Genomic DNA, 54,634 nt, shown 5'->3' on the forward strand with positions numbered 1-54,634 from the left:
AGATGGGGACTAATACACAACATGGGCCTCCTGCCCAGTCACTCACTTAGTTCACCCCATCTCTTTCCTTCAATTTAATCCATTATTTTATCCATACAAATCTAAAGGTCACTCACTTGTACGGTTTATTCTCTAATGAGCGATTTTTTTTAATAAGAATACAATAAAAAACCCCCAGCCAAAAAAAAGGGCACCCTCTCAGGCACCCTCTTCTAAATAATTAAAAAAGCAATTAAAACTTAAACGCCGCACTCGCAGCCAAACGCCTTGGCATTTGCTTCTCAACAGTTGTCCATCCACCAAAATATTCCTTGTTAGCAATATTATCCAGCTTCACCGCCAGGCGGAACGCTTTCACATTATAGAATACCGTAGCATTGAAGATAGTATAAGAAGGTAAAGTGAAAGTTCCCGTTCTCTTATCATTGGTGATAATATTCTCACTCGCATAATTTCCACCAACACCAGCACCTAATCCCTGCGCTTTACCACCAGTGATCGTATAACTGATCCAAAGATTAGCCAGTTGCTCAGGCCCTGCACTCACCGGCCTTCTACCCAGCACATTCACATCCGACTTTACCATCTTGCTATCGTTGAAGGAATAACCCGCAACAATGTTCAGCCCGTTAACAGGACTGGCAGTAAGGTCGAATTCAACACCTTTACTACGCTGTGTTCCATCCTGAACACTATAGTTATAGGTAACCCCTTCTTTTATAATAGAAGCAGGCATGGACATGTTGGACACTTCCAGATCATAATAACTCGCAGTGAAGTTCAATTTATGATTTAATGCATCCATTTTAATACCACCTTCAAACTGGTTAGCCTGCTGCGGTTTAAATGTAGTGACCAGTTCAGGCAATGGGAAAGCAGGAGCGACAGCATTTTTGAACCCATTCATGTAGTTCGCAAAGATCCCGATCTTGTCCTTCACCACCTGGTATACCAATCCAAACTTGGGAGATACCGCCGTTTGGCTATAGTTACCGGTTTTTACACCTGTAAGGTTATTAACAGATCCTTTATTGTCGAAATGATCTACCCGCACACTCAGCATTGCTATGAACTGAGGAGTGATGTTCAGCACATCGGAAACATAAGCACTGTAAGTAGCGTTGTTGGAAGTGTTTTTTTGACCACCAGCTACAAGTTGTGCAAGCTTTGCATCCACCGCCTGCCTGTTTACTTTGCCATAATTTACATCCTTGGCGTTAGTCACATCTACAGAATCATACAATGCACTGGCTGAGTTGTTATTGGTCTGTTGCTGGCTAAGATAATCCAATCCAAACACCACCCTGTTCCTCATATTGCCGATCTTAAAGTCGCCAATAAAATTCTGTTGGATACCCGTAGTGGTAGAAATAGAGTTCTGGGTATAGATGTAGCGGCTGATGAGTGTATCATTCTGTCTGCCACCCTGGTCTGTGAACATCACATAAGAATAATACCCATCACTTTTACGCACACTTCTGGAAAGATTAGTTTGAGATGTCCATTTATCAGATAACTTATAGTTGACCTGCCCGTATAAATTCACCGTAGGTGTTTTATTCGTGAGGTCGTTAGCAGTATAGGAACGATTGAAGTCCATGTGCAGTTCGGCTGGCGTAGTAGCTTTCAGAGGACGTGTACGATGCAGGAATACCATCAGCGGGTTGGTATTTTCTCCATTGTAGAACTCTGCATTTACAAGGAAAGAGACTTTCTCATTTACCTTATAAGATAAGCTGGGCGCCAGGAAGAAAGATTTTTTGAAACCGGCATCCTGGAAACTGCCTTCATAATGGTAGGCGCCATTCACACGCAGTAAAGCAGATTTATCTGCATTCAGGGGAGTATTTACATCAGCAGTGATCCTGCTAAGGCCATAACCACCACCGGTATAACTGATCTCTCCGCCAAAATTTTCATAAGGGCGTTTAGTGACAATGTTCATTAATCCCCCAAAAGAAATGAGGCTGCTGCCAAACAAAGTACTGGAAGGGCCTTTGATCGTTTCAATCCTTTCAATATTGGCAGGGTCAATGGAACCATTGGTTAATCCCGCAATACCATTGATCATGGTAGGCTGCACTGCAAAACCACGAATGGAAAAATATCCTGCGCCATCACCCGGCCTGCCGGTAGAAGACCATAAACGACTCACACCCGGCGCATTTTTGATGGCATCATCAAAGGTAGTGATCACCTGTTCTTTCATCAGCTCTTTCCCGATCACGTTATACACCTGTGGGTTCTCAATATTTTTGATCGGTAAGCGGGCAATGTAATCACTTTCCTTTTTCGCGAATTTCAGCTGGCGGTCTTTGATGATCACCTCCTGCAATTGCGTATTGGATACCTTTACTTCAAATGCAACGGAAGTTGTTTCATTAGCGGTTACCGTTACAGTTTGCTCTGTTGTTTCGTAACCCAGGAGGGATACCAGCAAAGTATATTGGCCCGGAGCGATCTTACGGAAGTTGAATACGCCCTTCTCGTCTGTTACTACACCTCTGTTCTTGTTTTTGATCTGCACCGTTACAAAAGGAGCAAATTGACCGTCGTTGGTTTTGATCGTCCCTTTAATATGCCCGGTTGGATTTTGTGCCTGCGCGCCTATCGCAGTGAAAAACAGCGCCAGGACAAATAATGTAAATTTCTTCATCATGATATATTTATTGGCTGATGGCAGTAAAGAACTGCCGTTGGTTTATCCGCCGCAAAATTGAGGTATGATGAGTCAGGAGGATGATCGGATGCGGAAATAAATTTACGCGATAGGGAAAAATTCTGCAAAGCGGGCCACAGGCCTATAGGGATAAATTTATCCTGTAGGGAATCTTTTTTCCCTGATTGTTTGGCCCCCGGATTCTGAGCAGTTTTACATTATGCTCAGAAAAATAATCAACCGGCCCGTGCTGGCCTCCGTAGTATCTGTCATCCTTGTTATTCTCGGTCTACTGTCCTTGAAAAGCTTACCCATGGAGATCTTCCCTGATATTGCACCACCCTCCGTGGCAGTATCTGCCAGATACCCCGGCGCCAATGCAGAAACCGTAGCCCGCGCAGTAGCCACCCCTTTGGAACAAGTGATCAATGGGGTAGATAACATGACGTACATGTCCTCCTCTTCCTCCAATGATGGCACATTGGTGATCTCCGTCTTTTTCAAACCCGGTACCGATCCGGACCAGGCTTCTGTAAATGTACAGAACCGTATTGCACAGGCCACCAATCAATTACCGAAAGAAGTGGTGGAAGCCGGTGTGATCACTTCGAAACAACAGAACAGTATGATCATGTTCATCGACCTGCTGTCAACAGACGGCCGTTACGATGGAGAGTTCGTCAACAATTATATGCTCATCAACCTGATTCCTCAAATTCAAAGGGTGCAGGGGGTGGGTAAAGTAGCCATGTACGGAAGTAAAGATTACGCCATGCGCATCTGGCTGAACCCCGCACAGCTGGCCGCTTACAACATGAGCCCCCAGGAAGTGATCACAGCTATCAACAATCAGAACCTGGAAGCAGCGCCCGGCCGTTTGGGAGAAGGCAGTGAAGTGGCTTTTGAATATGCCATCCGGTACAAAGGAAAAATGAATAAAGAACCGGATTATGAGAACATCGTGATCCGCGCAGAGCCGGGCGGAAAAGTGATGCGCCTGAAAGATGTAGCCCGCGTGGAACTGGGATCTCTGGATCATGCTTATGCATCAGCCGTTACCTCCAACGGCAGGCCGGACGCCGGCATGTTCATCTACCAGACCCCTGGTTCCAACGCCAATGATATCCAAACGGAGATCCTGAAAGTGATGGAGAAAGCAAAGAAGTCATTCCCAACCGGATTAGATTATCTCGTTAGTTTCAGCACGAAAGGTTTCCTGGACGAAGCCATCGCACAGGTAAAGGGCACTTTGATAGAAGCCTTTATCCTCGTATTCATCGTTGTGTTCATCTTCCTCCAGGATTTCCGTTCCACCCTTATTCCTGCAATAGCAGTGCCGGTTTCTATCATCGGTACCTTTTTCTTCATGCAGGTATTTGGCCTCACCATCAATTTTCTTACCCTCTTTGCATTGGTACTGGCCATTGGTATTGTAGTAGATGATGCAGTAGTGGTAGTGGAAGCAGTGCATAGTAAACTGAGCCAGGGAGCTGATCCGAAAACTGCCACCGTTACCGCCATGAGCGAGATCACCGGTGCTATCTTTTCCATCACACTGGTCATGGCTGCCGTGTTCTTACCAATTGGTCTCACAGAAGGACCGGTAGGTGTTTTCTACCGGCAGTTTGCTTTCACGCTGGCCATAGCCATTGTACTTTCTGCCGTGAACGCATTAACGCTGAGTCCTGCATTATGTGCCCTGCTGCTAAAAAGTGATCATAAAAAGAAACATCGTTTCTTCCAGTATTTCAATACCGCATTTGAAGTTACATCAGCAAAATACATAAATGCCGCGCATTTCCTGATCCGCCGTAAATGGCTGGCACTGGGAGGTTTAGTGATTGTAGGCATCGCCACTTTTGCCTTAGCCAGCACCACACCCAAAGCCTTCATCCCCACAGAAGATCAGAGCATTGTTATTTCCACCTTAAACATGCAACCCGGCGCAGGGTATTCCCGCACAAAAAAAGTGCTGGACAGTGTACACAAAAAGATCAGCCAGATGGAAGCCGTAGAATTCAGTTCTATGGTAGTAGGAGAGAACCTCATGGCAGCAAGTGTCTCCCCTTCTTACGGTTCTATATATGCCACACTAAGACCCAAAAAAGAACGCGGCGAATTTTCAGACATCAACAGCATCGTCGATTCCATCAATACCCTTTTCTACAGTTTCCCGGAAGGTAATTCCTTCACCTTCATCATGCCCACCGTACAGGGATTTGGTTCTATAGATGGTGTAGATGTAGTACTGAAAGATAACACCGGCGGCCCTATCAGCAAACTGGCAGGAGAAGCGGACCGCTTCATCGCAGATCTGCAGAACCGTCCGGAAATAGGAACCGCCTATACTTCCTTCAACGCCAACTTCCCGCAATTCCAACTGGAAGTAGATGATGTGAAAGCAAAACAATTAGGCGTAGAAGTTAGTGATGTGTTGAATACCATGCAGGCCTATTATGGCAGTGTATATGCTTCTGATTTCAACCGCTTCGGAAAATATTACCGTGTAGTGGTACAGGCAGATGTACCTTATCGTGCAGATGAAAGCAGCCTGGACTATATCCATGTGAAAAATGTATATGGAGAAATGGTGCCCGTTAGATCAATAGCCCAACTGAAACGTGTATTCGGTCCCGAAGTGATCAATCACCTGAACCAGGCAAATGCCATCACCGTAAGCGTACAGGCCAAACAAGGCTTCTCTTCCGGCGATGCCATGAAAGCCGTGAACGAAGTAGCCGCAGCATTGCCTCTTGGTTTCTCCCATGAATATATAGGCATGGCAAGAGAAGAACAATCCTCCGGTTCACAGACAATATTCATATTCGGACTGTGCGTAGTATTTGTGTATTTCCTGCTGGCCGCACAATACGAGAGTTACATTTTGCCGATGGCCGTGATGTTATCATTGCCAACAGGGATCTTAGGTGTATTTGCTTTCATCCGTATGATGGATGTAACCAATAATATTTATGTGCAGATCACTTTGATCATGCTGATAGGTTTGTTAGCAAAGAATGCTATCCTCATCGTGGAGTTTGCGATACAAAGAAGGAGAGCAGGCAAAGCATTGCTGGATGCTGCTTTGGAAGCTGCGAAATTAAGGCTTCGGCCTATTCTCATGACTTCCTTTGCCTTCATTGCCGGCCTGTTACCTTTATTGTTTGCAAAAGGCGCAACAGAACAGGGCAATCGCGCTATTGGGTCTGGCGCTATTGGAGGGATGCTGTTTGGAGTTGTGCTGGGCTTGTTTATTATTCCTGTTTTGTTTGTAGTGTTCCAGGCTTTGCAGGAGAGGTTATTCGGGGTGAAAGTGAACGACTGACACACCTTCCTGTAATGCCTGGATGTCCTGATCAGGAATATAGATGGTAAACACAGCGCCCACATTTAAAGTGCCGGAAGCCGTAATTATACCATTATGATTTTCCACGATCTTTTTTACGATGGCAAGGCCGATGCCGGTACCGGGATAATCCCCTTTACCATGCAGGCGTTGGAAAAGTTCAAAGATCTTGGTGCTGTACGTGGGATCAAAGCCAATGCCATTGTCTGTAATGGTGATACAACAATATTTTTTCTTAGGTAGTAATGTTTCGTGTTGAAATTTGCTGCCATGGCCAATTTCACTGGTGATCGTTATACGGGGTGGAATATCAGGTTGGGCGAATTTGAGGGCATTGCCAATGAGGTTGTGCAGGAGTTGCTGGAACTGGTAAGGAATGATATCGGCCTCGCATAGTTCATCTGCGATGATAATGGCATTCTTTTCCAGTATAACATCTTTCAGCTGTTCCAATACAATTTTGAGAACAATATTAAGGTCTGCTCTTTCAAATTTTTGCTCCGTGACATTTGTGCGCGAATAAGCCAGCAAGTCCTGGATCAGCGTTTGCATCCTGTTGGCGGCATTCCTGATCCGCTGGAAATAGTCCTTCCCGTTTTCGGATAAATTAGCATCCTCCTTTTCCATCAGGCGGGTGGTGAAGGTCTGTATCTTACGAAGCGGCTCTTGCAGATCATGGCTGGAAACATAGGTGAAGGATTCCAGTTCCTTGTTCATATTCTGCAGCTCCTCATTCTTTTTGAGAAGTATGGTGTTGTGTTGTGCCAGCCTGTTTTCATTCTTTATGCGTTCCAGTTCTATTTCTGCACGCCTCGCCACCACTTTCAGGATAGAAGATACCGTTTCCGTATCTTCTATCTTCTTTCCATGCATCACAGCAATCACCCCGTGTTCATTCCCTTGCGTATCAAATAAAGGGTATCCGATATAACCTTCTATAGCAAATTTGAGCGGAAATGCGTGGCTGCCGCGTATTTCCTGTTCAAAAGAACCACTGGGCAAAGGATAATGAATATTTCCCGCTAATTTCCCAAAAGAAGCCAGCGCAATAGTATGCATGTATAACTCTTCCTGATCATTTTGCTCATATTTACCCACAAAAACATAGTCCAGGTGGGTGAGGTCCGCAATATATAATGCTACAGAATTGAAGAACTCAAGATGGATCTTATAGGGGGAGAACTTCTCGGAAAAGGCCGTGAGGAAAAGTTTGTTGTATTTACTCAGAATACTTTCCTGGTTCTTTTGCTGGAGTTCTTCATTCGCATGCCGTAATTCTTTTGTACTGTTGGCGATGGCTGCTTCCAGGTCATCCTCCGTTTTTTTCCGCTCAGTAATATCCTCAATGGCCAGCAGTATTAATTTCTCTGTTCCGTTTTCTTTTAAAATTTCATGTGCATTTAATAACAGCGTTCGCTGCTCCGTGGATGAAAAATCATAGGCCACTTCAAAATCAAAGAAGCTTTCTTTCTCCGGAAGAATGGCTTCCAGCAAGGTCCTCAGTGCCGGAATATCCCATTGCCCGTTACCCAGTTCATAAATGGAAACACCTTTTGTGTTCAGGTCATTTAACAGGAATTTTTTATAAAAACTCCTGTTGGCGGTACTTACCCGCAGGTTTTGGTCTAATACTACCAGTGGTTCCCTGATAGTGGCTACAATAGCTTCCGCATAATTTTTCTCTATGGTAAGCATATCGTTCAGGCCCACCATGGCCTGATTCACCACCGTTAATTCTTCAATGGTACTTTGCAGTTCCTCTTTGCTGGTTTCCAGTTCTTCATTCAGGCTCTGTAATTCTTCACTGCTGCTCAATAACTCTTCATTAGCGCTTTGCAGTGCTTCATTTACTGCTTCCTGGTCTTCAGAAATGGTGCGCATATCATCCCGGGTTTGCCCCAGTTCTTTTTCTAATTGTTGTATCAGCAGGTCTTTATCTTCTTTCTTTATTTTTGAATTGAAGGGCGAGTTTGCCTTTAAAGAATTTTCATGAAAGAGGATGAGGTAATGTGGCTCTACTAAATTAGGTAAAAGAATAGCTTCAATATTGATGATGCGAAGGCCGTCCACTCCCTGTACCGGGATATTTTCCTTGATAACAGCGGCTTTTTCCTTTTTAACTTTATGCAGGATATTACGCAGTTCAAATCCCAACCCGCTTTTCGCCATTTTAAGCAGGTTATGGCTGGGTTTCCCTGGTGATTGCTCCAGGTAATTACTGGTACTGCCCCGGAAATGGAGAATGTCCATCGCTTCATTGATCACCACACTGGCAGGTGTGTATTTGCTGAGCAAAATATCATCCGCGGTTTTTTGAAAGTCCGTCCTCGTATTCACGATCATGGGTGTATTTCCTGTATGGCCGGCAGCTGGTTCACGTGGCTGGGTGGCCACTTGCACAAACTGCCCTGTTACACCCTTCCGGATGAATAATTTATCGTTCTTGCCCACAAATGTAAAAAGATCAGGTACACTACTGCTGGTTTCTGATTTGCCCAGCAACATATATCCTTTGGCATTTAAAGCATAGTGAAAAGTGGTGAGTGCCTTCTTTTGCAGGTAAGGCTCCATATAGATAAGCACATTGCGGCAACTGATAAGATCTATTTTGCCAAAAGGAGGATCTTTCAGGAAATTATGTACCGCAAATACGCACATATCCCGTTCTTCTTTATTGATCAGGTAGCCCCCCAGGGTTTTAGTAAAGTAGCGCTCTAAATGATGTGGCGTTAATCCCTCTACTTCGTTTTTTGTATAGATACCTGCCCTGGCTTTGGTAATGGCCCGTTCACTCAGGTCTGTAGCAAATATTTGCACTTTTTCCAGGTTGTCTCCCAAAAACTCTTTGATGCAGATAGCAAAGGAATAAGCCTCTTCACCGGTACTGCAGCCTGCTACCCATATGCGTATGGGTTCTCCTGATATTTTGTTCTTTAGAATAACGGGGAACACCGAATCATATAAATTATCAAAGGTTTTAGGATCGCGGAAAAAACTGGTAACAGGAATTAACAGGTCCTGGAATAAAACATCCAGTTCATTGGCATGTTCCCGTATATGTTTAAGATAAGCAGACGGTACTTCGTTTTTATTAAGCACCATTCTGCGAAGTATCCTTCTTCGTATCGTGGTTTGTTTGTAGTAAGTAAAATCAGTTCCCTTACGGATGCGTAGCAGTAAAAGGATCTGTTTGAACACTTCTTCGTCTGACTGTTCCTCCGTTCCACTCTTATTAATATGCTGTGTGATCTCCAGTAATTTTTGCGGGATGTTTTCAGGGGTAAGGATAAAGTCAACTGCCCCTGCCTGTATGGCACTGGAAGGCATGCCGTCATACGCTGCGGAAGTTTCGTCCTGCGCAAAGGTAATGCCCCCATGATCTTTAATGGCTTTTAGTCCCAGCGTGCCATCTGAAGCAGTACCGGATAATACCACACCAATAGCATGGGATTGATGCACTTCCGCCAGTGAAGCAAAGAAAATATCTATAGGCAGGTATCGCTCATTGTTGGATTTTGGTGGGCGGGGACTGAGTTCAAGGACGCCATCATTAGCCAGCAACATTTTATTGCTGGGAATAATGTAAATATGATCTGGTTCCACGATCACATCATCCTTAATTTCTAATACAGGAATATTGGTCACTTTTTGCAGGAGGGCAGAGAGCATACTTTCATGGCTGGGATCCAGGTGTTGTACTAACACGTAGGCTATGCCTGACTTTTCAGGAATAGCTTTTAACAACCGTTTAAATGCATCCAGCCCGCCGGCAGAAGCGCCAATACCTACTACGGGAAATAGGTTGGATGACTTAATCAGTGTTTTGTTTGTAGTCATTGTTGTAAGAGTCAGTAAGTAACACAAATCCTTCAATGGAAGGCTGTGTTGAATTTCTCTGTGCTGCAACGTTTATTGCATCATAGATCACATTTTTGAGTTTGGTAAACTCATTGGGCTTTTGAATATAGTGCATAGCCCCGTTCTGGTAAAGCTGGCTGGCAATGTCTGGTTCGTAAGAAGTAGAGAATATAATGATGGGAAGCTTGTTTAGTTTCGCATCGTTTTTTATTTCTACTAAACATTGGAACCCATTTTTACGGGGCATATTAAGGTCGAGGAAAAGAACATCGGGAAGCTGGGCGTCTTCTTTTGTCAGCAATTGCATGAGCTGGTCACCATCAAATACGGTAGTAAGGGCGGCGGATAGGGGCAATTCTTCCAGAGCGTCTTTAAAAAGAAGGCAGTCATCATTATCATCGTCCGCAAGGAGGATGCTTTGGATGTTTAATTGAGAGAAAAGCATAAATGTAAAGATTAAGCCATAGGAGCGGGTATATACTCATCCAATTTGTGCTTATTAAAAGTCATATGCGAAAGATATGGCCTGTATTGCTTTCCAATACGATGTAATGTATGCTATTTCGGTCATATAGCCGTTTATAATAGGAAAGGGCAACCATTCACTGGTTGCCCTCCTTTCTCTCTGGTACTAGCGATGATCAGATGATCATTTTGACAGGGTTCCGTAGTAATAAGATGCAGGATTAGCTTTGTTGTACAAACCGCCGAGCAGTAGATCACTGGAAGGGTTGGAAACCCAGTCCATTTTAAAGGTATTGTTAGTGAAATAATCCGTTATGGATACAAACCCAGCCCCTACAACATTCGCGTTGTTATCCCTGGAAACAAACGTAAACGTAATGTCTCCATTCGCTGCCTTTGCCATCGTATACAGGAAGTTAGCCTGGAAAGCAGTGCCCGCTGTATTTCTGTAGTAGAAACGGATCACCGTTTCATTAGCAGGGTTGAACATCACCTGCACATAATCCAGCACACGGCCGGCATTACCCACTGCCGCCAATCCTGTTTTAGCAGCATTGTACCTGGTGTTGAAATCTGCATTCAGGTTCACCGGTACTGTTAAAGGATTGTAGATGAGGATGGTATTGGCTTTCCCACTACCCAATGTAAGTTCCAGCGGAATAATAGGAGTGGTGGACGCCTGGAATTCATAACGTTTGGTGCCCACCATTACATAGTAGATGCCTTTCACATCATCCCATAATAATTCAGAGAAACTTTCTGTGGCATTGCCGTAGGGCTGAGCCAACTGGATGCCTTTCAAAGTAAAACTGAAGCCCACCGATTGTGTAACCACTATCTGCTGATCATCCACATAACTGAAGGTCAAACGTTTAGTTTTTGAATCAACGCCGATGGTGATCTTACGGTTATCCGCCAGTTGCACGAACAGGAATTTACTGTCCGTTGCATATTTCGAAGTCAGCTTCATGATCGTTTTGATCCTGCCGGCAGCATACAATTGCTGCTCTGCCGCTGTTGCTTTTACGAATGTAACCGGCATGTCATAGAAAGTGCCTTTCACCTTCATAGAATCTCCCTTGGTTTCCACCCAGGCAAATTCATATTCACTGATCAGTCCAATACCTACAGTACCGCCCAGCTTACTGGGATCAGGATCAGCCAGCAGGTGGAGGTAATTATAAGTATCAAAGATCAGGGTAGGGCGTTGTAATGCCTTCAGACGATAACTGCTTTCTTTGGGAGTGATAGCACTCACCGTATCAATATCACTGGTCATCGTTACCCGGCCTTTATCTGTAAACTGCATGTAGAAGGAATAGCCATTGTTAGCACCGGTGAAAACATTTGCTTTCCATCCACCGGGTGAACTCAGCAGATCTTTTTGAATATTACCCAGTACTTCAGCGAGCCTTTTATCCGGATCACCTAATATCGGATCATCTTCTTTTTTACAACCGGAGATCAGGCCGGCTAATATTATCAGGTATGTGAGTGTTTTTTTCATGTTGCTTTTTTAAAGGGTTATTTACCTAACAAGCCTATCATGTAAGCTGCGGGCGTGGTTTGGTTTAATAAACCTGCGTATTGCTCCGGCGTACCCGTTTTAGGATATCCCGTATAATAATCCAGTTTGAAAGGGAAAGCAGCCAGGTAATTGGTAGTGATAGATACCAGGCCGGGCTCTACCACGCTTGCATTACCATCCTTGGTAGTGAGTGTTAGCATAGTCACTCCATTGGCATCCGGGTTCATGGTATAAGTAAAAGATGCCGTAAAGTTGACGCCCGCCTGATTCCTGTACATGAAAGTTGCCACAATGGTTTGCTCTCCCGTTACCACCAGTTTCATGGAATCCAATACCCTGTTGGCAGCACCTACCGCAGCCAGCCCGGTTTTAGCGGCTGCCCAGCGGGTGTTGAAATCTGCGGACAGGCCAGTAAGCCTGGCAGGGTTGATATTGATGGAACTGTAGATCTTACCGGGGCCTATGATGTGCCGGAATTTGAAAGGTGCAAAACTATTCAAAGCCACCTGTGTTGAATTCTGCAAACTGTCGAAATTAATATTGTACACCTGTTTGAAATAGGTCACCACAATATTTTCTTTCGCGCGGATAGATGCAATAGCAGCAGGATTAGGAATCGTGTTCACGATCGCTTCATAATTCGCTTTGCCTTCTGTGAGCATGACCGCTACCATTTCCACAAAATCCTCATCCACAGCAGAAGAAGCATAAGGTGTGATGCAACCCAGCAAACGTGCCGCGTCGTCACTCAACTGGTTCCAGGAAGAAGTATACACAGATGGCGTGATCAGTTTGAACTCCGGAGGATACATGATATTCTGATGCAGGATATGCGCAAATTCATGGTGGATCGTTTTTAATACCCGCTTGGTAATGTCCCTGTCTGTATTAGAAAACTCATTCACCCGGAAGAGCGTCACCTTAATACCACCTTCAGCCTGGCCGAGTGTAATGGTACCATTCGTGTTGTATTCCGGACTGCCCACCAGTACATATTGTTTAGGGCAGAATTTCCGGATGAAAGGTTCTCCCGCTTCTTTGGAATAAACATCTATCCAGGCTTTGCGCACTACTTCCATCAGCGGCTGGATCTTGTCTTCATAAGGAGGAACCAGTCTTTTATCCAGTGCCAGCTCAGAAGCATCCCAACGATATTTTACCTGGATGTTGTAAGGTTTGGTGAAGGTATTGTACAGCCACTCATCAATAGGACCCTTTGGCCAGGTATCACCTTCCAGGCCAAGTATCGGTTTGCTGACGTCCTCTTTCTTTTTGCATGCAGCAAATAAGAAAGAGCAGAGCAGGAGATATATAATATGTTTTTTCATGTTGCCTTGTTTTACCGGTTAACGGGGATTTAATTCAATGCCTGCCAGGTTCGCCTGCTCTGGTAATTGCAATACTCTGTTCAGGTCACCAGGTTTGGATGTAATGGTGTCGCCATCCCAGAGTGTATGCACTACCGTCATTTTGTGACGGAGAATATCAAACCAGCGTAAACCTTCATGAATAGTTTCCATACGTTTCAGATCAAGAACAGCATTGGTCAATGCTACCTGTACATCCGTTGTTTTATAAAAAGTAAGCGCTTTAGCTTCAGTGAGGTTATGGGTAGCCGCCACGTAACTCACTACACGCTGACTGATGAAGAGGTTAATATCCTTGAGGGCATTTTCATAATCTTTCTTCTGAACGTAAGCCTCTGCGCGGTTCATCAACACTTCTTCCGTGGTGAACAAAGGCACCATATTATAACCAACACCTGTGCTGGCATTGATGCTGGTGCGTACAAAATGCTCCTGGAATTTCCGTACATAGTAGTTCAGGGAATTCTGGGTGAATAACCTGTATACCATCGTTCCGCCTGTAAGATTCGCTTTACCACCACCGCCAAAGATGGCGTCTGTTGCTTTTACACCGGAAGAGAAACGGTAAGACCTGAACCGGCGGCCATACCAGGAACTAGTTTCACCGATCAGGAGGTTGGCTGGTTCAGTTGCTTTAGTATAAGCAAGCGCCACAGCGTCCGAACTCATTTGATAGTAACCGTTGATCCAGTTACGCATGTTCTGTAAAATGCTGTTGCCCGGAAAGGCCAGTCCCGCATGCTCAATTACTTTATCCGGGGCCTGTTTGTAGAGATAGAAACGGGTAGCAAAAGCATGCGCTGCTTTTTTCGTAAAGTGATAAGCCGGTATTTTATAAGCATTGTTATTGATCAAAGGAATACCTTCTGTAAGGTCTTTCTCAATCATCTCATATACGTATGCTACCGTTTTACGCTCATATTTCTTTGAAACCACTGTTTCCGGCTCCAGCACATAAGGAATGCCCGGATCAGTTGCAGCAGTAGCAGGATCATAGAATTTAGAGAAGAGGGAAACCAGCATGAAATGGGCATAAGCACGTGCTACCAATGCTTCTCCTTTTTGTGCCGTGTACTTCTCAGGATCGGCTGCTTTTTTGATAGCATCCAATGCCTGGTTAGCAGATGCGATGGCATCATAACAATTGTTCCAGTAAAAGATGGGAGAATCCTGGTTGGTTTCTATCACATCATCATATATATATGGAAGGGAATTGATCGGATACTGATTGGCAGCACCAAAGTTGTCCGTAACATTATCAGACATGGCCTCGCAAAATGTAAAGTAATTAGCACGAGGGTAAGCGGATACCAGCAACTCAGATACCTTTTCCGGGGTATTGAGATCAGCCCTTTGATCAGGGGCCTGCTCCAGGTATTTTTTGCAGCTGCTTACAGTCAGGCTACTGAGCAGTATAGTATATAAAGCAATTTTCTTCATGATTCAAGTTTTAAGCGTTAAAGACCCACTTTAAGTGAAAAAGTGAATTGACGCGGTACCGGTAAAGCCACACCACCAGATGTAAAGAATTCCGGATCCTGCCCCTTCAGCTTTTTATCCGCATATACCAACCAGAGGTTAGTGCCTACCAGGTTCACAGAAGCAGTACCAATACCGATCCTGCTCAGCATGTTATGTGGCAGGTTGTATTGCAGGGAAACGGTCTTCAATCTCACAAAAGAACCATCAGCCACCCTTACACTGGAATAGTTGTAAGTATTATAAGGATACACCCCATTCGTTAACTGATAACGGAGGGGATCCATGATAGAAGGCACATTGGTGATCTTTTCATCTCCCGGTAATGTCCAGCGGTCCAGGAATTCCTTTGGCATGGCATCCAGGTCGTTATAGGTATTCTTGTAAGCAGGATTCAGCCTTATTTTATTACCCGCCTGGTACGTGAAGAAAATATTCAGCGTAAGATCTTTATAACGGATCACGTTAGACAGACCACCTGTATAGAGCGGGTCTACAGAACCTTCATAATGGAGGTAAGAAGTATTGGTGCTTTGCAGGTATACATTATTGGTTTCCTTACCACCTTCGTCGATAAAGAGGGGAGTGCCTGTTTCAGGATCAAGACCTTTAAAGTCAATCGAGTAAAGGCCGCGTACGGCATTTCCTTCTTTCGGCCCACCTTCCGGAATCACGAGATCATAAATGCGGGGAAGACTTTTCAAATTGGTGATCTTGCCGGTATTATAACCAAATGTGAGGTTGGTACGCCAGCTGAATGACCTGCTGTCCAGTATCTTCGCACCAATGGTAAATTCAATACCCTTGGATTTCATATCCGCATAGTTCGCAGATTTCGTTTCCTGCCCACCAATGCCGGAAGTGCGGAAGTTATCTATCAGATCAAAACCATTACGTTGATAAACATCCGCCGTAAGGGTCAGTTTGTTTTTCAGCAATCCAAGGTCAACACCAATATTGGCCACATAGTTTTTCTCCCAGGTCAGCTCTGAATTTTCCAGGCTCCTGATATCTATGCGGGATTCTGTTTCTGATAAATAAGGACGAAGGGATGACCCGTTGTTGAACACCACAGAGGAATTCGTAGCAGGTCCAAAACTGGCGTTCAATCCATAAGATGCACGTACTTTCAGGAAGTCCAGCATATGCTGTTGCTGGAAGAAGGGCTCCATATCAACGTTCCAGGCACCGGAGAATGTCCAGGTAGGTAACCAGCGCGCAGTGCGGGAAGCACCCATCTGATTGGAACCATCATACCGCAAACTGGCTTCCGCCACATATTTGTCCTTCCATGCGTAACGGGCAGTGGTGAAGTATTCCAGGTGACGGTCATAGTATTGCTCCATGCCGTAATAGTTGTAGTTACCTTCCAGCATTTGTTTGATGATGCGGTAATCCGTAAAAGGCGTACCACCTTTATCATACTGGTATCCGTAACCATTGTTCCAGGCATTCTGGCGGTTGGCATATTTAATCCCCTGGCCACCCATCCAGCTGATGTTATGGTTGCCGATGAGTGTTTTATAGTTCAATACGTGGCGCGCATAATAACTCACCAGGTAATCTTCGTTCCTGTTGTAGAAACCACCCTGTGGCAATACCACTTGTGGGTCTGCTTCCGGATGGTCCGGATCACTGTAGAGGAAACGGTTCCGCTCACGGATAGTGGAAGAAGCCGCTGCCTTGAATGCGCCAGCCATGTTGGAATATTCTGTGATGCGGTGTTCACGGGAAGTTTTTACATACCGTACAGAACCCAGTACCGTGTAGTCCCAGTTCTTATTGATCTTATAGTTCAGATCACCCTGTAACTTCAGGTCCAGCATGTTCAGCTTGATCGTGTTCTGCTTTAATTCATTCAGGATGTTAAAAGGAGCATAATTACGGGTGAAGTATTCTTGGTCCCCGTCCTCATCATAAGCAGTGAGCACGCGGCTGGTATTAAGAGAATAGCTGAAAGGATTAATATCGAAATCACGGGTGTATTGTCCTTCCACCACATTACTTCCTCTGGTGAGAGAGCCAGGTGCTGTTTGTTCCCGCACAGATCCTGTAGCAATCACCCTCGCAGTGAGCTTATTGGATAACTGGTAGTTATTATTCAGGTTCATCGTATAACGCTTCACGTTATCGCCCACTGTCCATCCGTTATCATTATACATGCTTGCAGAGAAGTAATGCTGGGATTTGTCCGTACCGGAAGAAATACTAATGGCATGTTCCTGTACAAATGAATTCTTGAAGAGGATATCAAACCAGTCTGTATTGGTACGTGCATATCTTTCCAGGAATGCAGCCTGTGCTTCCGGTGTATTTTCTAATGCAAAATCGCCCGTAACAGGATCATCCGTATTAATGAGCTGGTACATTTTAGTGAAAACACCACCATTAGGAGCTGTAAGCGTAGGACCCAGGTTCAGCCAGCCTTTGCGGTTCATCTCTGCGTATACAGACATCTGGTCTGCAGAGTTCATCAGGTTAAAAGTGCTGTAGGTAGGCTTCAGGAAAGTAGAGAAGTTCCCCGTATAAGAAACCAGCGGTTTACCAATACGTCCTTTCTTTGTAGTGATCACGATCACCCCGTTCATCGCTCTTGCACCATACATCGCAGTAGCAGCAGCATCTTTCAGGATCTCAAATGTAGAAATATCATCCGCATTGATCCCTGCAACAGAAGAACCGATGAGTGTCAGCGGGTCTCCACTGGAAAGCTGATCGTTAGATACATTCACCACATCTTCCAGGATCACACCATCTATTACCCACAACGGTTTGTTTTCGCCCCTGATGGAAGTAGCGCCACGCACCCTTACTTTGGGAGCAGCTCCGAAAGTACCCGATACATTCTGTACAGAAACCCCTGCAGCACGGCCTTCCAGCATCCTGCTGATATCAATGGTACCTTCCATTTTCACATCTTCCGCTTTCAGTTTAGTAGCAGAACCCGTAAAGAGTTTTTTATCAATATTCTGGTAACCGGTAACCACCACTTCCCCCAAACTGCTGATGCTTTCTTCCATCAGCACTTTCATATCCAGGTGGCCCTGTGTGATCTTTATCTCTTTAGGTTTATACCCGATCATCGTGAATAAAAGCGTAGCACCATCATTTACTTTAATGGAGAAATTACCTGCTCCGTCTGATTGTGTACCATTATTTGTACCTTTTTCCACGATAGTGATTCCGGGCAGCGGTTCTTCAGCTCCCTCACGGTTCTTTTGCACAACAGTGCCTTTCACCACCATTTCCCGCTGCACATGCGTAACGGGAACAGCTGCCTTTTGAAGGATCACTTTATCACCGATCTTTTTGTAACTGATCCCTATCTGCTTTAAAGAATTCATCACTTCATCCAGCGAAGGATTATCTGAATGCAGGGGAACACTCGTTTCCTTGCTGATCACATCTGCATCGTACACAAAAGTGATCTTGTAGAGCAACTCTAATTTTTTCAGCAATGCCGGTAGTTTCATATCCGCATTACCATTTGCAACGAGCTGGGAAACTACTTCCGGGGGGAGGGCCGCCAGGCTCACACTGCCTGTTAGCGGCCATAAAAGAAGGAATAGCAAGGTCCTTCCTTTTCGCTTTGTTATGCAAGTACTCATAAGCTGAGAGATTTTTGGTTGAAAAATGTGTAGGTTACTTACTTCCTGGTAATAAGGATCTGCTGGTTGGCTTGCTTACTGATCTTTATGGGATAAGTAGCCTCCAGTACATCCAGCACTTCTTGCAGTGAACTGTTAGAGAATTTCACATTGAGTTTGCCAGAAGTGGATATATTATTGCTGATAACTATTTTCACTTCATAGGTTTTTTCCAGTTGCTGGCAAACTGCGGCCAGCGAAGCATCTTCAAAGATCAACTCACCCGTGGCCCATGCATTTTCATTCGGGTTGGCTTTTTCTACTTCCAGTACTTTTTGCAGCTGGGGATCATATACCAGTGCTTTACCCGCTTCCAGTATAGTATGCGAGTTGTCACCGGCTCCTTCAAAACGGATCTTGCCACTGCTTACATTCACGGCAATCTTTTCTTTGCCCGCTTCAATATTAAAGGAGGTGCCTAATACAGTAATGCTGGAAGAAGGCATGTTCACCATGAACTTATGTTCCGGATCAGGTGCAATGTCAAAAAAGGCCTTTCCATTTTCCAGCGTAACATGATGACTGAAAGTAGCGGGATAACGCAGTGTGGTATTCTCTGCCAGGATCACGCGGGAACCATCTGCCAGCCGGATAGAATCCGTTTGGCCGGCTTTGGTGGCCAATGTGATCATTTCCACCGGTTGCTGGCGGAAGAAGGCAAACCAGGCTGCAATGCCCAATACAACGGCAGCTGCGGCGTAACGTATCCATCGGAACCGGACTTTGGGTGCCTGTGCTATAAATGGCTGTAAAGGATCCTGTCGCAACGCTGCCAATGGTTGCAGGGTTGCAGAAGTATCCCATAATCGCATATACTCACGATAGGTTACTTCATTTTCCGGCGCTGCGGCGCGCCAAACGTCTATTTCCTGGCGTAACGTTTCATCCTCGGGATGCTCCATTAACCGGACAATCTTATCGATTAGATCTTGGTTGATGCTCATGGGTACGTGGGTTTAATACCCATAGAACAATTAAGGGTGGGATACCCCACTAGTGGAAGAGAAAAAAAAATCTCAAAAAAATAAAAACCACCCTCGCTGCCCAGGCAAATTTGGGCAGGCATACAGCCTTAATTCTTCTGAAACATCCGCTCCCGCAAGAGCCGCAGGGCATTAACAATATGATTTTCCACCGTTTTCTCCGCAATATTGAGGGCGGCGGCAATTTCCCGGTACTTCATACCTTCAAAACGACTCATGCGAAAAACCTTCCGGCACTGATCCGGTAAACGTTCTATCGCATTATACAAATGGATCTTGAAATCCTGCTCCTCATGGAGGGCATTCACATCTTCCTCCGTTTGCATGGCAGCAATCTGCTGATGGTGGCGCTGAATGTTCTTTTCCCGGGAAAGGTGGTTGAGAGAAAGGTTGATCACGGAACGGTAAAGGTATCCCCTGATAGCGCCGGGGTCAGTATGAGGAATGGGGTTTTCCCAGATCTTCATGAAGAGTTCCTGCACTATCTCCCGCGCAATATGAAGGTCTTTCACATACTTTAATGATACGAGGCACAAACTCTCATAATATTGCCTGTACATCACATTAAAAGCATCTGCGTCCCTGTTGCGGTTGTTAATTATCTCCGTATTGAACTCTTCTTTGCTCATCAAATTGCACTGCAAAAGGCAGTCTCGTTTCTGGAAGTGTTTGGTTGTGCTTGCGATTCAGTGTACGACAGCCACAAACAATATCTGAAACTTTTCCCGATTTACCAAAGCGGGGCAACATGATAAGAAATAACCTATTTTACATAGGTTATTTCAATAATACGGATAGTGCTATTGCTCAATCCCCGCTGCCTGCGGTTTTATTGTCAATATCATAAGGAGGTTTATTCCTGTTGATAAGTTTATCCGCTCCTCTGTCTCTTGTGTTACTGCTGGTTTGTAAAATAATATAGATCACCAGGAGTGCTATTAATCCTACAAATACCCAAAATCCAATACTCATGTCAATCGTTTTAGTTAAAAAAAATGGCCGGCCCTGCCTGTTTAAAGAGACACAGACCAGCCATTATCCTTGAGCATTCACAAAATTATTTCCTGTTCGCAGCCGGGAAAGTGTCCCTGCGCGGTTTGTTGGTCGTATCTTTCTTTGGCCAGTCTTTATGTTTCTTCATAGAAGTATCCTTCTTATGTTTAGGAATAGTATCCTGCTTTTCCTGTTGCATTGTCATTACCGGCTGAGCGGAATAACTGATACTCGTCTGTGCCAGGATCATCACAACAAAAATGCTGACAATACCAATAGGCGTGATTCTCTTTTTCATGGTTATCCTTTTTGAAAATATGATAAAATGATGTTTGCTACAGATAAAGGGGCAAAATCCAGTCCACGACTAACAGCAGGAAAACAGCAGGAAAACAGCAGGAAAACAACAGGAAATGAAGGCGGAATAATGGGGCAGATTGGGGAGGAGGGTACACAAAAAAGGCTGCATCATTGCGATACAGCCTTTTTTGATCTTTTAATACTCAGGGTTTTGGATCAGTAGATTATTTAGATCAATCTCCTTTTTCGGTATAGGGAAATAGAGGTTCTTGGGTTCGGAATAATTCGTCTTACCCGCTTTCACCCGGATAAATTCATCCGCCTTCCCCATTCTTCTGAGATCAAAGAACCGTTGTCCTTCGCCAAAGAATTCTATCCGGCGTTCCTGCATTATGGCAGTCCGCAATGTTTCTTTGGTCATGGCAGGTAAGGGGGAGAGGTTAGCACGTAAACGGATACTATCCACATAAGGAACAGCATCTGCTGTTTTATTACTTTCATTCAATCCTTCCGCATACATTAATAATACATCCGAATATCGGATCACGGGCATGTTGCGTGCCCCATCTACCATGCCTTCCGTCATTACCGGCGGATCGCCAACAATATATTTCGCGAGACTGGTGCCGGTGGGAGACCAGGTAGTATTGTACGGAACGCCATTATATACCGAACCGGCTTCGAAAATATTCACTGCTCTGCGTTTATCACCTACCTCATAGATCTGCACATGGTTCATTTCCGGAACAATAATGCTCCATGCGCCTGATGGCACATACGGACCTGAAGGGCCTGTATAGGAAGGTGCCCAGTTACCTTCATTCGGCCCCCAGCCGCCGGTACCGGCTACGAATTGTATTTCAAAAACAGATTCAACACCATTCTCATAAGCCGTCTGGAAATTTTTGATGTATTGATCATGCAGTTTGTATACATGGAGGTCTATTACTTCTTTTGCTTTCGCAGCCGCCAGTTCAAACTTACCCTGGTAAAGATAAGACCTGGCAAGAAATGCTTTGGCCGCACCTTTGGTGGCTCTTCCTGCATCCGTGCTGCCATATTGCAAAGGCAAGGCCTCTGCATCCGCAAAATCCTTTTCAATCTGCAGCCAGATGGAAGCTTTTGGATCTCTTTTTACAGACAGCAGTTCTTTTTGATTCAATTCCGTGGTCATCAAAGGCGCATCGCCCCAGATATTTACGATGTTAAAGTAACATACGGCACGCAGGAATTTCGCTTCATTCACAAGGCGGGTCCTCAGTTCTGCATTCATCTCTATGGCTGGCACCCGCATGATCACAGAATTGGCACGGGCAACACCAGCCCACCATGCACGCCAGGAGGAAAATACCTGGTCATCCAATGTGTTAATAGTGAAGTTATCCACCTTCACGAACCAGTTAGGGTCAAAACAGTTCATATCATCACCTGCTACATCACCAAACATCATGGTACCAAGGCGGTAGCCGAGATCCATTTGTAAAGCATCATAAATGGCATTGGTGGCAAATACGGCATCTCTTTCTGTTTTCCAGTAACTTTCCTGGGAGATCTGGTTCAGCGGCGGCCTTACCAGGAAATCTTTGCCGCATCCCGTAAGTAATATCGTAAGTAAGAAGAATATCTTTTTCATATTGTGGTCATTTAGCAATAAAGGAATAATCAGAATCCAACGCTGATACCGCCTAAGAAAGTAATGCTTTGCGGATAGATGGTATTGTCCAGCCCGTTATTGATGTTCTGCTGGTTCTGTGCGCCGATGTCCGGATTAAAACCTTTATATTTTGTAGTAGTGAACAGGTTTTCGGCGGTGAGGTAAACTCTCACAGATGCCAGTGATAATCTTTTCAGTAAAGTGGATGGCAATTTGTAACCCAATTGCAGGTTGCGCAGGCGCAGGTAAGAACCGTTTTCCACGAACCGGTCCGAGAAACGATCGTTGTAGTTAGGATCTGTATTGATAGCACGGGGATAAGTATTACTATGGTTAGCAGGCGTCCACCGCTGTAACATGTCTTTGCTTTTATTTTCAGTGCCCGTGCTGGACTCCATCATAAACCTGTTCACATTCACGATCTGGTTGCCTTGTACGCCTTGCAGGAAAATATTCAGATCGAATTGTTGATAGGTGAGATTAGCATTGAAGCCATAAGTGAATTTAGGGATAGGGCTGCCAATATAAGTTTTATCATTATCATCTATCACATTGTCTCCATTGATATCCTTAAAGCGGAAGTCACCAGGCCCGGTGCCTTTGTTGATGAAAGGAATGTTAGGATCACCTAAAGCATTCGCTGCATCTACTTCATGCTGGTCCTGGAAAATGCCATCCGTAATAAATCCATAGAACTCACCAACAGAGCCTCCTTCACGGGTGCGGGTTAAGTACCCCTGTGAAGTATTACCGGTGCTGCCACCAACGATATCATCTTCCAGCATCACCACTTTATTGGTGAAAGTTGTAAGATTAGCCCCAATGTTATAACCGAAATCACCCGTTTTATGCTGATAGTTCAGGGCAAACTCAAATCCCTTGTTAGTTACTGTAGCGCTATTGATAGGCTGACTGATAGGAATGGTATAATACTCATCACTGATGATACCTCCGTAGAGCGGGATCAGCTTCTGCGTGATCATGTCTGTATACCGCTTTACAAAGTAATCTGCCGTTACGCTCACCCTGTTGAACAGGTCAAAGTCTATACCTACATCCGTTTGGGTAACTGTTTCCCATTTTAAATTACTATTGGATATACGGTTGGGCGCCATACCAGATACCGGCGTACCGCCAAAGTTGTAAAGATAACCGGATGCAATAGTAGCATATTCCGCACCTACACCCAGGCTGCCGTCAATACCCACCTGGCCCCAGCTGCCACGTAATTTCAGGTTATTGATAAAAGGCGCGCTCTTCATAAACGGCTCTTCGGAGATCCTCCAACCCGCAGAGAAAGAAGGGAACACCGCATACTTGTTCGTTGTGCTGAAAACAGAAGATCCATCCCTGCGGATATTGGCAGTGAACAGGTATTTATCTGCAAAAGAGTAATTGATCCGGGCGAGATAAGATACATAACTGGTCTGGCTTTTACTGCCGGATGCTAATCTCCCTGTAGTAGCACCCGCATCAACCGTAGTAAGATTATCCGTGAGGTGATTGAGCGATAATGCACTTACGTATTCATAAGTGGATAATTGCGCAGTATAACCAGCCAGCGCTTCCACATTATGTTTGCCGAAACCTCTTTTATAATTAAGCGTATGTTCTCCCAGGATATTCGCTAAAGTAGCTTTGGAAGAAAATGCTTCCGGGATATTATTTTGTAACACCCCTTCCTGGTAAGTACTACGAAACCTGTTGAAGTTGGTCAGTACATAATCGATACCAAGATTGGTACGGAAAGATAAGCCTGGTAAGAGTTCCAGCTCTGCATAAATATTCCCTAAAGCCCGTAACCGCTCATTGGGATTATTATTGTCAGCCGCCAGTCTTACAGGATTGAGGATATCTCCCACGATCGGACGGTCAATAGCATCCGGGCCACCCCATGATCCATCAGGATTATAAACAGGTAAAGTAGGAGATCGGCGAATAGCCTGTGCCACAATACCTCCAAATTTATCGCCATTTCCATTGGTCAGTGAGCTATTCAGTGTGCGGCTCAAAGTAAGGCTGTTACCAAACTTTAACCTGTCTGTGATCTGGTTGTCCAGGTTGATGCGAAGAGAATAGCGGTTAAATTTAGAACCCGTGATGATCCCGTCCTGCGATAAATAACCACCGGAAATAAAGTACTGGCTTTTATCACTTCCACCGGAAACAGATAACACATAATTCTGTGTAATGGCGTTTTGAAAAATAGCATCCTGCCAGTTGGTGCCTTCACCTAATGAGGAGGGATTGGCAAATCTTGGATGTACAGGTTGTGCTGCTGCAATGCGGGATTCATTACTAAAGCTGGCATACTCGCTGGCATTCATCATGTCCAGTTGCCGCACCACTTTCTGAAAACCATAATAAGCATCCAGGCTCAGCCTGGGTTTACCTGCTTTACCGCGTTTGGTAGTAATGATCACAACACCATTACCTGCGCGGGCGCCATAGATGGCAGAAGCAGAGGCATCTTTCAATACATTGATAGATTCAATGTCCGCCATGTTTAAGGTAGCCAGTGGATTATTGGAAGTGGAGTTATCACCATAAGTGATGATCACGCCATCTACCACGTAAAGCGGTTCACTGCCACCAAAACCACCCATTCCTCTGACACGTACAGACAAACCACCACCGGGCTCTCCGGAATTGGTGGTTACATACACACCGGATATTTTACCCTGCAGCGCCTGGTCTACACTGGTACCCGAAGTGCGCGTCAGTTCTTTACCGGAAATAGAAGCCACCGCACCCGTAACATCTTTTTTCTGCTGTGTACCATATCCTATTACCACCACTTCGCCAATCACCTTTGGATCGGATGCTAAAGAGATGTCGATGGTAGTGCGGTTACTGATGCTTACTTCCTGCGTAAGATAACCCATGTAAGAAAAGAGCAGTGTGCCCTGCCCATCAGGAACAGAAAGGGAATACCGGCCATCGCTCTTCGTAACAGTGCCATTACCGGTACCCTTTAATTGTACGCTTACGCCAGGCAACGCTTCATTGCCGGTAGAAGTGACCCTGCCCTGGATGGTCATGGCTGCATACAATGTTTTCTCATTGTTTAAAGCAACGTCCTCTTTTTGCACCGGCATGGACGCCATGCCAGAAGTGAAAAGCGGGGATTGCGTGCGGGTTTTACTTTGTGCCGGAAGGATGAGGTAGATCTTTCCTTCCATCTTTTCATAATAGAGGTCCAGTGGCTGCAGGATGTGGTTCAGTTCTTCCGGTAAGGAATTGAACTTTGCACTATCCGGCTTCACACGTTTGTCTTCTACCGTGTTGCGGTCATACGAAAAGGACACATTGTACCGCCGCTCAAGGTCCTTCAGCATGCTTTTGAGCGTTTTTACTGACCGTGGTTGCTGATTGGCAGCATTGGCCATGGTCTGTGCCCTGGCGGGATAAATAGTAAGCATGAGGATAAACATCGCGATGATGCATCGCGATAGGAAAGTAAAACTTCTCATCGGGTGGAATTTATGTTAAGGTTGACTGACTACGTGGTTGATTATTTTATTTCTGTATTTCTTTATAGGCTTTGGATAACTACTTGCTGGCTCATCTGCTCTTGATCCTGATCGTTGCCCCGGTACTGTCTATATCAAGGTTATAGGCTTTGGATAATGCTTTAAATAAAATGTTTGAATTATTGGTAGGAAACACGCCATTAAACTCTTTACCATAGAGCGCACTGTCTGTTATCTCTACTTTAACACCGTAGTTTTCTTCCAGTATCCCGGCTATTTCCCGGATGCTGGCATTTTCAAAGATCATCTGGCCTTCTTTCCAGGCTGCATAGATATTGGCATTCACTACTTTCCTGTCTATTTTCCCGGTATGATCACTATAGGCCACCAGGTCTCCCGGCGCCATGTTGATCTTCTTTTCATCCATTGTCAGCCGCACTTTCCCGGATTTTAATACTACCGTGGTTTGTTCACTCCGTTGTTTTACATTGAACTCAGTACCTAATACTTCCACATCCACTTTATTGGCATGCACGATAAAACCCATAGGGTGCGTATTAGGCTTGATGGAAAAGAAACCTTCCCCTTCCAGCCATACTTCCCTGCCTGCAGCCACACGCAGGCTGGAATTAGCATTCAGGATCACCCGGGAACCATCCGGCAGGTCAACCGTTTTTGTTTCGCCTGCCAGCGTTATATACTGCGTAGTGGAAGTTCCCCGGAATAAGAAGGAAACAAAGAAGATCACCACTGCCGCCGCGGCAGCGCTTGTCCAGATAAATGTTTTGCGCCGGTAAAGAGGGATCACCTTTTCTTCCGTTATAGCCGCCATCAGCCGTCCACTGGCCTTTAAGGTCTCCGCATGAGCAGGACGTACTTCCTGCAGGTCCAGGAGTTTTAATAACTGCACCGCCGCTTCCACATCCCCTTTGCTTTCCGGGTGCTCCGCTATCCAGTTATCCCAGTAAGTAATATGTACAGGATCTGTTTGCCTGAACCAGGCCACAAAGGTTTCATCGCTTATTAGATCTTCTGGTTGTATATTGTTAGGATTCATTGGAATGTGCTTTCATATACCAAGTGTAGGGGTAGGGCAATTTATAATCACGCTTTTCAATATTTTTTTTAATTATTTTTAGCGAATGCCAAAAAATGCCATTCCATGTTAGCAGATGCAACGCTTTGGCGCGACTTTCAATCAGGAGATAAAAAAGCCTTTGAAGCCATCTTTTTGCATTATCACCAGGACCTCTTCCAGTATGGAAGCAAAATGGTCCGGGATCAGCAAATGCTGGAGGATTGCATACAGGAGTTATTCCTGGAGCTATGGCAGAGCCGTGGACGCTTGTCTGTGGTATTGTCTATAAAAGCGTATTTATTCAGGGCATTGAAATTCAAACTGGTACGGGCAGTAAAAAAGCAGTTCCGGGAAACTGCTTTATCTGAAGATGGTCATGAAATATTGGAATTCAGCTATGAAACAACGCTCATTGCGGAACAGGCGGAAATGGCCCTGAAGGAAAAACTGTTGCGTGTTATTAAACAACTCACACCAAGGCAACAGGAAGTTATCTATCTCCGGTACTACAACCACATGAGTTATGACGAGATCAGCGATGTCATGGAGATCAGCTATCAGGCAGTGGTGAACCTGATCTCCAAATCAATCCGGTTCATGCGGGAGAATTTGACGTATTGATCATCTCCTGGATCCTGGCCTGCCCTGTTATCACATCTGCTTTCAGATCACTCAGCATAGAGTACAATCCAAAATAAGTTCTGTTGATATAAAGGGAATGCCTGCTCCCTCTCGCCACTTTAGATTCCCGTACTTCCTTCAGGTTATACAGATGATCCATATACGCATAGATCTCATTAAAATAATTCTCATTTCCAAAGTCGAAACGTTCTACCGTAAAAGGATGGGTGAGCAAACGGATCATTTCCTGGAAAAGACCGGAGAAGAAAGTGATCTCTTTTTCCGTATCCGAAGGATGGATCATTTCAAGGTTCGTGTAGATCTCTCTGCGCCGTACTTCATCTTTCAACACCTCTTTATCCGTGAGCAGGAAGTAGTTCACATAAAAATCTTCCGGTACTTCTTTCACACAGCCAAAATCAAATATCGCCACTGTACCATCCGGCCGCAGCAGGAAGTTACCCGGATGCGGATCTGCATGTACTTTCTTCAGGTGATGTACCTGGAACTGGTAGAAGTCCCACATCGCTTGTCCTATCTTATTACGTACTTCCTGGGAAGGGTTGGTCAACAGGAATTCTTTCAGATGCTGCCCGTTCAGCCAGTCCATTGTAATGATCCGGTCTGAAGACATTTCCGGGTAGTATCCAGGGAAAACAAGATTAGGTATATGCGCGCATTGTGCAGATAATTCCTGTGAACGCCTCAGCTCCAAAGCATAATCCGTTTCCTCCAGTAACTTTGATTCAATCTCATCAAAGTACTTATCCATATCCACTTCATTCATCCCCACGATCCTGATGGCAAAAGGTTTCACCAGGCGCAGATCAGATTTAACACTGTTAGCTACACCCGGATATTGGATCTTTACCGCCAGTGGTTTATCATCTTTCCATGCTTTATGCACCTGCCCGATAGACGCTGCGTTCGTAGCTTTCATATCGAACTTATCATATAACTGCGCAGGCGTTTTGCCCAGCGTTTTCATGAAAGTGTTCACTACTAACGGACCTGATAAAGGAGGTGCACTGTATTGGCTCATCGCAAAACGTTCCGTATAAGCCTTTGGCAGCATGCCTTTATCCATACTTAACATCTGTGCAACTTTAAGGGCGCTGCCTTTGAGGTTACTGAGTGTTTCGTAAATATCTTCCGCATTTTCCTGGTGGAGGGCATCCTTCGTGGTCGAAGGGTCCATCAGTTTGCGGGTGTAATGTTTGATATAGTTCGTTCCTACTTTTAATCCGGTTGTTACAAAACGTCCTGCCCTTTCCACTTTGCCTGTAGGAATATTCGTTTGCTCCTTCATAATGATTATTTCCTGGTGAAAATGAATTTCCCGAAATCAAGCAGACTGTCTAAAGTGTTGGAATGGATCAGCTGGAAACTGAGGTTCACTGCTTTTTCAATCGCAGCATCCGTCATTTCAAAGTTGATGCTCTTATCATCTATCCAATACTGTAAAACAAACAGCGCCTGTACCCAGAAACCGTGTACATATTTATCAGAAATGAATTTTCTTTCCTTGATCTCTGTGCTGAGATAACCTTCTTTGATCAAACCCGTAGCATATTCAAAGAACGCCTGTTTGAAAGTGGCCAGTTGTTTAAACTGTGCCGAAGTAGGAAACTGGTAACGCTCTTTTTGCAGGAGGATATAACTGCGGTCTTCCTTCAGTTTTTGTACCCACAAAAAGTAGAAGGCCAGCAACTTTTCCTGTGCGGAATATTGCAGGTAGGTTTCGTCTGCCTGTAATTGCTCCAGCGTACGCTCAAAGAAGCTCAGCCAGATATCAGCTTCAACACCGTCCAGGGCGCTGTAGCTTTCATAAAATGCAGATTCAGGTATGTCTATGATCTTGCAGAGGGCAAAAACAGATACGGGTCTTTTACCGTTTTCGAGCCAGTAGCGTTTGTACGCTTCGCGAATGGTATTCTTTTCCATATTGAAAACTGTTTTAGATGATTCCAGGGGAGGGGATACCACAAATTTACGGTGCGGTGAATTACCACGAACGAAATAAAAATAAATATTTAAGGCGTTAGGGTTTATATTAGAGGAAAGCCTTGCTGGGCAATAGGGCAAGAGTTTTGTTAAATATTCGCCAAATGCCATTTTATGACAAATATCAGTAAACATTTTCTGGGTCTAAGAACCACCATCTACAGAGTAAACGATCTGCCAAAAGCAACCGCCTGGTACACAAAAGCCTTCGGTGTGATCCCCTATTATAATGAACCGTATTATGTAGGATTTGAAATAGGAGGATACGAGCTGGGCCTGCAACCCTTACCAGAGGGAACAGAACATCCCGGAGCCGGCGGCGTGGAGTCATACTGGGGTGTAGAAGACATCCAAACCGCCTACGAACACCTGCTGTCACTGGGTGCCACCTCTCACAGTGAACCACGCACGGTAGGGGAACCTATCCAGGTAGCGCTGGTAAAAGACCCCTGGGGGAATATTCTTGGACTGATCTACAATCCGTTGTTTAAATAAGAAAAGGCGCTGGATAACCCAGCGCCTTTTTCGTTTATTATTTTAAGAAGAAAGAAAACCGCCCTTTGCTACGCGCCAAAATCTTTCTGCATAAAGTGCCTTCCTCCAAAAAAGAACCCCCTTCAAAAGAATAAAAGAAACCACCCTTTGCTGCGCGCCAAAATCTTTCTCCATAAAGTGCCTTCCTCCAAAAAAGAACCCCCTTCAAAAAAATAAAAAAATCCGCCCTTTGCTAGGCGCCAAAATCTTTCTCCAAAAGTGCCTTCCTCCAAAAAAGAACCCCCTTCAAAAGAATAAAAGAAACCACCCTTTGCTGCGCGGCAAAATCTTTCTGCATAAAGTGCCTTCCTCCAAAAAAGAACCCCCTTCAAAAAAATAAAAAAATCCGCCCTTTGCTAGGCGCCAAAATCTTTCTCCAAAAGCGCCTTCCTCCAAAAAAGAACTCCCTTCAAAAGAATAAAAGAAACCACCCTTTGCTGCGCGGCAAAATCTTTCTGCATAAAGTGCCTTCCTCCAAAAAAGAACTCCCTTCAAAAGAAGAATAAAAAAAATCCGCCCTTTGCTGCGCGGCAAACCCTCAGGCCGCAACAACCGCAGCATCCTCTGCCGCCGCCGCATTCGTAATCTGCTTATTCAACCTGCTCATCATGAAAAGCGTGATCATAAATGCCCCCACGATCACAACCCCGAGGATATCATAATTCAACAAAAATCCACTACTCGTTTTATAAACGATCAGCCCTGCAATAACAGACGCAATCCCGCCGGAGATCTGTTGAATAGAAGTATTGATACTCATAAAAGCCCCCCTGTCCTGCAGAGAAGGCAACGACGCCATCGAAGCCTGCACAGGAATGATCCTGCCCAAAACACCCGCAAACATCAACCCATTGATAATGATAGCAAGGTACAAAGGTGTAATGTGCAGCCGCGTAAATATCAATACCATGATACAGGTCAATACAGAAGCAACATAGAACACATTCGCCCTTCCCAGCTTATCACTCAGCTTCCCGATAATAGGGCTCGCAACCAGTGAAACAGCCCCGGTAGCTATGTATAACCAGGTAATATCCTGCGCAGACAACCCCATATTATGACGGGAAAAAGTACTACCGAAAGGCATCAGCATATACCCTCCCGTTGCCAGCAGAACAGTCGTCCCAAAAGCAAGTGTATACTTCCGGTTACTCACGGTATGCACAAGATGCTCAAATGCATTCTTCTCCGTTTTAGCAGTAAGGTGAGCAGTGATCGGTTTCATGTAAATGAAGATGGCCAGACCCAGGATAGCAGCCAATATCCCAATGATCCAGAAAGGCGCATGCCAGCTAAGCCTGTTCGCCAGTTCCCATCCCACAGGCATCCCAAGTATCTGGCTCAGCGCAAACGCCATTTGCATAAATCCCACTACACGTCCTCTCACTTGCGGCAGAAAAAGATCTACTACGATAGCCATACCGATAGCGCTGATCACACCTCCAAACAAACCCGTAAAGATGCGGGCAGCCAGCAGGAATTGATAATTGGGCGCCAGGGCACAAAGGAAAGTACCGATCGTGAAGCCGGTATAAAATACCATCAGCATTTTCTTCCGGTCAAACTTATCAGCAAACCCCGCTGCGAGGATCCCGGATATACCGGCGCTGAAAGCATAGGCAGATACAACAAGTCCGAATTGTTGCGTGGTGATGTTCATCCTGGTGATCAGGATCTCACCAAGGGGGTTAAGTACCATGAAGTCTAATATCACGGTGAATTGAAGTAAAGAAAGTACGGCAATGACGAAAACCTGGTATCGGGAAAAGGTCCTCTCTTTAGGTGGTTGCATTGTTTCCATTGTGTGTGTCGAAATTGTTAGGTTATTCGGGCAGTTCTTCGCAGAAGTAACCTGCCCGGGTAATAAGGTGGATAATATCTTGCGGCAGTAAGCGCTGCGCTTCTATGCGGAGTACTTTATCAGTGTCTTCCCTGTCTATATTCCACCGGTGAATACCCGGTTCTTTGTCTAAAACAGGGCCTACCTGCCTGAGGTCTTTCTTGAACCTGATATTGGTGCGGAAAACCAGTACCTCCGGGGTGGGTCCAACAGTATAATCATTGTTCATAAGGCTCATTTTAGTGTGAAAAAATGGTCTGAGAGATCAGGGCTTCAATGCTTTCAAAACCAGTTGTAATGTTTGCTCCATGCTTTCCTCCGTAAAATGGTATTTCTGCGGTCCGAAAGATTTAGCCTGCGAATGGAACTTGATCAGCTGGTATAATGGTGCAAATGCTAATGACCAGTAAACTTCCGTGGGGAGCTGGAGCAGTTCCCCTCTTTTTACGGCATTATGGTAAAACCTGCCCATTACTTCCTTGAAAGTGTTGTACACTTTATCTGCTACCTTGTCGTACAAATGAGAGTACCGCATTTTTTCCATGAACTGTACATCCAGCGGGTTATTTAAAAAATGGCTGGACCGGTTCTTCCATTGCTGCCGCAAACCTTCCTCGAAAGACATGTTATCCGGATCAAAATCCGCCAGGCTCTCCTTCAGCATGGTGTCCGTTACCCGGATAGCCGTTTGAACGATCAGGTCCTCACGGTCCTTGTAATAGATGTAAATGGTGGCAGGAGAAACACCGGCCGCTTTAGCCAGTTTGTTCACCCCAAAACCATCCAGCCCATCCTTCACGATCATTTCAACCGTCTTTCGGTGGAGTTCGCATATTTTATTTTCGTCCCTTGGTCTCATCAGGCCACAAAGATAAGTGAGCGATCGTTTACTTACGAAATATATTTTAGGACTTGATAAAAAAAGGGCGCTCTATCACAGAGCGCCCTTCAGGAGTTGTACGACCATCCTCCCTGTAACTATTTAAATTACAATGCTTTGAGACTATCCAGCCTCAGCTGCGCCATCTCCATACCGGGAGATAATTCCAGCAGTTTCCGGTAGGCAGCCACGGCTTTTTCGTTATCATGGTTCCGCCGGTAGCCCTCAGCAAGCCAGCCCCAAACATCAGGATTGGCAGGATAAAGGGCTGTATTTACCCGGAATGCCGTGATAGCATGTTCCATATCCCCGGCAGACAGCAACACCGCACCAAACCCATTCAGCTCTCCGTCATGTTTGCTGGCAGACCTCACTTTTTCGGCCACTGCAGACAGTTGTTCATCCAGCATCCCGGGGCTTTTCACTTCAAGCATCCGCCGTAACCGGTCACCAGCAGCATAATTGGGTTCATAAGGTTGTCCGCTGATAATAGCCAGCAGGTCTTTTTCCAGCGACTGCACCGGAAATTCCACGATCCGCCCTATCTCTTTGCCATTCTTTCTGACAATAAAAGTAGGCACGCGGAAAATGTACAACCCCTGTTCTTCTCTGCCAGGACTGGTCTTATGACCCGGATTACCACTTTTGGTGCAAATGATCCGGACTTTTTGAGGAGGTATTCCCAGGCTGTCCATGATCTTGAGGAACTGCGGTACTTCCCTTCTGCTGTCTCCACACCAGGTACCCATGAACACATCTACCTGCTCATCCGTCCAGGCATTTTTAAGCAGGGCGGGGTTGGCAGCATAGCCATGATAAATGGAATCAAACCAGTGTTTAAAAGGCAACTGGTCAAATGCAGATCTGGGTTGTTCACCTAACAACACCTTGGCGGAAGGAGTGGCAGGAGAAGAAGGAGGAGGTAATGATGATTGCTGCACAATAGTTCGCTGGCTGCATCGGCAAAGCGCGACGAGCCCGGCTATGCAGCAGATATATAGCCATATTGGTTTCATAAAAAAAGTATAAAGGTGATAGTATACGCACACGAATTTATACGTTGCCTAAAGGTTTGGAAACTGGCAGGCTACACGTAAAACAGATCGCGTGTTAGAAAATAAATAAATGATCAGATCAGAAAGGAAATAGTGCAGGGAGGATGGAAGATGCTTTTCAACCCTTTGTAATGGTAATGTGATGAAACAACACCATACACAGCAGGGGAGGGCAGTAGCTGTGTTTCCAGTACAGGACCGTTACCGGATGGAATGTAATCCTGCATTTTAAGTGTGGAAGACAGCTGCTGCATTTGAGCATCAGGGGCCTTGCCATCAAATGCCTGTACAAGGAAGTGAACGCAACCGCAATCTGCCGGAACATTTTTATCATGCACGTATACTTTAACAATACATTGCACGTACCCGGTTAGCCGGGTGGCGAATTGCAGGCTGATCACCCCAAAGAGACATATGGCGAGGAAAGGTCGCACATAGTAAATATAAGGATTTTAATCCAAGTGTGGTGCAGGGATGAAGTATTTTCCTGATTGCGTAAATAGATTTTCCCGATCCGTCTTGTTCCCGGGAAATTGCCGGTGCATATTTGCATTGAATATTCAATACAAGCCTGTCAGGTAAGATGAAAAAAATAGTAGGGAAAGTACATCTCTGGCTCGGATTTACATCCGGGCTGGTCGTTTTTATTATAAGTATTACCGGTTGTTTGCTCGCTTTTGAGTTAGAACTGCGCGGTCTGTTCAATAGTTCTTATATCTACACCACACCAAAAGAGAACGTACAGCCTTTACCTCCTTCTGTGCTGCGCCCTATTGCAGAAAAACAATTACCCGGCAAACTGGCTAACGGCATCAGTTACGAGGGAGCTGAGTATAGTACCGTTGTACAATTCTATGGTGGTGATCCTGATTACTATTACCAGGTTTACCTGGACCCTTACACTGGTAAAGTACTAAAGGTCTGGAACGCTGAGAATGATTTCTTCCGCTTTATTTTAGATGGCCACTTCTACCTCTGGCTGCCCAATGAAATTGGCCAGCCCATTGTTGCTTATGCCACACTGATCTTTTTTGTGATGCTGGTAACCGGCCTGATCCTCTGGTGGCCTAAGAACAAGAGTGCCCGTAAACAACGCTTCTCCATCAAATGGGATGCAAAATGGCGCAGGAAGAATTACGACCTGCATAACGTATTGGGTTTCTATGCGATGTTCATTGCATTGGTGCTCGTAATAACCGGCCTGGTATGGGGTTTTGAATGGTGGAGCAATTCCCTCTATTATGCTACCTCCGGCGGAAAATCTTTGAACGACTATAAATATCCCGTTTCAGATACAACCGGCTACACCCCGGAATATGCTGCTGAAAAAGCTACAGACATTGCCTGGAACCGCGTACGCCAGCTCAAACCGGAAGAAGCAGGGATCAGTGTGTATTTTGCCGGATCCAAAGATGCTCCCTTAAGTGTAACCATCAACCACCGCCCCGGCACTTACTATAAAACAGATAATTACCAGTTTGATCAATATACCCTCAAGCCGCTAACAGCAGAAGGCCCCTATGCCGGATTCTACAAGGACGCAGGTATTGCCGATAAATTCCGCCGCATGAATTACGATATTCATACGGGTGCTGTATTGGGATTACCGGGTAAGATCCTGATGTTCTGCGCCAGCCTTATCTGTGCCAGCTTACCTGTCACCGGTATTTACATCTGGTGGGGAAGACGGAAAAAGAGCAAACCATCCCTGAAAAAAAGAATATACCAGCGGGCAGCGCTATAATTTGTGAAAAAACGCAGTAAGTTTAATGTATGAAAACTACGGCAGCCTACTGGCGTGAAACGCTTCAATTGACTCAACATGTGGAAGGCGGCTCTTTCAGGGAAACATACAGAGCCCCTTTAGTACTGCAACAACCAGCCGGACCAAGGGCTGCTTCAACAGGCATTTATTTCTTACTGGAAGACGGAGAATTCTCTGCCTTTCACAGAATTGCATCTGATGAAATGTGGCATTTCTACGATGGTGTAACTTTGCATATATATGAGATCAAACCGGAAGGAACACTTACTGTACACCGGTTAGGCAAAGATCTGGCGCAGGGAGAACAACTGCAGTTAGTGATCCCCGCCGGCAGCTGGTTCGCCTCCTCCGTAGAAGAAACCGGCGGCTTTGCCCTCGTGGGTTGCACCGTTGCTCCAGGTTTTGATTTTGCTGATTTTGAACTGGCAGAAAAAACCACACTGTCAAAGCTGTTTCCGCAGCACGCAGGGTTGATAGGTCTGCTAACAAGGTAAGATTGTTTTTATTGTACTACATTTATACAAAATTAACCTACCAGTATGGCTAAAATTGATCTGATCAAAGATCTCGTCCCCATTGCTCAGAACACTATGGCAGACATTGTTGAGAAAGAACTGCGAGACTATCTAAAAAAGAAATCCTTTAAACCCGGGGATGCCCTTCCTTCAGAGCTTGAACTGGCAGAAGCGCTTGGCGTGAGCCGTAATGTAGTGAGAGAGGCCCTCAGCCGCCTCCGGATGTTAGGCATGGTGGAAACCAGGAAAAGAAGAGGCATGATACTTTCCCGCCCGGATATCCTTGGATCTTTCGAGAGAGTATTAGACCCATTGATCATAGACGCAAGCACACTCCAGGATATTTTTGAACTCAGGCTCACCCTGGAAATGGGACTGGCGGACATCCTCTATCTACGCAAAACAAAAAAAGACCTGAAGGAACTGGAAGCCATTGCCAAAAGCCAGGAACCCAAAGGGAAAGGCCAGGCATTCCGCATCAGCAGTGAAGTAGCTTTTCACGGAAAGATCTATCAAATGACGGGCAACGATACCCTCACCCGTTTTCAGAATATGCTGCTCCCTATTTTCGGTTATGTGATCAGCCTGGAAAAAGTGCCCAAGATCGGTACTGTATCACACATAGACCTGGTGAATATCCTGAAGGATGGCTCTAAAGAAGAATTCAGGGCAGGCATGATGGAACACCTCAAACCACACTTCGACCGGTTAAAATAAATTGATTTTAGCATAAAGAAAAGGAACTGCCGCACGGTAGTTCCTTTTTTATGCCACTCCCTTCCAAAAAATAATGGGGGTTTTTTATTTTATAGACCCCCATCCCCAAAAAATTAATTTGGTTGATTGTGTCTTTTTATTTTACATTTGATATGTAGGACATATCTACATAGCTACGTTATAATTCAACCTAAATTCCATTACTGTCTAAACAGTGATCCGTTATGAACTTAATTCTCTCAAGCCCGAGGCTTATTCTCATTTTATTGTTGCTATTACCAGGCTTTGCAGCGCTGGCACAGTCTACTGTTAGCGGGAAGGTTACTGACTCTCTCGGTGCGCCCATTGAAAGGGCCAGTGTACAGGTGAAAGGAACCACACGCGGAACTTTCACAGGAGCTGATGGTAGTTATTCTATCTCCGTTCCTGCGGATGGTATCCTGCTGTTCTCTTTTCTTGGTTACACCAATAAGGAATTGAGCGTAGGTGGCCGTACCAGTCTGAATGTTTCCCTCAGCTCAGCCAACACAACGCTGGAAGATGTGGTGGTAGTAGGTTACATGACACAGTCAAGGACCAAGGCTACAGCAGCTATTTCCAAACTGAATGTGGCGGAACTGAAGGGTTCTCCCAACCCTAACCCTATACAGGCTTTGCAGGGAAAGATCGCGGGGGTATCCATTCCTATTTCATCCGGTCAGCCTGGTGAGGGCGCGAATAATATCATCATTCGCGGAAGCACCAAACTCAATGCATATGGTACCGGTATTGGTACCAGTGGAGGAAATGTGGTAAGCACAGATCGTAACGTTAGTCCGCTTGTAGTAATAGATGGTGTATTCCGTTCTATGAGTGACGTGAACCCGGATAATATTGAATCCCTGCAGGTAATGAAGGATGCGGCATCTACCGCTATTTACGGTGCACGTGGTGCCAACGGTGTTATTGTGATCAAAACAAAGGGCGGAAAGGCCAACAGTAAAATGAACCTTTCCATTAACCACCGCAGTACCTGGGAAACACAACCACGCGATTATAAATACCTTAATGCTACAGACTATCTGAAACTGGCACGCACAACAATAAAGAATACGCCAGATAACCTGGACAAAAATAACCTGCTGAACAACGGTGGTTTCTCTGCCGGTACACGCGTTTATACAGCAAAAGGCCAGTATGGCAAGAACGTGAACCTCACTGCATTGTATGATAACATTGTGGCCATTGAAGGGCAGGCTTATGTAGATAATCTCCTCGCGCATGGTTATATGACCATGGATGACCCTATTAATCCGGGTACCAAACTATTATACGCTGATAACAATTACGAAAATCTTATTTGGGGAACCGGTCTGTCCAGTAATACAAATGTATCTGTAGATGGTGGCTCTGAAAAAGCTAATTATAATGTCGCACTGGGCTATACAGATCAGCAGGGTACCTTTGTTGGTACCAGTTATAAACGGTATGATGCATTGGGTAATTTCAGTTTCCAGGCCGCAGATAATTTCAAGATAGATGCGATGCTGAACTATCAGAATGTACTGCCCAATTACGTGGATAACTTTACGAACGATCTCACAAGAGGTACGCGTATCACACCATTGATCCGTATTTATAAGGATGATGGTAATCCAGCGCTGGGTGAATTGTGGTCTGCCCGCAACAGGTTGCATACCGTGAAATATGATGATACCCGCACTTCCACAGAACGGGTAGTAACAAGGCTGGCTGGTGACTGGACGATAATACCAGGTCTGCATTTCAGGCCTTCTATTTCTTACCTCATTTCAGATTACCGCTACATGTTCATGCGGAAAGCCACGCCGGCTGATGAAATTCAACCTACCTACCAACGGCAGAAGAATGAAGCAACCAATAACAGCCGCCAGTTGATGATAGACCAGGTACTGCAATATGATTTTGACCTGAATAAAAAACATCATTTCACTGTACTGGGAGGGTTTAACTATACAAGGGAAACAAACAGTAATATCAATATTGGTTCTCAAAGGGCCACCAGCGATTACATCTATACGATCTTAGAGCCGCCTACAACTAATATTAATGGCGCTCCTGTAACCAACGTAATAGATTTCGGTACTTTACTGGGAGAAACCAGGTCCGCCAGTTTATTCGGGCAGATGAATTATGATTATGATGCAAAATATCTCTTCAGTGCTTCATTACGTTATGATGGATTCTCCAATTTTGCACCGGAAAATAAATTTGCCTATTTCCCTTCATTCTCTGCCGGATGGAATATCCATAGAGAAAACTTCTGGCATGTAAAACCGGTGAGCACTTTCAAACTTCGCGGCAGCTATGGATGGGTAGGTGCCAGTGACCTGAGTATATCAGATACCTATGGTGGGTACAACGCCTATTCCTATGCACAGGGTTCTGGCATATTGAGATCCAACCTGGGCAATTCCACCCTGAAATGGGAAGGCACAGAATCCTTGGACCTCGCCATTGATGCAGGATTCCTGAATGATCGTATCACCCTCACCGTAGACTGGTATAATAAACTTACAAAAAACAGGCTGACGCCGAAACCTTTGCCTTCTGAAGCGCCTTTTGCGTCCATCATGTATAATAACGGAACCCTGCAGAATACAGGTATAGAAGTAGAAATAGGCGGCACGGTATTGCAGGTGAAAGATTTCAGATGGAACACTGGTTTCTCTTTTGCCTACAATAAGCAAATGATCAAAGCACTGCCTAAGAATGACAGGCTCAAGAACCGCCAGGGTGGAGATGTGGTGTGGGACCCCGCTTCTAAATCCCTGGTGGAAGCTGGTGGTTTAGCGGAAGGAGAAAGACCTTTTGCTTTATATGCCTATCAGGTGTTAGGTGTTTTTTCCACAGATGCAGAAGCTGCAGCATGGAATGCCACAAAGAGAGATAACCTGGCATCTGCTTCAGGGCTTGCCGTTGGAAAACGTGCAGGAGATTTCATTTTTGCCGATATCAATAATGATGGCGTGATAGATCCTAAAGACCAGGTGTTTATGGGATATCGCACTCCGGATAAAACAGGTGGATGGCAGAATACCTTTTCCTGGAAAGGTATTTCATTAAGGGTAGCAATGGACTACGCCATGGGACATATGATCAGCAATGGTGCCTTAGCCCGCTCTTTGGGTACGGGCAGAGCCTTTAATGAAGGTGCACCTGAACAGGCTTTAGGGCCGGATATCTGGCAGAAATCAGGTGATGTGGGTAAAAAATATGCACGTTTCTCTTTCGCAGATTTCGACTTTGGCCAACGTAACTATCTGCGTGGAGCCACACTGGGCGTGAATAACAGCTATTCCTCCGATGTGTCCGTGATGTATGAAAAAGGAGATTTCCTGGCTTTCCGCGAGATCACACTTTCCTATGACGTGCCCCGCCATATCATGAAAAAGATTCGTTCTACGGGTATGAACATCTTTGCCAGTGTTTACAACCTGGGATATCTCACCAAATATGAAGGTATCAATCCGGAAACCTATACAGGTTTTGATGCGATCGGATATCCCCGTCCCAGACAATTTTCCCTGGGCGCAACGGTTAAGTTTTAAGCAATAAAAAATTCAGTCATGAAAAAGATATTCCTGTTTAGTTTGATAGTTATAGTGGGTTTGGCCGGATGTAAGCAACTCCTGGAAGTAACACCGCAATCCAGTATTACGGATCAGACATATTTTCAAAGCGAAGGTGATTTCGAGCCTTATGTAACCGGTATATATGGTTATATGCGGTTCTTCGCCAATAACATAACCTATGGTACTGAGCGTGGGGATGAACTCATCTCCGCCCTGAATTCCCGGTTCGGCGTAGCCTGGACGCAGATCATCACTCCTTCTTCCGGCGCTGTTAATTACAACGACTGGTACAAAGGCATCGGGCATTGCAACTTGCTATTAGATAAGATCCAGCCTTTTGAATTTGCATCCAATCCGGACACCCGGAAAAGGATCATCGCGGAAACCTACTGCCTGCGCGCATATTTCTATTTCCATCTTACCCGCGTTATCGGGGATGCTCCTTTGATGTTAACCGCTGTGGTGAATGATAATATACCGCTTCTGGCACGTTCTCCTGCAACAGAGGTGATGAAACAGATCAATGCAGACCTCGATACTGCTATCAGTATTTACAAGTCCATGAGCCAGTTCCAGCCAACAACGTTTCCTTCTAAATACCGTTTTGCCTATGGTTCTGCACAGGCCATGAAAGCAGATGTGAAATTATGGAGTGCTAAAGTGCTGGGTGGTGGTACTGCAGATCTGAATGATGCGATCACCGCCATTAATGAAGTGGAAAAAACAGGTACAACATTAAATGCAGACTTCAAAAGCGTAGTCGGTTTACGCGCTGCCACTAATCCGGAAGTATTGCTGGCTGCTTATTATCAGCGGGATGAGCCGGTTACCGGTAATAGCCTGGTTCCCAATGCCGGTCATTATGTGATAAATGCATTACCTTACCTTACCGGTGTGCAGGGCGCCCTTAACCTGGATAGCTTACCTTATTGCAACACCACTGCCAACGGCCTGGGCGCTTACCAGATCAGCCTTCAGTCGAGAGCGCTGTTCAGTCAATACCCCGCAGATAAACGGATCCCGTTCACCTGGGTAACTGAACGTCAGGGAACCGTTACGAGGATTTCCTGGATCACTAAATTCCCCGGTACTAAATACCCGGATGATCGTGTGGCAGATAACGATGTGATCATGTACCGTTTGGCAGATATATTCCTCCTGAAAGCAGAAGCCTATGCAGCACTGGATCAAACAGGCCTGGCCATTGGTTATCTGAATAAAGTAAGATTACGTACCGGCAATGGAGATTATACCGGAGCAACAGATAAAGCCACCGTAGAAAAAGAAGTATTAAACGAAAGAGGCCGGGAATTATACTTTGAACAAAAACGCTGGTACGACCTTGTAAGGTTTCACAAAGGCGGTACTATCAATATTTACACAGTAGTACCTAACCTCGTTGGCAAAACAACACCGTTGTTCTGGCCATTGAACACAACAGTACTGGCTAACAACAATCTGCTTGATCAAACAGACGGTTATCAATAATTAGGAACATGGAAAAGGTAAAAGGATTAATCGCTGCGGCATTTACGCCTATGCTGGAAGACGGTTCCGTAAACCACGCCCTGATCCAGCCACTCGTAGATAAACTGGTGGCAGACGGGCTAACAGGGATCTTTGTCTGCGGCAGCAATGGAGAAGGGCCCAACATGACCACTGCGGAACGAATGGCCGTAGCAGCATCATTTGTGAAAGCAGCACAGAAAAGATTGCTCATCTTCATTCACGTAGGGCATAGCAGTATTGCAGAAGCCAGGGTATTAGCAGCGCATGCGCAGGAAATTGGTGCAGATGCTATTTCCGCAGTAGCCGCCTTTTACTTTAAACCGGTGAATGTGCAAAACCTTGCGGACTGCATGGCCGAAATTGCTTCCGCAGCACCGCAATTACCTTTCTACTATTATCACATTCCACACCTCACCGGTGTGGGCATGGATATGATCGAATTCCTGAAAGTAGCAGGCCCTGCTATTCCCAACCTGGCAGGGATCAAATACACCGCCACAACATTACACGAATACCAGGCCTGCCTGAATTTTGAGAATGGTAAGTTTGATATTTTATACGGCCTGGATGAAATGTTATTGCCTGCGCTGGCAGTAGGAGCACAGGGCGCCATTGGCAGTACGTACACTTTTGCAGCGCCGCTGTATCTGCAAACAATAGCAGCATTCCGCAAAGGAGATATAGAAAAAGCACAGGTTTCACATAGTTATATGGTAGAAGTGATCCGTATATTAGTAAAATATCCGCCCATACCCGGGCAAAAAGCCATCATGGATATGTTAGGATGGAACCTTGGCCCATGCCGGCTTCCACTCACTACATTACATGCGGCAGCATATGAAAAGTTCCAGGAAGAATTATCTGCGTTGTCTTTCTTTGATAAAGCGCCTGTGAGGAAACTTAAAGAATTAAAATGAAAGGACTGCTGGCACTTATCTTATGCTTGCTATCTATAAGAACGGAAGCACAATATAGCTGGAAACAGGCTACGCCATTACCTGTGGCTGATGGATTAGCCGGCGCTTATGCCGGTGTAAGCAATGGCGCGCTGATCATGGCAGGCGGCACCAACTTCCCCGGAAATAAAAGACCCTGGGATGGTGGTGTGAAAACCTGGTATGATACCATTTGGGTATTGGAAAAAGAAAACGGTACATGGAAACAGGCCGGCAAACTACCCCGCCCGTTGGGTTATGGCGTATCACTCACCAGTAAAAAAGGTCTCGTATGCCTGGGTGGGGGAGACGCTAAACAAAACTACCCGGATGCTTTTATCCTCAGTTATAAAAAAGGGAAAACGATCCTCACTCCTTTACCCGCCATGCCTGCTCCTGTGATCAATGCATGTGGTGTGCTCATCAACGAAACTATCTATATAACTGGTGGTATAACATCCCCCACCGGCAGGGCAGCACAGCATTGCTGGAGCCTTGATCTCAATGCGTCATCCCCGCAATGGAAAGTGCTGGAACCTTTACCAGGACTGCCACGCATGTTAGCAATGGCAGGTACAGAAAAAGGTAAGTTTTATGTTTTTGGTGGCGTATATCTTGATAGTGCTTTGCAACGAAAATATTTAAAAGATAGCTGGGTATACCAACCCGGCATCGGATGGAAACAGATAGCAGACCTTCCTGCTGTATTAGCGGCAGCGCCTACGCCTGCTTATAATAATGGGCATGCGGATCTGTTATTGTTTGGGGGAGATGATGGCGCCAATGCAGCACGCGTAACGGAATTGAAGGATGCGCATCCTGGTTTTAACCGGGAGATACTTCGTTATAACACCATCAAAGATACATGGTCAGTAGCCGGTTATGTGAAAGCGGAGAATGTATATGCACCTGTTACCACACCACTGGTGATATGGAATAATGCAGTGGTATTACCCGGTGGCGAAGCCCGGCCGGCAGTGCGTAGCAGGAAGATCCTGATAGCTGTACAAAAGTAATAACAGGCAATGCCGCCTGCTAACGTACAGTGGTACTGAAAAACCGGTCCCACCAGAAAAAGGTGCGCATGGCATTTATACAGTGGTACTGAAAAACCTGTCCCACCAGAAAAAAGGTGCGCATGGCATTTTACAAAAAATATAAAATATCCCGGTATCATCTAAAGATGATACCATATAAAATAGCTGAACAAAATTGTTCAAGTTCACTGTAAGAAGAAGGCCGGTCTATTTCCATAGACCGGTTTTTTTTGTCCGTTAGCAATATTTTAGCAGCCTTAAATGGAAAAGAAGTTCCTATTTTTCAGGATCAAACATAAAATATGAGCAGAAGAAAGTTCCTACGTCAATCCGCGTTATTATCGTCCGCCGTTATTTTACGCCCTGCTCTTTCCTGGGCCGGCCAGAAAGATTTCCCCGTTGTACGCATTCCTGAAGCACAACGCAAGTTCCGCAGCGAAGCAGTAGAGAAAGCTATTGCCGCCGTAAAAAGCAAAGCCACCAATACAGAATTAGCCTGGCTTTTCGAGAACTGCTTCCCCAATACGCTGGATACCACAGTAGAACATGAAATGAAAGATGGCCGCCCGGACACTTACGTGATCACAGGCGACATTGATGCCATGTGGCTGCGGGACAGTACCGCACAGGTGTCTCCCTACCTTCCCCTTGTAAAGGAAGATGTGCAGCTGCAACACCTCATTGCCGGTGTGATCAATCACCAGGTGAAGTGTATACTGAAAGACCCTTACGCCAATGCTTTCTATAAAGATGAAAATAAACGGGGCGAATGGAAAAGCGACCTGACAGATATGAAACCAGGCATCCATGAGCGTAAATGGGAGATAGACTCCTTATGTTACCCCATCCGCCTGGGTTACCTGTACTGGAAACAAACCGGGGACACGGCACCTTTTGACGCTACCTGGAAAAAGTCCATCGAACTCACGCTGAAAACATTTAAGGAACAGCAAAGGAAAGAAGGCCCCGGCCCTTATCATTTCCAGCGGACCACTTCCTGGGCTACAGATGGTGTGCCTATTGGCGGTTACGGTTATCCCGTTAAACCGGTAGGCCTGATCTGTTCTGTTTTCCGCCCTAGTGATGATGCCACTATCTGGCCTTTCCTCATTCCTTCTAACTTCTTTGCTGTAGTAAGTTTAAGGCAGGCCGCAGAAATGGTACTGGCTTTCCATAAAGATGCCAACCTGGCCAATGCGCTCCGCACGCTGGCTACAGAAGTGGAGAATGCCATTCAGAAATACGCCATCGTAACACATCCACAGTTTGGGAAGGTATATGCTTTTGAAGTGAACGGATTTGGCAGCTTCAATATCATGGACGATGCCAATGTACCCAGCCTGCTGGCACTTCCTTACCTGGGCGCTGTAAAACCAAACGATCCGGTTTATATCAATACGCGCAAACTGGTCCTCTCCTCAGAAAACCCTTTCCATTTCTCCGGCAAGGCCGGAAAAGGAATAGGGAGTCCACATACTGGTATGGACAGGATCTGGCCTATCAGCTTAGTGATCCAGGGGCTCACCAGTAATAACGAAGCAGAGATCAGACAATGCCTGCAAACACTGCAGCAATGCCACGCCGGTAAGGGCTTTATGCATGAGTCCTTCCATAAGGATGATCCTGCTAAATTCAGCCGGTCCTGGTTTGCCTGGGCCAACACCATCTTCGGGGAATTCGTCTGGAAGGTGTACAAAGAAAGACCACATTTACTAAAATAGCAGAAGGCTGACCACACAGGTCAGCCTTTTTGTTTATTTTTAGCCGTCTAACGTATTATAATGTACCAATTCCCTTATGGAGAATAAGCAAAATGCCTATTTCATCACCCGGTGGCAATCCCAGATAAAAAAAGGACTGTTTGAATATATCATCATGCTCCTCCTCCAAAAGAAGGAGCGTTACGGGTATGAATTGATCAGCGAGATCAAGAAACTGGCTGATATGGACATTGCTGAAGGTACCATCTATCCGCTGCTCAGCAGGTTGAAGAAAGAAAAGCTGGTAGAATCCCGCTGGGTGGAAATGGATGAAGGCGTACCCCGCAAGTATTATCAGTTAACAGATCTCGGAAATGAATACCTGGAAACGATGTATTTGTACCTCGGTGAACTCATGCAGGCTATTGGAGACCTGAAAAAGCTTTAAACGATATGAACGGTCAAAAGAAATATATCCTTTCCCTTGATTTAGGATCCAGCGCCGCCGGTGCTGTACTGTTTTCCCGGGAAGGAAAGGTGATCAGGCAGGTGCACAAGGAATACGAAAAGTATTATCCGCAGCCCGGCTGGATAGAGGTAGATCCCAACGAGATCTGGTTCACCATGTTGTCTGCCATTGAAGAACTGATTGCCATCGCCGGTATCCAGGCAGAAGAGATTGCCGGCATAGGCATTGCCAGCCAGCGGGAAACCACTGTGATCTGGGACCGCATTACAGGAGAACCCGTGTACAATGCCATTGCCTGGCAGGACAGGCGGACTTCCAAACTGTGCGATGAATTCCGCTACCAGGGCTTCTCCGGCCTCATCCGTCAGAAAACAGGCCTGATCCTGGATGCTTATTTCTCCGCCAGCAAGATCACCTGGATACTTGATCATATCAAAGATGCCCGCATCAGGGCGGAACAAGGCCAGCTGGCTTTTGGTACCATAGATGCATGGCTGGTATGGAAACTCACCGCCGGCAAAAAGCATGTAACAGATGTTACCAATGCTTCCCGCACCATGCTTTTCAATATTCATACCCTGCAATGGGATGAAGAATTACTCCGTCTCTTTAATATTCCACATAAACTTTTACCGGACACCTGTTCCAACAGTGAGGTGATCGCTTACACAGAAACGTCTATCCTGAATGCCGCCATTCCTATTGCAGCGATGGCAGGAGATCAGCAGGCGGCTCTTTTCGGGCAGATGTGCCTGGAACCGGGCATGGTTAAAAACACCTACGGCAGCGGATGTTTTGCATTGATGAACATCGGCTCCAAACCTATTATTTCAGACAATCACCTGCTCACCACCATTGCCTGGCGGATAGGAGGAGAAGTTACCTATGCGCTGGAAGGCAGCGTATTTGGCGGCAGCTCTGTATTCCGCTGGATCAGGGATGGCCTGGGCCTCATAGAATCTACCGCAGAAATTGAAGCACTGGCACAAACCGAACCGGATAATGGCGGAGTACTTTTTGTACCAGCCCTCTCCGGATTGGGTACTCCTTACTGGGACCCTTATGCCCGTGGCATGATCATCGGCATTACCCGGGGTACTTCCTCCGGCCACATTGCCCGCGCTGCACTGGAAGGGGTAGCCCTTGGTATTGCGGATGCACTGGAAGCCATGGAAAAGGACAGTGGCCGTGCCATTACAGAATTGCGGGTGGATGGCACCTCCGCTACTTACGATTTCTTCATGCAAATGCAAACGGATATCCTGCAATATCCTGTGATGCGCCCGCAGGTAATGCCCTCCGGTGCTACCGGCGTTGCATACCTGGCAGGCCTTGCTACCAACTTCTGGACCTTACAGCAGATCCGTGAACAGTATACGGTGGCCAGGACCTTTTCGCCCAATCCCCCCGGAGAAGGGTTAACGGTACTGCGGGAAAAATGGCAAAAAGCCATTGCACGGGTGAAGAACTGGGATTTCTAGGATACAAGCTATTTTCATAACGCCCTAAAATTCAACAGTATGGACCGTCTCATCAAAAAGACAAAAAAGCCTGTGGAAATGCATTAATTTTGCACGTATCGGATTACGATGTATATTGTATAATAATGCTTGAATAAAAGAGAAAATGAATCGTATAGAACAACTGAAAGCGATGGAGACCGCGCAGGAGTGGGACGTGATCATTATCGGGGGTGGAGCTACAGGGCTGGGAGCCGCGGTGGAATCTACAACAAGAGGATACAAAACACTACTGCTTGAACAGTCTGATTTCGCTAAATCCACGTCCAGCAAAGCCACAAAACTACTTCACGGAGGTGTAAGATACCTCGCCCAGGGGGACATTGCCCTTGTACGCGAAGCCAGCGTAGAAAGAGGCTTGCTACTGAAAAACGCCAGGCACCTGGCTAAAAACCTCTCCTTTATCATCCCGGCCTATAGTTGGTGGGAAGGCGTTTTTTATACGATCGGTCTGAAGATGTATGACTGGATGGCGGGGCGCCTCAGCCTTGGCCGCTCTATTCATATCTCCCGGAAAAAGACCCTGGAGAAACTCCCGGGCCTGAAAGAAACCAATCTTTCCGCCGGTATCCTTTACCATGATGGTCAGTTTGACGATGCCCGCCTGGCGGTGAACCTCATGCAAACCATTTATGAACAGGGCGGCATTGCGCTGAACTATATGCGGGTGAAAGGATTGGGCAAGAACGGAAACGGTCAGCTGTCTGTAGTAACCATGGAGGACTCAGAAACAGGCCGGGAATATACCGTGAAAACGAAAGGCATCATTAACGCCACCGGCGTTTTTGTAGACGATATACTTGAAATGGATGACCCCACCGTAAAACGTAAGATCGTAGCCAGTCAGGGTGTTCACCTGGTGCTGGACCGTTCTTTCCTGCCCGGTGAAAATGCCCTCATGATCCCTAAAACCAGCGACGGCCGTGTGCTTTTTGCCGTGCCCTGGCACAACAAGATCGTAGTAGGCACTACAGATAACCCAGTGAACGAGATCAGCCTGGATCCTGTGGCCATGGAAAAAGAGATCAATTTTATCCTCACCACCGCAGGGCAGTATCTCTTGCATGCGCCTACGCGGGCAGATGTGAAAAGTGTGTGGGCGGGATTGAGGCCATTGGCCAAACCGGAGAAAAGTGAAAAGACGAAGGAGATCTCCCGTAACCACAAGATCATGGTATCTGCTTCAGGTCTCGTAACCATCCTGGGTGGTAAATGGACTACCTACCGGCGTATGGGAGAAGATGTGGTGGATAAACTGGAGAAAGTAAAACAATGGCCGGAGACCAGTTCCGTAACCCGGAACCTACCTATTCATGGTTCTGCGGAGAAAATAGACGAAAAGGACCCTTTATATTATTATGGCTCAGATGCAGCTGCAGTCAGAAATTTATCAAACGGAAACGAAACGCTGAGTGAATCCCTGGGCATTATTAAAGCCCAGGTATTGTGGGCGGTGCGTACTGAAATGGCGCACACGGTAGAAGATGTACTGGCCCGCCGTACCCGCGCACTTTTCCTCGATGCGGAAGAAGCGGTACGTGTTGCACCCAGGGTAGCGGCTATTATGGCTGCTGAAATGGGGAAGGATAATGTTTGGGAGGAACAGCAGGTACGTTCTTTCCAGGATTTGGCTAAGACGTACCAACTGCAATAAGTCCGATGGGGGATTTTTATTTATAGTAAAATCGCACCCCGATGGGTGATTTTTGAGAGTATAAAACACCCCTAAGGGGTGTTTTTATAGAAAAACACCGGGGATGCTCTTTTAAGGATAACTCCCCCAAAAAAACACCGGGGATTCTTTTTATGGATAACTCCCTGAAAAGAAAAAAAACACCGCCCTTTGCAGCGCGGCAAGCTCCCTACATCCACTTAATTTTCTCCTCAAGAGGCTTCACGCGTCGTCCGGTGCGTGGAGCCTCTTCGGAATACCCGAGATAAAGGAATCCCAGTACTTTATCTTCATCCCGCAGGCCAAGGTAATCCTGCATGGCAGGATGATAGGTCATTCCTCCAGAACCCCAGTACATCGCAATATTTTGTGCCGTAGCCCCCAGCCAGATATTTTCCACCGCGCAGGACACTGCAGCAATTTCTTCTATTTCCGGGATCTTGGGGTTCGTGCCTCTCTTCATACAAATGGCAATCACATGCGAAGCCAGGTCCGCCTGCGTTTTCAACTTCTCAAAATTCCCCTGGATGTATTGAGCAGCAGGTGTGAATGATTTATAGAGTGCTGCATGGTCTGCCGCAAATTCCTGTGCTTTTTCGCCGGCATACACCATGAAGTACCATGGTTCCGTGTGGCCATGGGTAGGCGCCCAGTCTGCCAGCTGCAGTAATTCCTGCACAATGGCATCATCTATCTTTTTCCCATTCATATTAGCCGGCTTCACCGTCCGGCGATGCGTGATTACATGCTCAATGTCCTTATATGCCATGCTCTTAAATTAATTGTTGTTTTAAAGCGTCAGGTAACCTGCTCACTTTATGGTTATCGTAATCGTAGCAAACCATGGCGGTTTTGGCTTCCGCCACCAACACGGTCTTACCTTCTTTTTCCATGCTTATCTGATAGAAGAGGTCAAACCCTACCGCGCTGATCTCAGCTGCAGTTACAGCAACAGCCAGCTGATCTCCATAAAAAGACTCTCCTTTATATACTACCGCGAGGTCGGACATGATCATCCCTGTGCCGTAGGCATCCAGTTCCGTACAGCCGATAGCTTTGAGGTATTGCATCCGGGATTCGTGGAGGATAGACACGATAGCGTCATTGCCCACGTGGCCTCCATAATTTACATCGCCTATCCGTACCGGGATCTGGGTGCTAAACCCAAAAGAATCCGGCATATCTATCTTAACTCTTGCCATGCTGTTCTGTTTGAAGGAACGCGATCAGCTTCTTAAAAGCTTTTGCGCGGTGACTGTATTGATTCTTTTCGCTGAGTTCCATTTCGGCAAAAGCCTTCTCGCTGCCGGTTGGCTGAAAGATGGGATCATACCCAAACCCCTTGCCGCCACGGGGGGCAGGGAGGATGTTACCTTCCGCCATCCCTTCAAACTGGTGCTCTGTTCCATCGATGATCAGGGAGATGACTGTTCTGAAACGGGCCTGCCGGTTGGCCTGGCCTTCCAGTAAATGCAGCACTTTGGCCATATTATCCGTGGCGCTCTTTTGTTCCCCCGCATAACGGGCGGATAGTACACCCGGTTCTCCGTTCAGGGCATCCACTTCCATGCCTGTATCCTCAGAAAAGGAATTCTTGCCGGTGAGTTTATAAATGGTCTCCGATTTTTCCCGGGCATTCGCTTCCAGCGTATCATGTGGTTCCGGGATATCGATATCAATGCCTGCTTCCTGCAGGGTGATGATCGCAAAAGCGTCTCCAAGCATGGAGCGGATCTCTTTTACTTTGTTCTCATTATTGGTAGCAAACACTAAGGTCATAGCCGTTCGGGTAAATTATATTCCAAAAAGTTGTTTAAGCGCCATCCAAAGTTTTCCCTTTGAAGTTTTGTCAGTTGCAATAAGTTGCAGGTGATCAGAGTACAATACCGGGATCTGCAAATGTGTTTCCAACTGATAGGCCTGCATGGGCGGAAGCCCCAGTATTTCCAGGGGAATAGCAAAGATAATGCATTGCTGCACCGGCAATATGTTCTTATAGTCCGCCAGTGTTAAACCGGGGTATTGTGCAACATTTATCAATGCAACTTCCTGCATTCCCAGCTTGCATGCACTCAATATATTCGTGAGCAGATTGAACAATTCATCGTTCAAATACGCTTCGCTTTCATTTTGTATAAGCAGTAATACGTTTTTTTGATTTTCACCTAAATATTTCACTTTGGGCAATGCTTTCTCCACTGCAGGTTGTGCGCTGCGCATCTCTGGAATGATAGGCTGGTCGTACATTTGCGCTAGCAGGTATGGATCAAGTTGCAATTGCTCTAGGCTCATAAATATATTGTTATGGTTTAATATGACGATCCCATGTAAGGGAAAAAACGTTTATTTGCGGATCGTTCGGTGGAACGATTACCTGCTTGAATTGCAAAAATATTGAGATAAAACTGATAAACCATGATGGTAGCAGACTATCCCACCGCTAAATCTACAGTAATGGAAGAGGCGAAACGGAAGATAAAGGTAACCAAAACAACAAAGAGCCGCTTGGATGAAGTGGATTTTTCTAACCTGGCTTTTGGCAAGAAGTATGCGGATCACATGTTAGTGGCCGATTTTGACGGAACAGAATGGAAAAACGCAGAGATCCTGCCTTTTCAAAACCTGAGTGTAAGCCCCTCCAACGCCGCATGGCATTATGGCCAGGCCATCTTTGAAGGGATCAAAGCATATAACGATCAGGAAGGAAATCCCATGATCTTCCGTCCGTATGATAACTATGCCCGTTTTAACAAGAGTGCGGAACGTATGGGCATGCCCGATGTACCGGAATGGCTTTTTGTAGGCGGGATGGCCATGCTGATAGATCTGGACAGGGGATGGGTGCCTTCCAACGAAGGTTGTTCCCTCTACCTGCGTCCTTTTATGATCGCTGCGGATGAGTTCATCGGGGTGCGCCCGTCTGATACTTACAAGTTCGCCATCATCAATTCCCCTTCCGGACCTTACTTTAATAAACCTATTCACCTGCTGGTGCAGGATAAATATGTACGTGCCTTCCCCGGTGGGGTGGGTTACGCGAAAGCGGCCGGTAATTACGGCGGGGCTATGTACCCCACCATGCAGGCCAAAAAGCAGGGATACGACCAGATCCTCTGGGTAGATGGCTTTGACTATAAATTCCTGCAGGAGTGCGGTACGATGAACGTATTTGTGATCATCGGGAACCGGGCTATCACCCCAGACCTTACCAATGGTACCATTTTGGCCGGCGTAACCCGCGCCAGTGTGATGGATGTGCTGGTGGATATGGGTTTTGAGGTAGAAGAACGCCCCATTTCCATAGAGGAAGTGGTAACCGCCTGGAAGGAAGGTACCCTCCGGGAAGTATTCGGTACCGGCACCGCCGCCAGCGTTGCTTATGTAGAACAGCTTGATTATAAGGAACATAAGATCTCCCTGGACACTACAAAGTACACCGTTGGGGCCGAGGTGATCAACCGCCTGGATGCCATCCGTACCGGTAAAACGGAAGACGACAAAGGGTGGAATTATAAGATCTAGGGTCATTATAATATTACATATACAGTAGAAAAGGCTGCCTTCGGGCGGCCTTTTTTGTGTCCCTAAGCGTCCGTTTCAGGAAGATAAGCCGTATATAAGTCGTATATAACCCGTATATAAGCCGTAGATAAGCCGTCCCTTACAGATACGGCTTATCTATGGCTTATAGATAACTAAAGAACTAATTATTATACATCCATCCCAACTTAGCCAATCAGGAAACATCCGCTGGGACATATTTTGCTCTTCGGCAGGAATTCCTGACCTTTGCCTTCCAAATCAGGCACAGCCATGACCATTACCGAATTCAAAACATCTTTGGCCAGATCTACCCCGCCGGCAGGATTACCGCTCCTGGTGGAGGCACTATGGTGGGATGGCAAGGGTGATTGGGAGAAGTCCCACACCATTGCCCAGGATATTGGTACAAAGGATGGCTCCTGGGTACATGGCTATCTGCACAGGAAGGAGGGAGACAATGGAAATGCAGCCTATTGGTACGCGAGGGCTGGGAGATCTATGCCGGGTGGAGCGTTAGACGCTGAATGGGAGCTGATTGCGGGGGCATTATTGGAAGAAAGTGGCCGCTAATCGGGAATTTTTGGAAATTTCTTCCCGCACAATTTTGTATTCTAATTAGTAAGTGATACCTTTGCCGTCCCAAATTCTCATACTGAGTTATTTGGCCGAAATTGTAAACCAGCAAGAAAAATAAATTAGGTAAGAATGCCTACAATACAGCAATTAGTAAGAAAAGGAAGAGAAATTATCAGGGCAAAGTCCAAGTCCAGAGCATTGGATGCCTGCCCTCAGCGCCGTGGCGTTTGTACCCGTGTGTACACTACCACTCCGAAGAAACCGAACTCTGCTTTGCGTAAAGTAGCTAAGGTGCGCTTGACCAATAAAGTAGAGGTGATCGCCTATATTCCGGGTGAAGGCCACAACTTGCAAGAGCACTCCATCGTTCTGATCCGTGGTGGCAGGGTAAAAGATTTACCAGGTGTACGTTATCATATCGTACGTGGTTCTTTGGATACTGCAGGTGTGAAGGACAGGAAACAAAGCCGTTCCAAGTATGGTACCAAAAAGGAAAAGGCTAAGAAATAATTAATTGTAAAAGTTGAAATTTTTCAAATAAATGAGAAAGCAAGCTGCGAAAAAATTACCCCTGGCTCCGGATCCCAGGTTCCAGGATAAACTGGTAACTCGTTTTGTGAATAACATCATGGAACAAGGAAAAAAGAGCATTGCCTATAAAATATTCTACGATGCCGTTGACCGCGTTAGTGCTGCTACTAACGAAAATGGTTACGAAATCTGGAGAAAAGCACTGACAAACGTAACTCCTGCTGTTGAAGTTCGTAGCCGCCGTATCGGTGGTGCTACCTTCCAGATCCCTGCAGAAGTACGTGCTGACAGAAAGGTATCTTTGAGCATCAAATGGCTCGTACGCTTTGCCGGTGAAAGAAACGGTAAGAGCATGGCTGAGAAACTGGCTAACGAGATCATGGCTGCTGCAAAAGGTGAAGGTGCTGCATACAAGAAGAAAGAAGATACACACCGTATGGCTGAAGCTAACAAAGCTTTCTCCCACTTCAAGGTTTAGTATCTTTCAGATATACTTTAAGCGAACATCTCCGATATGGGGGTGTTCGCTTTTTTATGGACCAAGGTTTAGTATTTTTCAGCACATACTTAGGCGAACATCTCCGATACCGGGGGTGTTCGCTTTTTTTGTTAGTGTTTTAAAAAAGAAAAAAACTAACACAGCCCCTGCCCATAATTATTCAGCCGCCGAAGTGAGTGACCTTTAGATTTGTATGGATAAAATAATGGATTAAATTGAAGGAAAGAGATGGGGTGAACTAAGTGAGTGACTGGGCTGGAGGCCCATGTTGTGTATTAGTCCCCATCTC

The 54,634-nt window shown here is 45.8% G+C and carries 43 protein-coding genes; 18 read left to right on the forward strand and 25 right to left on the reverse strand.

Annotation, left to right across the window (positions count from 1 at the left end; all coding sequences use genetic code 11):
* Positions 1-232 precede the first annotated feature (232 nt).
* The gene (locus tag GFS24_RS28680) at positions 233-2,659 is read right to left on the reverse strand and encodes a TonB-dependent receptor (protein ID WP_153665932.1); all 2,427 of its coding nucleotides are present in this window, start codon (positions 2,657-2,659) and stop codon (positions 233-235) included.
* Between the two features lie 220 nt (positions 2,660-2,879).
* Between GFS24_RS28680 and GFS24_RS28685 the strand changes: the two genes are divergently transcribed.
* Positions 2,880-5,984 carry an efflux RND transporter permease subunit gene (locus GFS24_RS28685; RefSeq protein ID WP_153665934.1) on the forward strand — a complete coding sequence of 1,035 codons (3,105 nt, stop codon included), beginning with the start codon at positions 2,880-2,882 and terminating at the stop codon, positions 5,982-5,984.
* On the opposite strand, the gene GFS24_RS28690 is transcribed toward GFS24_RS28685, so the two are convergent.
* The 13 genes from GFS24_RS28690 to GFS24_RS28750 all read right to left on the reverse strand — a co-directional run bounded on the left by GFS24_RS28690 (position 5,958) and on the right by GFS24_RS28750 (position 26,809).
* On the reverse strand, positions 5,958-9,842 hold the full coding sequence (locus GFS24_RS28690) for a chemotaxis protein CheB (protein WP_153665936.1): 3,885 nt from the start codon (positions 9,840-9,842) through the stop codon (positions 5,958-5,960). The genes GFS24_RS28685 and GFS24_RS28690 overlap by 27 nt on opposite strands.
* Positions 9,817-10,308, reverse strand: coding sequence for a response regulator (locus GFS24_RS28695; RefSeq protein ID WP_153665938.1), 492 nt, complete (start codon positions 10,306-10,308; stop codon positions 9,817-9,819). Before GFS24_RS28695 ends, GFS24_RS28690 begins: the two co-directional genes overlap by 26 nt.
* A 204-nt stretch (positions 10,309-10,512) precedes the next feature.
* On the reverse strand, positions 10,513-11,835 hold the full coding sequence (locus GFS24_RS28700; RefSeq protein WP_153665940.1) for a DUF4302 domain-containing protein: 1,323 nt from the start codon (positions 11,833-11,835) through the stop codon (positions 10,513-10,515).
* A gap of 17 nt (positions 11,836-11,852) precedes the next feature.
* Positions 11,853-13,184, reverse strand: a complete 1,332-nt coding sequence (locus GFS24_RS28705; protein WP_153665942.1) for a substrate import-associated zinc metallohydrolase lipoprotein — start codon at positions 13,182-13,184, stop codon at positions 11,853-11,855.
* Between the two features lie 18 nt (positions 13,185-13,202).
* Positions 13,203-14,663 carry a RagB/SusD family nutrient uptake outer membrane protein gene (locus GFS24_RS28710; RefSeq protein WP_153665944.1) on the reverse strand — a complete coding sequence of 487 codons (1,461 nt, stop codon included), beginning with the start codon at positions 14,661-14,663 and terminating at the stop codon, positions 13,203-13,205.
* Between the two features lie 17 nt (positions 14,664-14,680).
* Positions 14,681-18,310 (reverse strand): SusC/RagA family TonB-linked outer membrane protein, encoded by a 3,630-nt coding sequence (locus GFS24_RS28715; protein WP_153665946.1) that lies wholly within the window; start codon positions 18,308-18,310, stop codon positions 14,681-14,683.
* A 38-nt stretch (positions 18,311-18,348) separates the two neighbouring features.
* The gene (locus tag GFS24_RS28720; RefSeq protein WP_153665948.1) at positions 18,349-19,293 is read right to left on the reverse strand and encodes a FecR domain-containing protein; all 945 of its coding nucleotides are present in this window, start codon (positions 19,291-19,293) and stop codon (positions 18,349-18,351) included.
* 128 nt (positions 19,294-19,421) lie between these two features.
* A complete protein-coding gene (locus tag GFS24_RS28725; RefSeq protein WP_153665950.1) occupies positions 19,422-19,961 on the reverse strand; it encodes an RNA polymerase sigma-70 factor in 540 nt (179 codons plus the stop codon).
* Positions 19,962-20,139: 178 nt separating this feature from the next.
* A complete protein-coding gene (locus GFS24_RS28730) occupies positions 20,140-20,304 on the reverse strand; it encodes a hypothetical protein (protein ID WP_153665952.1) in 165 nt (54 codons plus the stop codon).
* Positions 20,305-20,389: 85 nt separating this feature from the next.
* Complete coding sequence (locus tag GFS24_RS28735; protein WP_153665954.1) at positions 20,390-20,623, reverse strand: hypothetical protein; 234 nt, start codon at positions 20,621-20,623, stop codon at positions 20,390-20,392.
* A 198-nt stretch (positions 20,624-20,821) separates the two neighbouring features.
* Positions 20,822-22,258 carry a RagB/SusD family nutrient uptake outer membrane protein gene (locus GFS24_RS28740; RefSeq protein WP_153665956.1) on the reverse strand — a complete coding sequence of 479 codons (1,437 nt, stop codon included), beginning with the start codon at positions 22,256-22,258 and terminating at the stop codon, positions 20,822-20,824.
* Between the two features lie 29 nt (positions 22,259-22,287).
* Complete coding sequence (locus GFS24_RS28745) at positions 22,288-25,752, reverse strand: SusC/RagA family TonB-linked outer membrane protein (RefSeq protein WP_153665958.1); 3,465 nt, start codon at positions 25,750-25,752, stop codon at positions 22,288-22,290.
* Positions 25,753-25,843: 91 nt separating this feature from the next.
* Complete coding sequence (locus GFS24_RS28750) at positions 25,844-26,809, reverse strand: FecR family protein (protein ID WP_153665960.1); 966 nt, start codon at positions 26,807-26,809, stop codon at positions 25,844-25,846.
* Positions 26,810-26,914: 105 nt separating this feature from the next.
* Between GFS24_RS28750 and GFS24_RS28755 the strand changes: the two genes are divergently transcribed.
* Entirely contained in the window at positions 26,915-27,451 is a 537-nt protein-coding gene (locus GFS24_RS28755; RefSeq protein ID WP_153665963.1) for an RNA polymerase sigma factor, read from the forward strand.
* Here GFS24_RS28755 and GFS24_RS28760 read toward each other — a convergent pair.
* Both GFS24_RS28760 and GFS24_RS28765 read right to left on the reverse strand, forming a co-directional pair.
* Positions 27,426-28,760 carry an AarF/ABC1/UbiB kinase family protein gene (locus tag GFS24_RS28760; protein ID WP_153665965.1) on the reverse strand — a complete coding sequence of 445 codons (1,335 nt, stop codon included), beginning with the start codon at positions 28,758-28,760 and terminating at the stop codon, positions 27,426-27,428. The genes GFS24_RS28755 and GFS24_RS28760 overlap by 26 nt on opposite strands.
* 5 nt (positions 28,761-28,765) lie before the next feature.
* Positions 28,766-29,395 carry a TetR family transcriptional regulator C-terminal domain-containing protein gene (locus tag GFS24_RS28765; RefSeq protein WP_153665967.1) on the reverse strand — a complete coding sequence of 210 codons (630 nt, stop codon included), beginning with the start codon at positions 29,393-29,395 and terminating at the stop codon, positions 28,766-28,768.
* Between the two features lie 174 nt (positions 29,396-29,569).
* Here GFS24_RS28765 and GFS24_RS28770 point away from each other — a divergent pair, with 174 nt between their 5' ends.
* Complete coding sequence (locus GFS24_RS28770) at positions 29,570-29,950, forward strand: VOC family protein (protein WP_153665969.1); 381 nt, start codon at positions 29,570-29,572, stop codon at positions 29,948-29,950.
* 577 nt (positions 29,951-30,527) lie between these two features.
* Here GFS24_RS28770 and GFS24_RS28780 read toward each other — a convergent pair.
* From GFS24_RS28780 to GFS24_RS28800, 5 genes are all read right to left on the reverse strand, one after another.
* The gene (locus GFS24_RS28780; RefSeq protein WP_216647581.1) at positions 30,528-31,790 is read right to left on the reverse strand and encodes an MFS transporter; all 1,263 of its coding nucleotides are present in this window, start codon (positions 31,788-31,790) and stop codon (positions 30,528-30,530) included.
* A 22-nt stretch (positions 31,791-31,812) separates the two neighbouring features.
* Positions 31,813-32,058 carry a hypothetical protein gene (locus GFS24_RS28785; RefSeq protein WP_153665973.1) on the reverse strand — a complete coding sequence of 82 codons (246 nt, stop codon included), beginning with the start codon at positions 32,056-32,058 and terminating at the stop codon, positions 31,813-31,815.
* A 36-nt stretch (positions 32,059-32,094) separates the two neighbouring features.
* Positions 32,095-32,688 (reverse strand): TetR/AcrR family transcriptional regulator, encoded by a 594-nt coding sequence (locus GFS24_RS28790; RefSeq protein WP_153665975.1) that lies wholly within the window; start codon positions 32,686-32,688, stop codon positions 32,095-32,097.
* Between the two features lie 128 nt (positions 32,689-32,816).
* On the reverse strand, positions 32,817-33,725 hold the full coding sequence (locus tag GFS24_RS28795) for a thioredoxin family protein (RefSeq protein WP_153665978.1): 909 nt from the start codon (positions 33,723-33,725) through the stop codon (positions 32,817-32,819).
* Positions 33,726-33,838: 113 nt separating this feature from the next.
* Complete coding sequence (locus GFS24_RS28800; protein ID WP_153665980.1) at positions 33,839-34,198, reverse strand: hypothetical protein; 360 nt, start codon at positions 34,196-34,198, stop codon at positions 33,839-33,841.
* Between the two features lie 149 nt (positions 34,199-34,347).
* Here GFS24_RS28800 and GFS24_RS28805 point away from each other — a divergent pair, with 149 nt between their 5' ends.
* The 11 genes from GFS24_RS28805 to GFS24_RS28855 all read left to right on the forward strand — a co-directional run bounded on the left by GFS24_RS28805 (position 34,348) and on the right by GFS24_RS28855 (position 49,178).
* On the forward strand, positions 34,348-35,508 hold the full coding sequence (locus tag GFS24_RS28805) for a PepSY domain-containing protein (RefSeq protein WP_153665982.1): 1,161 nt from the start codon (positions 34,348-34,350) through the stop codon (positions 35,506-35,508).
* A gap of 29 nt (positions 35,509-35,537) precedes the next feature.
* Positions 35,538-36,023 (forward strand): cupin domain-containing protein, encoded by a 486-nt coding sequence (locus GFS24_RS28810; RefSeq protein WP_153665984.1) that lies wholly within the window; start codon positions 35,538-35,540, stop codon positions 36,021-36,023.
* Positions 36,024-36,068: 45 nt separating this feature from the next.
* On the forward strand, positions 36,069-36,761 hold the full coding sequence (locus GFS24_RS29370; protein WP_153665985.1) for a FadR/GntR family transcriptional regulator: 693 nt from the start codon (positions 36,069-36,071) through the stop codon (positions 36,759-36,761).
* A 224-nt stretch (positions 36,762-36,985) separates the two neighbouring features.
* Positions 36,986-40,330, forward strand: a complete 3,345-nt coding sequence (locus GFS24_RS28820) for a SusC/RagA family TonB-linked outer membrane protein (RefSeq protein ID WP_153665987.1) — start codon at positions 36,986-36,988, stop codon at positions 40,328-40,330.
* Positions 40,331-40,348: 18 nt separating this feature from the next.
* Positions 40,349-41,842, forward strand: a complete 1,494-nt coding sequence (locus tag GFS24_RS28825; RefSeq protein ID WP_153665989.1) for a RagB/SusD family nutrient uptake outer membrane protein — start codon at positions 40,349-40,351, stop codon at positions 41,840-41,842.
* An 8-nt stretch (positions 41,843-41,850) separates the two neighbouring features.
* Entirely contained in the window at positions 41,851-42,780 is a 930-nt protein-coding gene (locus GFS24_RS28830; RefSeq protein WP_153665991.1) for a dihydrodipicolinate synthase family protein, read from the forward strand.
* Positions 42,777-43,814, forward strand: a complete 1,038-nt coding sequence (locus GFS24_RS28835) for a kelch repeat-containing protein (RefSeq protein ID WP_153665993.1) — start codon at positions 42,777-42,779, stop codon at positions 43,812-43,814. The genes GFS24_RS28830 and GFS24_RS28835 overlap by 4 nt, the downstream gene beginning before the upstream one ends.
* 323 nt (positions 43,815-44,137) lie before the next feature.
* Complete coding sequence (locus tag GFS24_RS28840; RefSeq protein ID WP_153665995.1) at positions 44,138-45,556, forward strand: glycoside hydrolase family 125 protein; 1,419 nt, start codon at positions 44,138-44,140, stop codon at positions 45,554-45,556.
* A 76-nt stretch (positions 45,557-45,632) separates the two neighbouring features.
* The gene (locus GFS24_RS28845; protein ID WP_153665997.1) at positions 45,633-45,983 is read left to right on the forward strand and encodes a PadR family transcriptional regulator; all 351 of its coding nucleotides are present in this window, start codon (positions 45,633-45,635) and stop codon (positions 45,981-45,983) included.
* A 5-nt stretch (positions 45,984-45,988) separates the two neighbouring features.
* Positions 45,989-47,485, forward strand: coding sequence for a glycerol kinase GlpK (gene glpK / locus GFS24_RS28850; RefSeq protein ID WP_153665999.1), 1,497 nt, complete (start codon positions 45,989-45,991; stop codon positions 47,483-47,485).
* A 145-nt stretch (positions 47,486-47,630) separates the two neighbouring features.
* Positions 47,631-49,178, forward strand: a complete 1,548-nt coding sequence (locus GFS24_RS28855; protein WP_153666001.1) for a glycerol-3-phosphate dehydrogenase/oxidase — start codon at positions 47,631-47,633, stop codon at positions 49,176-49,178.
* 208 nt (positions 49,179-49,386) lie between these two features.
* On the opposite strand, the gene GFS24_RS28860 is transcribed toward GFS24_RS28855, so the two are convergent.
* From GFS24_RS28860 to GFS24_RS28875, 4 genes are read right to left on the reverse strand one after another with little or no spacing between them, the layout of a single operon-like run.
* Positions 49,387-49,965 (reverse strand): nitroreductase, encoded by a 579-nt coding sequence (locus GFS24_RS28860; RefSeq protein ID WP_153666003.1) that lies wholly within the window; start codon positions 49,963-49,965, stop codon positions 49,387-49,389.
* A gap of 4 nt (positions 49,966-49,969) precedes the next feature.
* Positions 49,970-50,398 (reverse strand): thioesterase family protein, encoded by a 429-nt coding sequence (locus GFS24_RS28865; RefSeq protein ID WP_153666005.1) that lies wholly within the window; start codon positions 50,396-50,398, stop codon positions 49,970-49,972.
* A complete protein-coding gene (rdgB, locus tag GFS24_RS28870) occupies positions 50,385-50,975 on the reverse strand; it encodes an RdgB/HAM1 family non-canonical purine NTP pyrophosphatase (protein ID WP_153666007.1) in 591 nt (196 codons plus the stop codon). Before rdgB ends, GFS24_RS28865 begins: the two co-directional genes overlap by 14 nt.
* A 15-nt stretch (positions 50,976-50,990) precedes the next feature.
* Positions 50,991-51,488: a hypothetical protein gene (locus GFS24_RS28875; RefSeq protein WP_153666009.1), complete on the reverse strand. Its 498-nt coding sequence runs from the start codon at positions 51,486-51,488 to the stop codon at positions 50,991-50,993.
* Positions 51,489-51,611: 123 nt separating this feature from the next.
* Between GFS24_RS28875 and GFS24_RS28880 the strand changes: the two genes are divergently transcribed.
* From GFS24_RS28880 to rpsG, 4 genes are all read left to right on the forward strand, one after another.
* A complete protein-coding gene (locus GFS24_RS28880) occupies positions 51,612-52,718 on the forward strand; it encodes a branched-chain amino acid aminotransferase (RefSeq protein ID WP_253906630.1) in 1,107 nt (368 codons plus the stop codon).
* Positions 52,719-53,009: 291 nt separating this feature from the next.
* Entirely contained in the window at positions 53,010-53,309 is a 300-nt protein-coding gene (locus tag GFS24_RS28885) for a hypothetical protein (RefSeq protein WP_153666011.1), read from the forward strand.
* Between the two features lie 135 nt (positions 53,310-53,444).
* A complete protein-coding gene (gene rpsL, locus GFS24_RS28890; protein WP_026751391.1) occupies positions 53,445-53,825 on the forward strand; it encodes a 30S ribosomal protein S12 in 381 nt (126 codons plus the stop codon).
* A gap of 31 nt (positions 53,826-53,856) precedes the next feature.
* The gene (gene rpsG, locus GFS24_RS28895; protein ID WP_153666013.1) at positions 53,857-54,324 is read left to right on the forward strand and encodes a 30S ribosomal protein S7; all 468 of its coding nucleotides are present in this window, start codon (positions 53,857-53,859) and stop codon (positions 54,322-54,324) included.
* Positions 54,325-54,634 lie beyond the last annotated feature (310 nt).

This window comes from Chitinophaga sp. SYP-B3965 (assembly GCF_009647655.1).
Lineage (GTDB): Bacteria > Bacteroidota > Bacteroidia > Chitinophagales > Chitinophagaceae > Chitinophaga.

Coding starts and splice junctions, on each gene's coding strand:
- GFS24_RS28750 (WP_153665960.1), bottom strand. CDS start 26,809: ATGAATCCTAACAATATACAACCAGAAGATCTAATAAGCGATGAAACC.
- GFS24_RS28820 (WP_153665987.1), top strand. CDS start 36,986: ATGAACTTAATTCTCTCAAGCCCGAGGCTTATTCTCATTTTATTGTTG.
- GFS24_RS28760 (WP_153665965.1), bottom strand. CDS start 28,760: ATGAAGGAGCAAACGAATATTCCTACAGGCAAAGTGGAAAGGGCAGGA.
- GFS24_RS28780 (WP_216647581.1), bottom strand. CDS start 31,790: ATGGAAACAATGCAACCACCTAAAGAGAGGACCTTTTCCCGATACCAG.
- GFS24_RS28880 (WP_253906630.1), top strand. CDS start 51,612: ATGATGGTAGCAGACTATCCCACCGCTAAATCTACAGTAATGGAAGAG.
- GFS24_RS28715 (WP_153665946.1), bottom strand. CDS start 18,310: ATGAGTACTTGCATAACAAAGCGAAAAGGAAGGACCTTGCTATTCCTT.
- GFS24_RS28825 (WP_153665989.1), top strand. CDS start 40,349: ATGAAAAAGATATTCCTGTTTAGTTTGATAGTTATAGTGGGTTTGGCC.
- GFS24_RS28835 (WP_153665993.1), top strand. CDS start 42,777: ATGAAAGGACTGCTGGCACTTATCTTATGCTTGCTATCTATAAGAACG.
- GFS24_RS28700 (WP_153665940.1), bottom strand. CDS start 11,835: ATGAAAAAAACACTCACATACCTGATAATATTAGCCGGCCTGATCTCC.
- GFS24_RS28875 (WP_153666009.1), bottom strand. CDS start 51,488: ATGAGCCTAGAGCAATTGCAACTTGATCCATACCTGCTAGCGCAAATG.
- GFS24_RS28705 (WP_153665942.1), bottom strand. CDS start 13,184: ATGAAAAAACATATTATATATCTCCTGCTCTGCTCTTTCTTATTTGCT.
- GFS24_RS28755 (WP_153665963.1), top strand. CDS start 26,915: ATGTTAGCAGATGCAACGCTTTGGCGCGACTTTCAATCAGGAGATAAA.
- GFS24_RS28725 (WP_153665950.1), bottom strand. CDS start 19,961: ATGAGCAAAGAAGAGTTCAATACGGAGATAATTAACAACCGCAACAGG.
- GFS24_RS28805 (WP_153665982.1), top strand. CDS start 34,348: ATGAAAAAAATAGTAGGGAAAGTACATCTCTGGCTCGGATTTACATCC.
- GFS24_RS28810 (WP_153665984.1), top strand. CDS start 35,538: ATGAAAACTACGGCAGCCTACTGGCGTGAAACGCTTCAATTGACTCAA.
- GFS24_RS28765 (WP_153665967.1), bottom strand. CDS start 29,395: ATGGAAAAGAATACCATTCGCGAAGCGTACAAACGCTACTGGCTCGAA.
- GFS24_RS28770 (WP_153665969.1), top strand. CDS start 29,570: ATGACAAATATCAGTAAACATTTTCTGGGTCTAAGAACCACCATCTAC.
- rdgB (WP_153666007.1), bottom strand. CDS start 50,975: ATGACCTTAGTGTTTGCTACCAATAATGAGAACAAAGTAAAAGAGATC.
- GFS24_RS29370 (WP_153665985.1), top strand. CDS start 36,069: ATGGCTAAAATTGATCTGATCAAAGATCTCGTCCCCATTGCTCAGAAC.
- GFS24_RS28845 (WP_153665997.1), top strand. CDS start 45,633: ATGGAGAATAAGCAAAATGCCTATTTCATCACCCGGTGGCAATCCCAG.
- GFS24_RS28735 (WP_153665954.1), bottom strand. CDS start 20,623: ATGAAAAAGAGAATCACGCCTATTGGTATTGTCAGCATTTTTGTTGTG.
- GFS24_RS28830 (WP_153665991.1), top strand. CDS start 41,851: ATGGAAAAGGTAAAAGGATTAATCGCTGCGGCATTTACGCCTATGCTG.
- GFS24_RS28730 (WP_153665952.1), bottom strand. CDS start 20,304: ATGAGTATTGGATTTTGGGTATTTGTAGGATTAATAGCACTCCTGGTG.
- GFS24_RS28860 (WP_153666003.1), bottom strand. CDS start 49,965: ATGGCATATAAGGACATTGAGCATGTAATCACGCATCGCCGGACGGTG.
- GFS24_RS28865 (WP_153666005.1), bottom strand. CDS start 50,398: ATGGCAAGAGTTAAGATAGATATGCCGGATTCTTTTGGGTTTAGCACC.
- rpsL (WP_026751391.1), top strand. CDS start 53,445: ATGCCTACAATACAGCAATTAGTAAGAAAAGGAAGAGAAATTATCAGG.
- glpK (WP_153665999.1), top strand. CDS start 45,989: ATGAACGGTCAAAAGAAATATATCCTTTCCCTTGATTTAGGATCCAGC.
- GFS24_RS28785 (WP_153665973.1), bottom strand. CDS start 32,058: ATGAACAATGATTATACTGTTGGACCCACCCCGGAGGTACTGGTTTTC.
- GFS24_RS28855 (WP_153666001.1), top strand. CDS start 47,631: ATGAATCGTATAGAACAACTGAAAGCGATGGAGACCGCGCAGGAGTGG.
- rpsG (WP_153666013.1), top strand. CDS start 53,857: ATGAGAAAGCAAGCTGCGAAAAAATTACCCCTGGCTCCGGATCCCAGG.
- GFS24_RS28745 (WP_153665958.1), bottom strand. CDS start 25,752: ATGAGAAGTTTTACTTTCCTATCGCGATGCATCATCGCGATGTTTATC.
- GFS24_RS28680 (WP_153665932.1), bottom strand. CDS start 2,659: ATGATGAAGAAATTTACATTATTTGTCCTGGCGCTGTTTTTCACTGCG.
- GFS24_RS28885 (WP_153666011.1), top strand. CDS start 53,010: ATGACCATTACCGAATTCAAAACATCTTTGGCCAGATCTACCCCGCCG.
- GFS24_RS28795 (WP_153665978.1), bottom strand. CDS start 33,725: ATGAAACCAATATGGCTATATATCTGCTGCATAGCCGGGCTCGTCGCG.
- GFS24_RS28685 (WP_153665934.1), top strand. CDS start 2,880: ATGCTCAGAAAAATAATCAACCGGCCCGTGCTGGCCTCCGTAGTATCT.
- GFS24_RS28720 (WP_153665948.1), bottom strand. CDS start 19,293: ATGAGCATCAACCAAGATCTAATCGATAAGATTGTCCGGTTAATGGAG.
- GFS24_RS28710 (WP_153665944.1), bottom strand. CDS start 14,663: ATGAAGAAAATTGCTTTATATACTATACTGCTCAGTAGCCTGACTGTA.
- GFS24_RS28840 (WP_153665995.1), top strand. CDS start 44,138: ATGAGCAGAAGAAAGTTCCTACGTCAATCCGCGTTATTATCGTCCGCC.
- GFS24_RS28695 (WP_153665938.1), bottom strand. CDS start 10,308: ATGCTTTTCTCTCAATTAAACATCCAAAGCATCCTCCTTGCGGACGAT.
- GFS24_RS28740 (WP_153665956.1), bottom strand. CDS start 22,258: ATGAAAAAGATATTCTTCTTACTTACGATATTACTTACGGGATGCGGC.
- GFS24_RS28790 (WP_153665975.1), bottom strand. CDS start 32,688: ATGAGACCAAGGGACGAAAATAAAATATGCGAACTCCACCGAAAGACG.
- GFS24_RS28690 (WP_153665936.1), bottom strand. CDS start 9,842: ATGACTACAAACAAAACACTGATTAAGTCATCCAACCTATTTCCCGTA.